Here is a 55,724-nt window from a genome sequence, read left to right on the forward strand (position 1 = left end):
ACGATCTCCGCTTCACGCAGCTTGCCAATGATGTCTTCCGGCTTGTGCTTTCTTGCCATTCCATTCCTCCTTCGTGGCCATTCCTAAAATAGAAATTGGGCCACTCAGAAGGGGGCAGATCAAATGCTTGTTGAGCGAACCTTCGTGTCCTTGTTCGCGCAGCAGGCGCGGAATCCGGATGCTCTTCTTCTTGCGCGGGCCGCGCCGCGGGCGCGCGGCGGCCTGCGGCGCATCGCCTGCCGTGCTCATGATCAGTGCTCCTTGGGAAAGCGGCAGGCCGATCCGAATCGGTCTATCGCGATGTTCTCAATATGTACCGAAACAGCGTTACAATGTCAAGAACAAATAACCAAAATGGTTAAGTGAGCTCGTGCTTGCCGGCTCGGTCCAGCCCCTCTAAACAGCCCGCAACCAAGGGGATCGCTATGCTACGCCGCCTGTACGACTGGACCATGGCCAAGGCCGCCCACCCGCACGCCGAATGGTGGCTGGCGCTGTTTGCCTTTGTCGAGGCGAGCTTCTTCCCGATCCCGCCACACCCCTTGTTGGGGCTGATGTGCCTGGCCGAGCCCAAGAAGGCGATCCGCTTTGCCCTGATCGCCACTTTTGCCTCGGTGGCCGGGGGCCTGCTTGGCTATGCAATCGGCCACTTGCTGTTCGATACGGTTGGCACCCAGTTGCTCGCGCTGCTGGGCCTGTCGGACAGTTTTCCCAAGGCGGCATGCTACCTGCGCGAATACGGCGCGGAGATCATCATGATCAAGGGGGCGACCCCGATCCCGTTCAAGCTGCTGACCCTTACCGCCGGCTTCATTGCCATGCCGCTCGTGCCGTTCATCCTGGCCAGCATCGTCAGCCGGGCGATCAGCTTCATGATTGTTGGCGTGCTGTTCCGCCTGTTTGGCGCTCCGATCAAGGCCTTCATTGACAAGTACCTGGGCCTGGCGACGGCCGGCTTCGTGGCCGTGGTGGTCGGGGGCTTCATCGCGATTGCCTATCTCGGCGGTGGTGGGCAGCAGTCGAGCGCCAAGTGCGCGGCCGTGACTGCGCTGCAGCCATGAGCGAAGCCCGCATACAGCTTTACCACTGTGCCGATGCTCGCTCGTTCCGCGCGCTCTGGGCGCTGGAGGAACTGGGCCTGCCTTATGATCTGACCCTGATGCCGTTTCCGCCGCGTGCAAGGGTAGAAGGCTATCGCGATGTGAACCCGCTTGGCACGGTCCCTGCCTGTCTGATCGATGGCCAGCTGATGACCGAAAGCGCGGCGATCCCGCACGTGCTCGCCACCCGCTTCGGCCCATCCGATCTCGCGCTTTCGCCTGAAGAGCCGGACTATCCCAGCTACATGAACTTCCTGGTGATGGGCGAGGCGACGCTGACTTTCCCGCAGACGATCCACCTGCGCTACACCCGGCTTGAACCGGGCCGCTGCCCGGAAGCGGCGGCGGACTATGCCCAGTGGTTCGGGGCCCGCCTACACAACGCGATCAAGCTGATGGGGCCGGAATTTGCCTGCGCTGGGCGTTTCACCATGGCCGACGTTTCGCTGGGCTATGCGGTGATGCTGGCCTTGTCGACCGGGCTGGAAGCACAGGTGCCCGAAGCGGCCATGGCCTATCTCGACCGGCTGAGCCGCCGCCCCGCCTTTCAGCGCGCCAAGACAGCGCAGGGTAACGAGTCTAGTCTGTGATCGGCACGGTGTAATTGAGCCCGAGCCGGCCACCGTCGGGGTAGATCGTTTGGCCAGTCAGGTAAGAGCTGTCATCGCCTGCAAGGAACAGCGCGACTCCGGCGATTTCATCCGGCGTGCCGCAACGGCCAAGCGGGGTGCGGCTTAGGATCCGTGATCGGGCTGCTTCATCTTCGGCCAGAATTCCGGCGAGCATTTCCGTTTCGATTGAGCCAGGGCCGATCGCGTTGACCCGGATGCCCTTCGCGGCCAGCGCCAGCGCGGTGACATTGGTCAGCTGCTTCATCGCCCCTTTGGAGACGACGTAGGGAATCTGGTTGGGGATCGCGAGCACAGCATTGACCGAGCTCATGTTGATTACTGCCGAACCCGGCCCCATCAGCCGCGCCGCGGCCTGGGTGCCCCACAGTGCCGACTTGAGGTTGGTGGCGAAGACCCGGTCAAAGTCGTCCTCGGTCAGGTCATCAAGGTTCGCCGCATGGGTGATCCCGGCATTGTTGACCAGCACGTCCAGTCCGCCCCACAGCTTGGCTGCCTGGGCAATCAGCGCCTCGACCTCGGCCTTTTTAGACACATCAGCGGCAAAGGCCTGCTGGCTCAGCTCTGCCGCCAGTGCTGCCACCCGCGGACCGTCGATATCGGCCAGCAGCAGGCTCGCACCCTCGGCGGCGAAGCGCTGGGCAATGGCCTTGCCGATCCCCTGCGCCGCGCCGGTGATGACGCAGCGTTTGCCGGCCAGGCGCATCAGATGATCCCCACGGCCTTTCCGGCGCGCTCGAACATGCCGATGATGGTCTGAACCTGCTCCGCCGTGTGTTCGGCGCAAAGCGAGCAACGCAGCAGGGTCATGTTGGCGGGGGTGGCGGGCGGGCGGGCCAGGTTCACGTAGAGCCCTTCCTTCAGCAGCGCCTCCCACATCGCCGCACCCTTCTCAAGGTCGGGCATGACCACGGCGATGATCGCCGATTGCGGCTCGGTCGTGCCCAGCTGGAAGCCGGCCTCGGTGAGCCCCTTGTGCAGGACCTTGGAATTCTCCCACAGGTGCGCCCGCTTGTTGCCGGCGTGCATCAGCTTGCGGATCGAAGTACAGGCGGTTGCGACCACGCTTGGCGGGAGCGAGGCGGTGAAGACATAGGGCCGGCAGACCAGCCGCAGGATTTCGAACTTCGGGTGGTTGGACACGCAGAAGCCGCCCACCGTGCCGACCGACTTGGAAAAAGTGCCGATCACGAAATCAACATCGTCGAGTACGCCCTGGTCCTCGGCCACGCCGCGTCCGTTGGGGCCGATGAAGCCCATCGAGTGCGCCTCGTCGACCAGCACCATTGCGCCGTGCTTCTTGGCGACGGCGATCATTTCCTTGAGCGGGGCAATATCGCCCAGCATCGAATAGACGCCTTCCAGCACGACCAGCTTGCCCGCACCTTCGGGAATGCGGCCCAGCCGCTTGTCCAGCGCCTCGATGTCATTGTGCTTGAACGGCACCACTTCGGCATCGCCCATCTTGCAGCCATCCCAGATCGAGGCATGGCTATCGATGTCGAGCACGATGTAATCGCCCTTGCCGGCCACGGTGGAGATGATCCCGAGGTTGGCCTGGTACCCGGTCGAGAAGACCATGGCATGGTCCATCCCGTAAAATTCCTTGAGCGCCTCTTCCACGGCCTTGTGCCCGGCATAGGTCCCATTGAGCACGCGGCTGCCGGTGGTGCCGGCTCCGAATTCGTCGAGCGCTTGCTTCCCCGCCGCGATCACGTCGGGGTCAAAGGTCATGCCCATGTAGTTGTAGGTGCCCAGCAGGATCGTCTGGCGCCCGTTGCAAATCGCCTCGGTCGGCGAGACGACGCGCTCCATCACCAGGTTGAACGGGTCTTCCTGGCCCTGCGACAGCAGGTTGGTGCGCAGCTCGATCAGCGGGTCGAACTTGGAGAACAGGTCAGTCATTCTTTTTTCATCCCCAATTCCCGCTCAGCCTGAGCCTGTCGAAGGCCCGACGGTGTGGCACTGTGCTTCGACAAGCTCAGCACGAGCGGGCGCAGTCCTTATCCTTGCAGTTTAACCACGGCATCGATCAGCTGGCCGTAATTCTCGATCTCGGCCTGCTGGTTCATGCTGATGATGATGTCGAATTCGTCCTCAATCGCAGCCACGAAATCCATCACGGTAAGGCTGTCGAATTCCAGGTCACCGGCAAAGGTGCTGGCTTCGGTGATCTCAACGCCCTTCTTGTTGAAGGGTTCGATGATCGCGGCGATCTTTGCGGCGGTTGCGGCGCGGTCCATGTTCTTATGCTCCGATAGGATTTGCGGCGCTCTGGCCGATGAATGGGGCGGAAAAGCGGCGTAAGCGCTGAAAAGTCAAGCTGGGGCCTTTTCGACCAACCCTTTGACCGCCGCCATGAACGGCCCGATCGAGACGGGCTTGGCCAAATAGCCTTCGGCCCCGGCATCGCGAATGCGTTCTTCATCGCCCTTGCCGGCATAAGCGGTGACGGCCAGTACCGGGATTGCGCGCAGCACGGCGTCGGCCTTGGCGGATTCGATCAGATCCAGCCCCGAAACATTGGGCAGCTGGATGTCCATAATGATGAGGTTGGGAACAAAGCTGCGCGCCTTGTCGAGTGCCTCGAGCCCGTCGGCGCAGGGTTCCACGGCATAGCCCTGGCTTTTCAGCACGTCGCAGAACAGCTTGCGGTTGAGGTCGTTGTCCTCGACAACCAGGATGCGCTTTGCCATGCGCAAAGCCCTACACTGTTACGCCAGAGGCCTGCAATTCTTCGCGACACCAAATCCCCGGACGACCCGCACGCCCTGGCGCTTGCTGCGCTCGGTTGGGTGTTGTCTGATGGTCCGCGCGCCGAACGGCTGCTGGCCTTGACCGGCATGACCGTCGATACGCTGCGGACCGGGCTGGGCGATCCGGCGGTCCTGGCGGCCGTGCTCGATTTCCTGAGCGCCCACGAACCTGACCTTTGTGCTGCCGCCGATCATTTGGGGGTTGCGCCGCTGGCCCTGATCGCGGCACGGGATGCACTGACATGACGAAACCGCTGATCATTTCCGACTGCGACGAAGTGCTGCTGCACATGGTCGTTCCCTTTGCCGAGTGGCTCAACGAGACGCAGGGCGTTACCTTTTCGATGGTCGGCAACGATTTTGCGAAAGCGGTGCGCTGGAAAGACAGCGGCGAGCTGGTGGAAGGCCCAAAAATCTGGGAATTCCTGCAGGGCTTCTTCGATAACGAGATGCACCGCCAGACCCCGATTGCCGGGGCGGTGCAGGCGATGAACACCCTGGCCGAGCATGCCGACGTGGTGATCCTGACCAATCTGACCGACAACCACAATGCGGCCCGCGCCCAGCAGTTGGCCAATCACGGCATTCATGCCCGCGTCTTCACCAACCAGGGTCCCAAGGGCCCCGCCTTGCAAGCCATCCTTGATGAATACCAGCCGAGCCATGCGGTCTTCATCGATGACCTGCCGCAGCATCACGGCTCGGTAAAGGAAATCGCCCCCCATATCGACCGGCTGCACCTTTGCGGCGAGCCAACCCTGGCCCCGCATATTGCCTGTGCTTTCGAGGCTGGCCACGCCCATGCCCGGATCGATACCTGGGATCATGCCCTGCCGTGGCTGCTGACACGAATTGGAGTGAACGCATGACAGACGCTGAAGTTGACGCAAAGCTGGCCGAACTGGGTCTGACCCTGCCGCAAGCCGCCGCCCCGGTGGCAGCCTATGTGCCAGTGGTTGTCTCGGGCGGGCACGCGTTTGTTTCTGGCCAGGTCTCGTTTGTCGATGGCGCGCTGGTGAAGGGCCGGCTGGGCGATGACCTTTCGGTCGAAGACGGGGTTCGCGCCGCCCAGGGCTGCGGATTGATGATCCTGGCCCAGCTCAAGGCCGCGCTTGGTTCGTTCGACCGCGTCGAACGGATCGTCAAGCTGGGTGGCTTCGTCAATTGCACCGGCGATTTCACCGACCAGCCAAAGGTGGTGAACGGCGCTTCGGAACTGATGGTCGCCGTCTTTGGTGAAGCTGGCAAGCACGCCCGCGCCGCTGTGGGTGTGCCGGCGCTGCCGCTGGGCTGCGCGGTTGAAGTGGATGCTATCGTTGCCCTTCGCGGCAATTGATAACTGGCTCAGCCCGCCGCCGAACCCGGCCAAGGTCGGCTGGCTGGGGCAGTGTGGTTATGCCCATCGCGGCCTGCATGGGGCAGGATTGCCTGAGAACTCCCCTGCTGCATTTGCGGCCGCGATTGCCCGCGGGATGGGGATCGAATGCGATATCCAGCTATCAAGCGATGGCCTGGCGATGGTCTTCCACGATGCCACGCTTGATCGCCTAACCGCCGAACAAGGCCGACTGGCTGACCGCAGCGCGGCAGAGCTCGGCCGGATAAAGCTGACCGCTGGCGACGATACGATCCCGACCTTGCGGCAATTGCTCGATCAGGTGGCCGGCAAGGTGCCGCTGCTGATCGAAATCAAGTCGCCCAAGGGCAAGCCCGAACGGATTCCTGCGTTGTGCATGTCAGTCCGCAGGGTCCTTGAAGGTTACCAGGATCCGCATGCGATCATGAGCTTTGATCCCCGGATTGTCCGGTGGTTTGCAGCGCACTCGCCGCTTACCGTGCGCGGGTTGGTCGTGACCGAAGAGAATGACAAGGCGCTGCCCGGGATGGTCCGGCGCTACCTGTCACTGTGGCATGCGCGCCCGGATTTCCTGGCTTATGATGTGCGTGACTTGCCAAGCCGTTTCGCTGCCGCTCAGCGCAGGCGTGGACTTCCGGTCACCACCTGGACGGTTCGTAGTCCCGAATGCCGCGAAAGGGCAGCTGCCCATGCCGACGCCCCGATCGCGGAGGGCGCGGGCGTCGCGTGAGCGTTGCATTTGAAGCCCGGATCGCGCGCGGCGTTGGCGAATTGCCGGCGGACGAATGGGATGCACTTATTGCGGGAAACCCCTTCCTCTCCCATGCTTTCCTGACCGCGCTTGAGGATTCCGGATCGGTCGGCCCCGGCACCGGCTGGGATGCCGTGCCGATTACGATTGCCGGTGCCGATGGCAGGATCGCGGCGGCGCTGCCGGCCTATCTCAAGGCGCACAGCCAGGGCGAGTATGTCTTCGATCACGCTTGGGCAGATGCCTGGCATCAGGCTGGCGGCAGCTATTACCCCAAACTTCAGATCGCTGTGCCCTTCACCCCGGCGACGGGACCACGCCTGTTGCTCGCCGATTCGGCACTGGCCGCGCCTTTGCTCCGCGCGGCCGAGCAGGTCTGCGAGGACAACGGCCTGTCCTCAGCCCACGCCACCTTCATCGCGCCCGAGCAGGTTTCGCTGTTCGCGGCGGCCGGCTGGCTGCTGCGCAGCGATATCCAGTTCCACTGGGAAAACCGCGGCTATGCGAGCTTTGACGATTTCCTGGCTGCACTATCCAGCCGCAAGCGCAAGGATATCCGCAAGGAACGCGCTGCGGCGCAGGAAGGGGTGGAGATCCGCCATCTGACCGGTGCGGCAATTCTGCCAGAACACTGGGATGCCTTCTGGACATTTTACCAGGATACGGGGTCGCGCAAGTGGGGCCGCCCTTACCTGACCCGAGAGGCCTTTACCCTTCTGGGCGAGCGGATGGCGGACAAGATCCTGCTGGTCATGGCCTTCATTGAAGATCGACCGGTGGCCGGGGCACTCAATTTCATCGGCGCCGATGCACTTTATGGGCGTTATTGGGGGGCTGTGCTCGACAAACCCTTCCTGCATTTCGAGCTGTGTTATTATCAGGCCATCGATGTGGCGATTGCCCTTGGCCTCATGCGCGTGGAAGCTGGCGCGCAGGGAGGGCACAAATTGGCGCGCGGCTATGAACCAGTCGAAACCTGGTCAGCTCATTATATCGTCCATCCCGGCTTCCGCACGGCTGTGGCCGATTTCCTTGACCGCGAGCGGCAAGGGGTGGCGCAGGACCGGCTCTACCTGGCCGAGCGTGCGCCGTTTCGGAAAGAATAGATCTTAAGCGGCCTTGCGGGCGGTCGCGGATAGCCACTGGCGTGCCCGGCGCTGGGCTTCGGCGATCTCGCGTGCGGTCATTTCATCGGAAATGTCGGTGCGGCACATGGCGGCTTCGGCATGGCCCGAAGCAGCGGCCAGATTGAACCACTTGTGGGCTTCGATCAGGTCGCAATCGACGCCGTGACTGCCGGTCGAATAGGCAACCCCCAGATCATAATAGGCGCTGACATCGCCTTGGGCTGCCGCGGCGAGACAGGTTGCAACCAGCAAATCTTCACTCGTGGTTTCGACAGCTTCGCTCGTCCCGAACGCGGCGGCGTGGATCCAGTTGGTGCTCATCTCTTTGACCCCTGTGTTTACGCCAAACAGCGCGTTCGGCGGACCTCGCAACTCTTGCGGATCGTGCTCAACAAAAGGTTAACGTGCGCAAAAGTCTTTTTGCAGACAGTGACCTGGGCGGTGAACGGGCTCGCCAAACCGGCCCCGCGGTGCGACCAGACACGACCATTGTCGCTTGTGCGGCGGCATGGCCGCCACTATAGGCCCGGCAAACGCCGGCGTCGGTGGCCTACGGGAAAACCCGGGGCGGCGGGGACCTCGCGGGTTCGGCTGGTGTCAGGTGGAGAGTTTATGGCGACGATTCTCGGCGATGAAATTGACGTTCTTGCCAAGGCAAAGCGGGCGATCGCGGGTGATTATGTGCCCAGCGAAGCCGAAGAATACATGTGCGAAGCGCAGCTCGATTATTACCGACGCCTGCTGCTTGAATGGAAAAAGCTGATCCTTTCTGCAGCACAAGATACGTTGCAGCAGCTTCAAGAAGGCCCAATCCGCGAACCTGACCTTAATGACCGTGCCTCAAGCGAAACCGACTGGGGCATCGAATTGCGGACCCGGGATCGCCAGCGCAAGCTGATTGCCAAGATCGATTCGGCGCTGCGCCGGATCGAGGAAGGCGAATATGGCTATTGCGAGGTGACGGGTGAGCCAATTGGACTTGGCCGCCTTTCTGCCCGGCCGATCGCCACCATGACGGTTGAAGCCCAGGAAGCCCACGAGCGGCGGGAAAAGGTCTCCCGCGACGATTGATCCGGACAAATCGTCGTGCCGCGTTAACCGCTTGTTTGCCGTTGTCCTTTAGCCTTCCACCATTCCGCTCCAGCTATTCGGGGCGGACGGGTCGCTCCGGTTAGGCTTCGAGTGGGACTATGGTTACGGCTATGGGCGGAAACGAGCATCGACAGATTGTGCGCGACAGCCTCTTTCTATTGGCTGATTTGCGTATCGATGGTGTCAGCGGTGATCACAAGATTCGTGTCCGGAATGTCTCCGCCGGCGGCCTGATGGCCGATGGCGGCCCGGCAGTTCAGCGCGGAGCGGTCGTGTGGGTCCAGCTGCGCAATATCGGCTGGGTTGAAGGCACGGTTGCCTGGGTTCAGGATAACCGTTGCGGCATCGCGTTCCGGGACGAGATCGACCCCAAGCTCGCCCGTGCGCCGGTGGGCCAGGGAGAGAGCACTCCGCGCTACGTGCGCCCACCATTGGCGACCATCGAGCCAAGCCAGCTGCGCAAGATTTGACCGATCGTAATCAGCGGCGCGATTAGGCGCTGTTGGTTGTGACCGTAATCGGTTAGGTGCCGGGAACGATGACTCCGCGCCTGTTGTCCAGTCTGTTCGGACCTGTTCTGGCCCTTCTCGTGGCCGGTTGTGATACTGCGTCCGATCGCCCTGTCGAAGTGGCCGTGATCGGGGATCCGGGTTCGCCGTTCGTCGGCGGTGCACGTTTGCCGCTGGCGGCGCAGCTTGTTCGCTCGGCCACAGCCGAGGGACTGGTTGGTTTTGATGAGCAGGGCCGTGTCATCCCCGCTCTAGCCGACCGCTGGATCGTCACGGACGATGGCCTGAGCTACATTTTCCGTCTGCGAGACGGAACCTGGCCAGACAAGACCCCGCTGACCGGCGATTCGGCGCGGGCGGCATTGCAGCAGGCGATCGGCTCGGTCCGGGGCACGCCGCTTGGCGCAGACCTCGCAGGAATTGACGAAGTAAGGGCCATGGCCGGGCGAGTGGTAGAGATCCGTCTGCGTCAACCTCAACCCGATTTCCTGCAATTGCTCGCTCAACCGGAGTTGGGCCTGATGCGCAAAGGGCGCGGCGCCGGACCGATGCGCCAGACCCGCGAAAAGCGGGCGCTATTGCTGAAACCGATCCCACCCGAAGACCGCGGATTGCCGCAAACCGAGGACTGGGCCGAACGAAGCCGGAAACTTCGCCTTGTTGCAATGACCGCACCGCGGGCGGTTGAGCGGTTTAATGCGGGCGAGGCAGATCTTGTCCTGGGCGGCCGGCTGGCAGATTTTCCGCGGTTGGACGCCAGCGGAATTGCGCGCGGGGCGATCCGGCTTGATCCAGTGGCCGGACTGTTCGGGCTGGCGGTGGTCAACCCGCAGGGTTTTCTGTCCGCACCAGAACGGCGCGAAGCCCTGGCGATGGCGATCGATCGGGATGCTCTTGGCGCTACGCTTAACATTGGCGGGTGGATTGCGACGACCCGGATCGTCAATCCCGGCACCGGCGATGACAATGGTACCGTTGGCGAACGTTGGCCTGGCCAGTCGCTGGCCGAACGCCGCACCACTGCGTCCGCGCGTGTTACGCGCTGGGTCAAGAACGGAAAAACACCGCGATTGCGTATTGCCTTGCCGTCCGGGCCTGGCAGCGACCAACTGTTTGCGCGGTTGGCAGAGGACTTCAAGGCAATCGGGTTAGACGCGGTGCAAGTGCGCGATAGTGCCCCGGCCGACCTCCGGCTAGTTGACACGGTCGCGCGCTATCCTCGGGCCAGCTGGTTCCTTAACCAGCTGAGCTGCGCCAATATGCGGGTGCTGTGCAGCGCCAGTGCGGATCGATTGACTGGCCTGGCATTGGTTGAATCGGATCCGGCGAAGCGGGCCGATCTGCTTGCTCAGGCTGAAGCCCAATTGACCATCGCCAATAGCTACATACCACTGGGCGTGCCGATCCGCTGGTCGCTGGTCAGCGGTAAGGCAACCGGTTTCATGCCCAATCCTTGGAACATCCATCCCTTGATGCCGTTGGCGATGCTTCCCAAGTAGGCAAGGCGGGCGCTGTGACCTGCGGTAAAACGGGAATGCCAAACGATGGACACGCTCAAGCCTCCATCCCAGCCTGGCCGGCCCGAGCGGCTGATCGCTGACCTGCCCCTTGGCACAGATCCGCTTTCAGTGCGGCGAAGGGTGGAAGCGCTGGAGCGCATGCTTGAAGGGGCGGTCGCAATTCCGCTCTTGCGGCGCAAGGTCGGACTGGATGCCATCGTGGGTTTGATTCCCGTGGCAGGCGACCTTGTGACCGCGGCGATGGGCCTCTACCTTGTCTGGGAAGCCCGCAACCTTGGTCTGTCGCGCTGGCGTCTGTGGCGAATGTTGGCCAATCTCGGTTTCGATGCGGCACTTGGCGCAGTGCCTCTGGCAGGCGATCTTTTTGACCTGTTCTATCGCTCCAACACCCGAAATCTACGGATTATCCGTAGGCATTTGGACGAATATCACCCTGCGTCAAAACTGATCGAAGGCTAGTCCACTACTACGCAAATCGCCTGATTCCGGCCATTTACAGCAAATTAACCTTTCCTCTTCATTGGTCATATGGTTAATGACAGGTACTGACCCTGCTGAAGGGGTCATTGCTGACCACGGGGCAAAGGGGAACCACCCATGCGCGTACTGCTGATCGAGGACGAGCCGACAACGGCCCGGGCTATCGAATTGATGCTGACCACCGAAGGCTTCAATGTCTATTCGACCGACTTGGGCGAAGAGGGCTTGGATCTCGGCAAGCTATACGATTACGATATTATCCTCCTCGACCTGAACCTGCCCGACATGCACGGATATGACGTGCTGAAGAAGCTGCGCGTTGCCAAGGTCCAAACTCCAGTGCTGATCCTGTCGGGCATTTCGGAAATGGATTCGAAGGTTCGCTCCTTCGGATTCGGCGCCGATGACTATGTCACCAAGCCGTTCCACCGCGAGGAACTCGTTGCCCGCATCCACGCTGTGGTGCGCCGTTCAAAGGGCCATTCGCAGTCGATCATCCGCACCGGCAAGTTGGCCGTGAACCTGGATGCCAAGACCGTCGAGGTCGATGGCGCCCGTGTCCACCTGACTGGCAAGGAGTATGCGATGCTGGAACTGCTCTCGCTGCGCAAGGGCACCACGCTGACCAAGGAAATGTTCCTCAACCACCTGTACGGCGGGATGGACGAACCCGAACTCAAGATCATCGACGTTTTCATCTGCAAGCTGCGCAAGAAGCTGGCCCATGCCTGCGGCGGTGAAAACTACATCGAGACTGTCTGGGGCCGCGGCTATGTGCTGCGCGATCCGGGCGAAGAGGCCGTCGCGGCCTGATTGCTTCAATCGTGATGGCTAATCCGGCCCGTCTCCGCGTGAGGCGGGCCGTTTTCGTTGCGGCGTTCCGGGACAGCCGCTAAGCGCGCGCTCCATGACCGCGCACAAACTTGGCGATCCAACCACGATCAACCGCCTTTACGGCCGTTCGAAGGGCAAGCCCCTGCGGGCCGGCCAGCAAGAGCTGGTCGATCAACTGCTGCCGCAGATCGCTGTTCCGGCCGAGGGTGCGGTTACGGCCGAACGCCTGTTCGGGCAGGACTGCCCGCTCCATTTCGAAATCGGGTTTGGCGGTGGCGAGCACATGGCAGCGCGGGCCGATATGTTGCCCGATCACGGTTTCATCGGCGCCGAGCCCTTCATCAACGGCGTCGCCCAGGCGCTGGTCCACGTTTCGGGGGACCATGGTGCGCACCCGCCGCTCGGCAATGTCCGGATTCACCATGGTGATGCGCTGGAAGTCCTGCGCCGCATTCCCGACGGGTCGCTCTCGTTCCTTTACCTGCTCCATCCCGATCCCTGGCCCAAGGCGCGCCATGCCAAGCGGCGGATGATGAACGATGGACCGGTGGACCTGTTCGCGGCCAAGCTGAAGCCGGGCGGCGAATTCCGCTTCGGGACCGACCATCCGATCTACGTCCGCCACGCCTTGATGGTGATGCGGCGCCACGCTGATCAGTTCGAATGGCTGATCGACCAGCCGCAGGATTTCCAGAGGCGGCCGGGCGGCTGGCCCGAAACCCGCTATGAACACAAGGCACGCACCGTTTATGGCCACGAAGTCTGGTACTTCCGCTATCGTCGGCGCCCACTGACTGACGGCTGATCAACCAGCCACCGCAGGATAATTTCGCTTCGGCGCTGGCGTGAAAAACTTTCTGGCGCCTCCACTTGGCTAACTCTAGTTTTTTGATCGACAAATCCACTGCGGAGTCGGTCAATGGACCTTGGCGCAATCGATCTTGCCTATTTGTTGCCGTTCATCGGGGTGGGTTTCGCTGCTCAGCTGGTCGATGGCGCGCTGGGGATGGCCTTTGGGGTGATTTCGAACACCCTGCTCGTCGGCGTCCTGGGCGTGCCGCCGGCGCAGGCATCGCAGCGGGTTCATCTGGTTGAATGCTTCACGACCGCTACGTCCGGCATCAGCCATCTGCTCCACGGCAATATCGATAAACGCCTGTTCTTCGGCCTGCTTGTTCCCGGAGTGCTGGGCGGTATCGGCGGGGCCTATGTGCTGACCTCGCTTAACGCCGAAGTGGTTAAGCCCTTTGTGCTGGCCTACCTCGCCGGGGTCGGGCTCTATCTGCTGTGGCGCGGGCTGTTCTATCCGCCCAAGCTGCGCGAGGCCGGGTTGGTGGCGCCGCTGGGGCTGGTCGGCGGATTTCTGGATGCAGCCGGCGGCGGCGGCTGGGGTCCGGTCGTCACATCAAACCTGCTGATCCAGGGCGCCGATCCCCGCAAGGTCGTGGGCACGGTCAATTCCGTGGAGTTCTTCCTGACGCTGACGATCAGTGGTGCATTCATCTGGCACTTGGGCTTTGCCGATGTCGCCGGGGCCACATTGGGTCTGCTGATCGGCGGCGTTGCCGCAGCCCCGCTGGGTGCCTGGGCTGCCAAGCATTTCCCTCCCAAGACAATGCTGATCTTGGTCGGAATCGTGCTGACGCTGACCAGCAGTTACGGCGTCTACCGCGCCTGGGGTTGAGTGGACCAAACCCCGGCGCGGCAGATGCCGGTATCAGCCTGCCACGCCTGAAGCTGCCAGTACTGCCAGCGTCAGAATATCGGGTGCGATCGCGGTCATCGGGATAACCTGAACCGGCTTTTCCATCCCGATCAGCATCGGGCCAATCGTCGCATTGCCCGCCAGTTCGCGCAGCAGCTTGGCCGAGATGTTGGCCGATTGCAGCCCCGGCATGACCAGCACGTTGGCTGGCGCAGTCAGGCGGCTGAACGGATAGTTCTGCATGACTGTTGGGTTGAGCGCCGCATCGGGGGCCATTTCGCCTTCGTATTCGAAGCCGGGGTTTTCGGCATCGAGGATCGCAACGGCACCGCGGATCGAATCCAGCCAGCGCCCCGGCGGGTTGCCGAAGGTGGCATAGGACAGGAAGGCCACCCGCGGTTCATGGCCCAGACGGCGGGCGACGGCGGCGGTTTCCTTGGCGATGACAGCGAGTTCCTCGGCGCTCGGCCGCTCGTTCACGGTCGTGTCGGACAGGAACACCGTGTAATTCTTGCCGATCATCAGGTGGATGCCAAAGGGCAGGCGCCCTTCCTGCGGCTCCAGCACCTGCCGGACTTCACGCATGGTTTGCGCAAAGGTGCGGGTCTTGCCGGTGACCATGGCATCGCCAACGCCAAGCTTGAGCAGCAGCGAGGCAAAGACGTTGCGGTCCTGGTTGACCATGCGGCGCACGTCGCGTTCCAGGAAGCCGCGGCGCTGCAGCTTGGCATAAAGCGCCTCGACCATGGCAGGTACGTATTCGCTGACCGCCGAATTTTCGATCTGGTAGCTGTCCGGGTTCTCAACCCCCAATTCGACCAGCTTGGCCTTGACCTGTTCGGTCCGCCCCACCAGCACCGGCTCGCCATAGCCGAAATCGCGGTACTGGATCGCCGCGCGCAGGACGACCTCGTCCTCCCCCTCGGCAAAGATCACCCGCTTGGGATTGGCTTTCACCTGCTCGTAAACCTGGGTCAGGACCGAAGTCGTCGGGTTGAGGCGCGCCTTCAGGCTGTGGCGGTAGGCGTCAAAGTCCTCGATCGGCTTTTGCGCAACGCCGGTATCCATTGCCGCCTTGGCCACGGCAGAGGACACCACCTCCATCAGCCGCGGATCAAACGGAGCCGGGATGATGTAGTCGGTCCCGAACTGGTGCTTCTTGCCATAGGCTGCGGCTACTTCTTCCGGCACCTGTTCGCGCGCCAGCTCGGCAATGGCTTTCGCGGCGGCAATCTTCATCTCTTCGTTGATCGCGGTCGCCCGCACATCAAGCGCGCCGCGGAAGATGAAGGGGAAGCCCAGCACGTTGTTGACCTGGTTCGGATAGTCCGAACGGCCCGTGGCGATGATCGCATCGGGGCGCACCGCCTTGGCATCTTCCGGCCGGATTTCCGGATCGGGGTTGGCCATGGCGAAGATGATCGGCTGTTCGGCCATCTTGGCGACATATTCGGGCTTGAGCGCGCCAGCGGCAGACAGGCCAAGGAAGATATCGGCGCCGACCAGTGCTTCTTCCAGGCTGCGGGCCGTCGTGTCGATCGCATGGGCGCTCTTCCACTGGTCCATGCCGGACTCGCGTCCGCGATAGATCACGCCCGACCGGTCGCAGACGGTCACGTTCTCATGCCGCACGCCCATCGATTTGATCAGGGCGGTGCAGGCCAGCGCCGATGCGCCGGCGCCGTTGACTACCACCTTCACGTCCTTGAACTCGCGGCCGGTCAGATAACAGGCGTTGACCAGGCCGGCGGCGGCGATGATTGCCGTGCCGTGCTGGTCATCGTGCATGACCGGAATCTTCATCCGTTCGCGCAGGGCCTGCTCGATCACGAAGCATTCGGGCGCCTTGATGTCCTCCAGATTGATGCCGCCGAAGCTGGGCTCCATCATGGCTACGGCTTCAATGATCGCATCGGGATCTTCGCTGGCCAGTTCGATGTCGATCGAATCGACATCGGCGAACCGCTTGAACAGCACGGCCTTGCCTTCCATCACCGGCTTGGCAGCCAGCGCGCCAAGATTCCCCATGCCCAGGATCGCGGTGCCATTCGAAATCACGGCAACCAGGTTGCCGCGTGCTGTATATTCATAGGCATCGGCCGGATTGTCGGCGATCGCCTGGACTGGCACGGCCACGCCCGGCGAATAGGCCAGGCTCAGGTCGCGCTGGGTGGCCATCGGCTTCGATGCGATGATCTCGATTTTACCCGGGCGGATTGTCTTGTGATAGAACAAGGCTTCACGCTCGGTGAAGCTCACCTTGTTGTTCTCATCCCGCGGGTTCGTTTCGTCGGACACCGGTACCTCCATAGTCGAGGCCGCCCTAACGGAACTCGGCGTGACGGGATAGGGGAAAGCTGCCTTTGCCCGCTTGGGCGAATCGTCCGCAAGCGGCTAACCGTTTGGGATGAGTGGAGCAGCAACCCCCATGATGGCGCAGTACCTGGCGCTGAAGGCAGAGGCCGGGGATTGCCTGTTGTTCTATCGCATGGGTGATTTCTTCGAACTGTTCTTCGATGATGCCAAGCGGGCGGCCCAGATCCTCGACATCGCGCTGACCAGTCGCGGCGAACACATGGGAGTGCCGATCCCGATGTGCGGTGTGCCAGTCCATTCGGCCGAGGGTTACCTTGCCCGGCTGATCAAGGGCGGCTGCCGGGTGGCAATCGCTGAACAGACCGAGACCCCCGAAGAGGCGAAGAAGCGCGGTGGGTCCAAGGCGCTGGTCGCGCGCGACATCGTTCGTTTCGTCACCGCCGGAACCTTGACCGAAGAAGCCTTGCTCGAACCGCGGCGGGCCAATGTGCTGGCCGCGATCTGCGAGGTGCGCGGCACCTGTGGCATCGCTGCCTGCGACATCTCGACTGGCCGGATGGAGCTGGAAGAATGCCCGCCCGAGCGGCTTGGCGCGGCGTTGGCCCGGCTGGGGGCCAGCGAAGTGGTTGCCCCCGATGGCTGGGAGGCTTTCCCGCCCGATGGTATTGCGCGGCCGGTCGGCACCTTTTCCAGCGACGGCGGTGAGGCCCGGCTCAAGGCGGTCCACGGCGTTGCCACGCTCGATGGATTCGGGCAGTTTTCGCGCGCGATGCTGGCCGCGGCTGGCGGCCTGATTGCCTATCTCGAGCACGTTGGCCGGGGGCGTTTGCCTCTGCTGCTCCCCCCGGTTGTTCTGGGGCATTCAGCCCATCTCGCAATGGACGAGGCGACCCGCGCCAGCCTTGAAATCCTTGTCTCCAGTCAGGGTAGCCGCAAGGGTAGCCTGGTAGAGGCGCTCGACCGCTGTGTCACCGGGGCTGGCGCCCGGCAGCTAGCTGAAGACCTGGCCGCACCGCTGACCGATGCGGGCATGATCGCGGCGCGCCTTAACCTGGTACAATGGCTGCACGACGATGCCCTGCTGCGCGGGGATCTGCGCGCAGTCCTGCGCGCTGCACCGGATGTTGGCCGCGCGCTGGGCAGGATCGTGGCTGGCCGCGGCAGTCCGCGTGATCTTGGACAGTTACGCGATGGATTGGCGGAAGCGCGGCGCATTCACGACCATTTGCAGCACCGGCAGGACCGTCCCGAACTGCTTGATAGACTGCTGCCCGCGCTTGCCGGGCATGGTGCCTTGGTTGACCTGTTCAGCCGCGCACTGGTTGCCAGTCCGCCGACCGAACGCGGGCAGGGTGGTTATATCGCCGAAGGCTATGACCATGCACTCGACGAGTTGCGTCGCATCTCTGGTGATGCCCGCCGCGCGATTGCCCTGCTTGAAGCGAAGTACCGCGACCAGACCGGGATCGCTGCGCTCAAGGTGCGCCACAACGGGGTGCTTGGCTATTTCATCGAAGTGCCAGCGGGTCGGGCTGATCCCCTGATGGCGCCGGACAGTGGTTTCACACACCGCCAGACCATGGCTGGCGCAGTCCGCTTCAATGCCGTTGCCCTGCACGAAGAAGCATCGCGCATCGCCGAAGCCGGCGGCCGCGCCCTTGCGGCTGAGGAAGCCCATTTTGAAGACCTGGTCGCTATGGCAGTGGGCAGTTGTCAGGCCATTGCCGTCACCGCCGCGGCGCTGGCGCGGATCGACGTTGCCGCAGCCCTGGCCGAGCGGGCGGCGGAAGGCGGCTGGACCCGGCCCGAAGTGGTGGACGATGCCTGTCTCGAAATTTCTGGCGGACGGCATCCGGTGGTTGAAACCGCGCTAGCGGCCAAGGGTGAGCGGTTTGTTGCTAACGATTGCCACCTGTTGCCGCAGGATCGGCTCTGGCTGGTGGGCGGACCGAACATGGGCGGTAAGTCCACCTTCCTCCGCCAGAATGCCCTGATCGTGCTGCTCGCTCAGGCCGGCTGCTTTGTCCCGGCCCAACAGGCGCGGATTGGATTGGTCGATCGCCTGTTCAGTCGGGTCGGCGCCTCAGACAGTCTCGCACGCGGGCGTTCAACCTTTATGGTCGAAATGGTCGAGACTGCGGCGATCCTTGCGCAGGCGACTGAACGCAGTTTCGTCATCCTCGATGAAGTGGGCCGCGGCACCTCCACTTACGATGGCCTGGCTCTTGCCTGGGCGGTGGTCGAGGCCGTGCATGGGACCAATAAATGCCGCTGCCTGTTCGCGACCCATTACCACGAACTCGCGCGGCTGGCTGAAAGCTGCGAGGCACTTTCGCTCCACCATGTCCGGGCCCGGGAATGGAAGGGTGATCTCGTGCTTTTGCACGAGGTGACCGAAGGGCCTGCGGACCGTTCCTATGGCCTTGCGGTTGCCAAACTGGCCGGTGTGCCGGCTCCGGTGGTGTCGCGTGCTAAGGCCGTGCTGGAACGGCTCGAGAAGGGCCGGGCTCAGACCGGCGGCCTGGCCGCCGGGCTGGGTGATCTGCCGCTGTTTGCTGTCGCCGCCGAAGCCCGGGCTGATCTGGTTGATACCCTGCGCGAGCGACTTAAGGGTCTTGATGTCGATGCTCTCAGCCCCCGCGATGCGCTCGATTTGCTCTATGAGCTTAAGCTCCAGGCAGGCGCAGAGGACTAACGGAAGCCTTTGTTAACGGCCGTGGAGTAGTCTGGGCTTCATGTTCGGGCCCCGCATTACAACTGTCTTCCAAAGTCGCTGGAAAGCGGTGACATGGTCGCTGGGCATTCTGGCAACGGCCTATTGTTCGGTTCCCGCGCCCAACGACCCGGAACAGCAACCAGCCACGACGGCGCCCGCCCACCATTCGCCTTGGGCAAAGGACAACTGAGATGGGACGCCTGTTTCGGGACTGGCGCTTCGCACTGTTCTGGGTAGTCGGCATCAGTTTCATGGCCAGCGCTTTCGTCTCTGATAACGATGGCTATGAACAGTCGCTCGCTCGGCTGCGTGCGCAAGCGCCGATGCCAGCTAATGCCGCGGTGGCAAGAGCTACGCCGCAACCCCAACCTGCCCCTGCTGAGAGCGAGCCAGCCGAGGAGTTGGCCAAGTTCGGAGAGCCGCTGATGGATACGGCACCCTTTGATCCGAACCCGGTTGAACCCGCCCCGGCCGCTTCTGCCGTCCCGGCCGGACAGCCTAGCTTACCAGCACCTCTAGCTCCTTAGCGGTCCTGGCCAGGATCGCATCCTGCTGCCAACGTTCAGCAGCACGGCAGCTGGCAGCTTGCCCCAGAGCAGTGCGGCGCTGTCCATCGTCAGCGAGCGCGATTATGGCTTCGGCAAGCGCCGTCGCGTTGCCCGGGGGGACCGAAATGCCGCATCCCATTATTTCGCCATGAAGGCCGGTACCCGGGTCAGTGGTGGCGATCACGGGTTTGCCCGAGGCGAGCATGTTGGTCAGCTTCGATGGCAGGACTAGGTCAGCCGCACCCGCGATCTGCGGCAAGAGATGCAGGTCCGCCATAGTCAGCATGGCCCCCATTCGCCCTACTGGCTGCAGGTTGTGTAGCTGAATATTGCCAAGGCTGCGGGCCCGTTCAGCCAGTGCGGCTCGGTTCGGCCCCTCGCCACAAATTACGATGGCGATATCCTGGCGGTGCTGTAGCAGACATGCCGCATCGATCAGGATTTCGATCCCTTGCTTGCGGGCGATGTTGCCCGAATAGAGCGCAACTGTCTTGCCAGTCAGGCCCCATTCGCAGCGCAATTCATCGGCGCCGGCGGGGTCGCTGGCAAAACGGGCATCCGCCCAGTTGCGCAGTTCGAACTGCCGCTCTTGGGGGATGCCCTTTTCGCCCAGCTTGGCTAGCATTTGCGGACTGATCGTTGAAACCCGATCGCCCTGGCGCAGCAGCCACGCCTCAAGCCACAGTGCGATGCGCCCGTGCAGGCTATTCTTACGCATCAATCCAGTGGCGAAGGCGGCTTCAACCTCGAAGTCCTGGATGTGGATCCACAATCGTGCACCGCACAGCCACGCTGCCAAGATTGCCGTGATGACGCTGACCAATGCCGGGGCCACGCAGAACACCACCTGCGGACGATCGCGCAATGCAATCCGCACGGCGGGGACCATCGCCGAAATCGCAAAGCTGATCAGGTGGGCAAAGCGCCTGATGCCGGTTGGATTCCGCGGTACATAGTGTGGGCAGCGAACCAGCCGCACGCCATTTTGCTCGGCCTCAAGCCAGCCACCCGCATAGGCCGGGTCGGCGAGCCACTGGGGATAATAGGGCTTGCCGACGATCGCCGTGATGCGATGTCCTGACCGGACAAGCGTTTCACACAAGCCAGCCGTATAGGGCCCGATGCCGACTGGCTCCGGGGTGTAGTTGAGCCCGATGATGAGCAGGGAAGGCGGACCCATCGCCGTTCCTGATGGCCGGGGCTAGTTGCGTTTGGGCACGGCGAAGGTTCCGCTTACCCGTCCGCCCGTCTGAGCAGAACCGCGGCCATCGACACTGGAAATTCCGCTGTTGAGATCAATCACCAGCCGCCCCCCGTTCAGCGTGTCACTGCCCCGTCGCAGCGCCACATTGCCCGCCAGGGTGATGACCCGGCGGTTGAAATCATAAATCGCCGCGTCGCCGCGCGCGCTTTCATTGCCGCGATCGACCGAGACTCCGCCGGTCGCGTCGATCCGCTGAATCTGCAGACTGCCCTGGTCGGTAAAGGCCACGGTTGTGCGATCGGCAGACAGTTGCAGGTCACCTTGGCTGATCTTGACATTGCCGGCCAGAACGACGCGGTTCTGGCGGTCCTGCAGCTCGATCCGGTCGGCGGCATAGCTGACCGGGGCGTTGCTATTGTGCCCGCCCAGCGTCTGGGCATCGGACTGGCCAATCGCCAGCAGGCCGATCGCGCCAATCGCAAAGCCACCCAGCAGTGAGCGCAGGGCAAGGCGAGTCAGCGAAGCATCGGCCATCATGGCATCCTCAGTTCGCCCGGGGTCATAACCAGCCGGGCATTGCCTTCGAGCGCAATCGTGCGCGCATTGAGATCGGCTACTAACCGTTGTGCCGCAAAAGTGCCAGCCGGTATGGCGCCGCTGACCCCACCATCCCCAAGAACCCGCTGGCCTTTCAAATCGATAGCAACATGACCAGTGGTCATGCGATAGCCATCAGCAGCGGTGAAAGTGACGGGCCCCGCGACATCGACTGCTTCCCGGTCATAATCGTAATTGCCGCCCTGGGCAGACAGTTCGGCCGGGCCATCGTTCATCAGGATCCGCGCAACCATCCCCTTCATCCGCACGATGGGATCGGCGGCGGAAACCTGTACGGCGCTGGCCGCAGTCACGGTGAAGGGACGGCCTTCGTTGTCTTCGCCGCGGTACATCGCGTTGGCAACAACCAGCCGGTCATCCGTGGTCGCCACCTTGTTGCGATCCAGCAGGAAGCTTATTTCGCCGCGCGGAAACAGTGGGCCTAGGACCATGGCTGCTGCGACCACGCCCACGGCACCCGGCAGCCAGCGCGCCAGGATACGGATAAGCCGGTCATGCGAACCGCCCGGCGCGGCCCATTGGCGGCGCTGGTCGCGGATCCGGTCGGCTGCCTCGGTCATGCTGCGGTTCCTGTCACTCGGCTTACGCTTCGTGGCTGAAGATGTCCTTGTCGGGCCAGCCGGCGAGATCCAGCCGGGCGCGATGCGGCAGGAAGTCGAAGCAGGCCTGGGCCAGGGCCGTGCGCCCTTCGCGGTCCAGCCGTTGAACCAGGATTGCGTGCATGGCGTGCAAATAGCGCACGTCCGATGCGGCATATTCCAGCTGCGCCTCGCTTAGCACCGGGCCACCCCAGTCGCTCGATTGCTGCTGCTTCGACAGTTCCTTGCCCAGCAGTTCGCGGACCAGGTCCTTCAGCCCGTGGCGGTCGGTATAGGTGCGGACCAGCTTGCTGGCGATCTTGGTGCAGAACACCGGAGTGGCGGTAACGCCCAGGTAATGTTCGATCGCTGCCAGATCGAACCGAGCGAAGTGGAACAGCTTCACCCGCGAAGGATCGGCCAGCACCGCCTTGAGGTTGGGCGCGGCATAGTCCGAACCCGGGTTGAACCGCACCAGGTGCTCATCGCCCTGTCCGTCGGACAGCTGGACGACGCAGAGCCGGTCACGCGGGGTAATGAGGCCCATGGTCTCGGTATCAACCGCGATCGGGCCGGGGGCGAGGACGCCGGCGGGAAGATCTTCTTCGTGGAGATGGACAGCCATAAGGCTTGGTGCTTAGGCCGATTGGCGCGGCGATGAAAGCCCTGCTGTGGGAGCAAGATGGCGATGGCTATTGGCGATGCAGTTCCTGGATCATGGCGCGCAGTGCTTGGCCCGGTGCTGGCCAACCCCAAATCGCGACAGCTGGACAATTTCCTTGCGGCCGAGGAAGCGGCTGGAAAAGCAGTCTATCCTCCGCGCGGCACTTGGCTGGCCGCGCTCGATCTGACCCCGCTTGAAGCGGTCAAGGTCGTGATCTTGGGGCAGGATCCCTACCACGGCCCCGGGCAGGCCCATGGCCTAGCGTTCTCGGTGCAGGACGGGGTGAAGGTGCCGCCCAGCCTGGTCAATATTTACAAGGAGCTGGCCAGCGACCTTGGCCTGCCGGTCCCGCGCCATGGCAACCTGATCAAGTGGGCGCGGCAGGGCGTGCTGCTGCTTAACGCCGCGCTGACGGTGGAGGATGGCCAACCCGCCTCGCACCAGGGGCGCGGCTGGGAAGAGATCACCGATGCCGTGGTCGCCGCCGTTGCTGCCAAGGCAGAGCCTTGCGTGTTCCTGCTCTGGGGCAGTCATGCTCAGAAGAAGGCGCAGTCCGTGCCAGGGCTGATGAACAGTCACCACCTGGTCCTCACCGCACCGCATCCCAGCCCGCTCTCCGCGCACCGCGGTTTCCTTGGCTGCCGCCATTTCAGCCAGGCCAACGCCTTTCTTGAGGCGGAGGGGCGCGGGGGAGTGGACTGGGGGCTTTAACCCAGTCGCCGCAGGATCCCGTCCGCCAGCAGCGGACCCAGGTTGGGGCCTTGCTCGGGATAGAGGTAGGGTTCGATCAGCTCAGCCTCGATCACCGCAAGCCGCCCGTCCTCCAGCCGGACCATGTCGATCCGGGCATAGAGCGGGGGCTGGTCGAAGGGTAGCAGCGCCAGCACGGCTTCGGCGGCGGCGCGATCGGTCGGAGCCGGATCCAGCGGCAGCTCCACCCCGCCGTACAGCGTCTGGATCCTGTAATCGCCACCCGCCGCCCGTTTGAGCAGGGCGTGGCTCAAGATGCCATCGATAAAGATGAAGCTTTGCTCCCCTTCGGACTGGATCGCCGGCAGGAAGGGCTGGACCATTGCCGCCTGTTCGATTGACCAGTTGGCCGGCGGGGGATTGTCGCGGCTGAAGCTGTCCTGCCCGATCGCGCCTGCGCCGACCCGGCGCTTTACCACCACCCGGTCCGTGTTGAAGTGATCGAAGGCGGCCAGCACATCCGCAGGTCCGGCGCGTTCGGGCCACAATGTCGGGATGGTTACCGCCCCCCGCTCGCCCAGTTCCTTGAGGTAGAGCTTGTCCGAATTCCAGCGCACCACCGCCAGCGGATTGCAGACCGTGACACCAGCCTGCTCCAGTTCGCCCAGCCGGACGAGGAACTCGTCCTTGGCCTCGGTATAGTCCCACGGGGTGCCAAGGATCGCCGCGTCGAACTGCGCCAGCGTTTCAAGCGGTGCGCGCCAGTCGATGTCGGTCACTGTCCCGCGCGCACCCAGCCCGGCACGGACAGCCTCCAGATAGAGGTCGTGTTCAAAGGCATCGGGCCGCCGGGTGGGCGAACCCGGCAGCGTGGCCGGACAGGCAAGGAATGCGATCTTCATCACCGCCGGTTAGGCGGCGCAGGCTGGCTTGGGAAGAGGCTGCCGGCTTAGCGCGGCAGCTCGCTTGCCCCCATCAGCGCCTCGTCAACCGCGCGGGCGGCCTGGCGGCCTTCGCGAATCGCCCAGACGACCAGGCTCTGGCCCCGGCGCATGTCGCCGCAGGCAAAGATCTGCGGATCGCTGGTGCGATAATCGATCACGTTGGCTGCCACGTTGCCGCGCCCGTCGAGTTCGACTCCGGCCTGGTCGAGCAGGCCCTGCTTGCGTGGGCCGACAAAGCCCATGGCCAGCAGGATCAGGTCGGCCTTCAGCACGAATTCGCTGCCGGCGACTTCCTGCATGCGGCCATCGACCCATTCGACCCGGACGCATTCGAGGCCGGTCACATCATTTTCGCCGATCACGCGCTTGGTCAGGACCGACCAGTCACGCTCGACGCCCTCTTCATGGCTGCTGGAAGTGCGCAGCTTGAGCGGCCAGTCCGGCCAGGTCAGCTGCTTGTTTTCCTTCTCCGGCGGCTTGGGCATGATTTCAAGCTGGGTGACAGATGCGGCACCTTGGCGGTTCGAGGTGCCCACGCAGTCAGAACCGGTATCGCCGCCGCCGATCACGATCACGTGCTTGCCGGTGGCGGTCAGGGTGCCGCGCGGCGCGGCGCGCAGTTCATCATCTCCCGCCACGCGCTTGTTCTGCTGGGTCAGGAATTCCATCGCCAGCCGCACGCCCGGCAGCTCGGCGCCAGGGATTTCCAGACGGCGCGGATCTTCTGCGCCGCCCGAGAGGACGATCGCGTCGAAGTTTTCCTTCAGGCTCTCGATCGAAACATGGACGCCCACTTCGGTCGAGGTGCGGAAGCTGACGCCTTCGGCTTCCATCTGGACCAAGCGCCGGTTGATCAGGTGCTTTTCCATCTTGAAGTCGGGGATGCCATAGCGGAGCAGGCCGCCGGCGCGGTCGTTCTTTTCAAACACCGTAACCGAATGGCCCGCGCGGGCGAGCTGTTGTGCGGCGGCCATGCCGGCCGGGCCGGAGCCAACGACAGCCACGGACTTGCCGGTGCGTTTGGCGGGCACCTGCGGGTGGATCCAGCCGTTTTCCCAGCCCTTGTCGACGATCGCGCATTCGATGCTCTTGATCGTCACCGGCTGGTCGACGATGTTCAGCGTGCAGCTTGCCTCGCACGGGGCGGGGCAGATGCGGCCGGTAAATTCCGGGAAGTTGTTGGTCGAATGCAGCACTTCCAGCGCATTCTGCCAGTCACCCTCATAAACCAGATGGTTCCAGTCCGGGATGATGTTGTTCACCGGGCAACCGTTATGACAATACGGAATCCCGCAATTCATGCACCGCGAAGCCTGCGCCTTGAGCGCCGGTTCCGCGTGCGGGATCACGAATTCCTTATAGTGCGTCAGCCGCTCCTTGGGATCGGCATAGGTGCGATCCTGGCGGTCCAGCTCGAGAAAGCCTGTTTCCTTGCCCATCGTCCCCGTCCTTATTCCGCGGCCACCGACGCGGCTGCCAGCCGCTCGGCCTCGAGTTGCTTGAGTGCCCGTGCGTAATCCTTGGGCATGACCTTGATGAACTTGCCCAGCGCATTGCCCCAGTCATCCAGCAGGGCGCGGGCGCGCTGGCTGCCAGTGTGGAGGTGGTGGCGCTCCAGCAGGATCCGCAGGCGTTCAGCATCGTGGCGCAGCATGTCACCCATGCCGAAGTCCTCGACCGAGCGCGCGCGCTGCTGCGGGCGGCCGGCGCCGTCCTCCTCGTCGCGTTCTGGCGAAATCGGCAGCAGGTCAACTTGCGCAGGGTTGCACAGCTTCGCAAACTCGCCGCGCTCATCATAGACATAGGCGATCCCGCCCGACATCCCCGCCGCAAAGTTGCGGCCGGTGCGGCCCAGCACGACGACCACGCCGCCGGTCATGTATTCGCAGCCGTGATCGCCGGTCCCTTCGACCACCGCGATCGCGCCCGAATTGCGGACGGCAAAGCGTTCGCCGGCGACACCGTTGAAATAGGCTTCGCCCGCGATTGCACCATAAAGCACGGTGTTGCCGACGATGATGTTCTGGCTCGCCTCGCGTTCGACGTGGGCCGGTTGGCGCACGATCACGCGACCGCCCGACAGGCCCTTGCCGACATAGTCGTTGGCATCGCCAGTCAGATCGAGGGTGATGCCGTGGGCCAGGAAGGCACCAAAGCTCTGCCCCGCCACGCCATTGAGGCGGATGGCGATGGTGTTGTCGGGCAGGCCGGCATGGCCATGGCGCTTGGCCACTTCGCCCGAGAGCATCGCGCCAACCGTGCGGTTGACGTTGATCACCTTGCGCTCGATCACCACCGGCTGCTGCTTGTCCAGCGCATCGGCGGCGGCGGCGATCAGGTCGTTGTCGAGCGCCTTTTCGAGGCCGTGATCCTGCGTGCCCGACCAGCCGAGCGAGGGGCTGTCACCCAGCGGAACCTGGTGCAGGATCCGGCTGAGGTCAACGCCCTTGGCCTTCCAGTGATCGATGGCCTGCTTCATGTCGAGCCGGTCAACCCGGCCAACCATTTCAGCAATGGTGCGGAAGCCCATTTCGGCCATGATCGCGCGCAGTTCTTCGGCAACGAAGAAGAAGTAGTTGATCACGTGCTCGGGCTGGCCGGTGAAGCGCGCGCGCAGCACCGGATCCTGGGTGGCCACGCCCACCGGGCAGGTGTTGAGGTGGCACTTGCGCATCATGATGCAGCCGGCCGCGATCAGCGGGGCGGTGGCAAAGCCGAACTCGTCCGCACCCAGCAACGCGGCCACGGCCACGTCGCGCCCGGTGCGCAGGCCGCCATCGGCCTGGACCGCGATGCGGCTGCGCAGATTGTTGAGGATCAGCGTCTGCTGGGTTTCTGCCAGGCCGATTTCCCAAGGGCTGCCGGCATGGGTCAGCGAGGTCAGCGGCGACGCGCCGGTTCCGCCCTCATAGCCAGAGATCGTTACATGATCGGCGCGGGCCTTGGAAACGCCAGCGGCAACCGTGCCGACACCGACTTCGGAGACCAGCTTGACCGAGATGCGCGCGCCGCCGTTGACGTTCTTCAAGTCGTGGATCAGTTGGGCCAGATCCTCGATCGAGTAGATGTCATGGTGCGGCGGGGGCGAGATCAGGCCGACGCCCGGGGTTGAGTGACGGGTCTTGCCAATCACCTTGTCAACCTTGTGGCCCGGCAGCTGGCCGCCTTCGCCGGGCTTGGCACCCTGGGCCATCTTGATCTGGATGTCGTCGGCATTAACCAGGTATTCGGTGGTCACGCCAAAGCGGCCCGAAGCGACCTGCTTGATCGCTGAGCGCATCGAGTCCCCGTTTGCCAACGGCTTGAACCGGTCCGGCTCCTCACCGCCTTCGCCGGTGTTCGACTTGCCACCGATCCGGTTCATGGCAATGGCCAGCGTGGTGTGCGCCTCGCGGCTGATCGAGCCGAAGCTCATCGCGCCGGTGGCGAAGCGCTTGACGATCTCGCTGGCCGGTTCGACCTCGCTGATGTCGATCGGCTTATCGGCCTTCTTGAACTCCATCAGCCCGCGGATGGTCAGCATCCGGGTCGACTGGTCGTTGATGGTCTGGGCGAACTCGCGATACTTTTCCGAAACATTGCCGCGTACCGCGTGCTGCAGGGCGGCGATGTTCTGCGCGGTCCAGGCGTGTTCCTCGCCGCGCAGGCGCAGGCCGTACATTCCGCCCACGTCGAGCATGTTCTTGTAGATCGGGTTGTCGCCATAAGCCGTGGCGTGGCGGCGCACGGTTTCCTCGGCCACTTCGGCCAGGCCAATACCCTCGATCGTGGTCGCGGTGCCGGTGAAGTACTGGTTGATGAATGCGCTCGACAGGCCGACCGCGTCAAAGATCTGCGCGCCGCAATAGGACTGATAGGTGCTGATGCCCATCTTGGACATGACCTTCAGGATGCCCTTGCCGACCGCCTTGATATAGTTCTTCTGCACCGTCTTGGCATCGAGCGGCATGTCCTTGCGGATCCGCAGCTCTTCCAGCGTTTCGAAGGCTACATAGGGGTTGATCGCCTCGGCGCCGAAGCCCGCCAGCACACAGAAGTGGTGTACTTCGCGCGCCTCGCCGGTTTCGACCACCAGGCCAGTCTGCATGCGCAGGCCCTGACGAACCAGGTGGTGATGGACCGCGGCCGTCGCCAGCAGGGCCGGCATCGGGATGCGGTCGGGCCCCTGTGCGCGGTCGGACAGGATCAGGATGTTCTTGTCCTGCAGCACGGCCTCGGTGGCCGTCCAGCACATTTCCTTGATCGCCATTTCAAGGCCGGCGGCCCCGGTGCTGGCATCCCAGGTGATGTCGATCGTCTCGGTCCGGAAGGCACCGTCCAGCGCAGCTTCGACCGAGCGGATCTTGGAAACTTCCTCGTTAGTCAGGATCGGCTGGTCGACTTCCAGGCGCTTGTGCGTCCCGGCTTCCATGCCCAGCAGGTTGGGGCGCGGGCCGATCATGGAAACAAGGCTCATCACCAGCTCCTCGCGGATCGGGTCGATCGGCGGGTTGGTGACCTGGGCGAAGTTCTGCTTGAAGTAATCGTAGAGCAGGCGCGAGCGGTTGGAGAGCACCGCGATCGGCGTGTCCGTTCCCATCGAACCCAGCGGATCGTCGGCATTCTGGGCCATCGGCTCAAGGAAGCGCGAAAGGTCTTCCTGCGTATAGCCAAAGGCCTGCTGGCGATCGAGCAGAGTGGTGGTTTCCTGCGGCAAGGCGGCCAGTTCCGGCTCGACCACTTCCAGGTCCTTGAGCTTATACTGCGCCGCCTCCAGCCAGTCTTCGTAAGGCTCAGCCGCGGCGAGCGAGGCCTTGAGCTCCTCATCCTCGATGATCCGGCCCTGGTCGAAATCGATCAGCAGCATGCGGCCGGGCTGGAGCCGCCACTTGCGGACGATATTGTCTTCCTTGATCGGCAGCACGCCGCTTTCCGAGGCCATGACAACAATATCGTCATCGGTGACGAGGAAGCGGGCCGGACGCAGGCCGTTGCGGTCCAGCGTCGCGCCGATCTGGCGGCCATCGGTAAAGGCCACGGCAGCCGGGCCGTCCCACGGCTCCATCAGCGCAGCGTGGTATTCGTAGAAGGCGCGGCGCTTGGCATCCATCAGCGGATTGCCGGCCCAGGCTTCCGGGATCAGCATCATCACCGCATGGGCCAGGCTGTAGCCACCAGCCAACAGTAGCTCGAGCGCGTTGTCGAGGCAGGCGGTGTCCGACTGGCCGTGCGGGATCAGCGGCCACATCTTGTCGAGATCGGCGCCCAGCAGTTCGCTTTCCATGGTGCGGCGGCGGGCGTTCATCCAGTTGACGTTGCCGCGCACGGTGTTGATTTCGCCATTGTGGGCGATGAAGCGGTAGGGGTGCGCCAGCTTCCAGCTTGGGAAGGTATTGGTGCTGAATCGCTGGTGGACCAGACCGAGCGCCGAAACGCAGTCCGGATCGCGCAGGTCATCGTAGAAGCTGCCAACCTGTGTTGCCAGCAGCAAGCCTTTGTAGACCACGGTGCGGCTGGAGAAGCTGGGCATGTAAAGATCGGCGATGCCTGGCATCCCGTGCTTTTCGGCCAGGGCGGCCAGCGGGTTCTGGGTCTGCTTGCGGATTGCCAGGATCTTGCGCTCGAAAGCGTCCTGATCGGCGCAGTTGTCGCCGCGGGCGACGAAGCACTGGCGGATCACTGGCATCTGCTCGCGCACGGTCTTGCCCAGGCCTTCGGTCGTCACCGGCACGTCGCGCCAGCCGATCAGGCGCTGACCTTCCTTGGCGATGAACTTTTCAAAGGTGCCGACGATGAAATCGCGGCTGGCCTGGTCCTGCGGCAGGAAGCACATGGCCACGGCATAGTCGCCGGCGGCGGGCAGCTTCAGCCCTTCCTTATCGGCCCACTTGCGGAACAGCTGGTCCGGGGTCTGGATCAGGATCCCGGCGCCATCACCCAGCAGCGGATCGGCGCCCACGGCACCGCGATGGTCGATGTTTTTCAGAATTTCGAGCGCCTGGGTGACGATCGCATGGCTTTTGGCGCCCTTGATGTGGGCAACAAAGCCCACGCCACAGGCGTCATGTTCATTGCGCGGATCGTAGAGGCCCTGCGGCGCCGGATAACCCATCGAAAACCCATCCTGTCGTCACCCGAACCCCGCGATTCGCGCGCTTCTGCGCGCAAACGGCGGAAATCCGGCAATTAAGCGCAAGCTTCCCCACCGCCAAAAGCAGTGAAAATTGCGCAAGGCTTTCCCATGACGACAGGAAGGTGTTTTTGCAACTGCGAAGAGGCCAAGATTCGCTTGGGCTGGCCCAAGCCTGGCTGTGAATAGGATTGCGGGGTTGTCTGGAGGGCCGCCTGGTTAGGCCGCACCGCTGATCCGTTGCAGATTGGCGAGCGCCGAACGCAGAGCGAGCTCGGTCTCTGCCGGATCGATAGCTGCGGCGGCAGGGGGTGGAGCAATGCTTCCCGCGACCACCGTTATGGCGGCGGCATCGAACGGGCGCGCCGCTGGTTGCACAGCTGCCATTTGACCGGGAAAGATTACCACCGGTTCAACCGCTGAAGGCAGCTCATCAGGTTCTTCGATCCGCACAAATTCCTGCCGCGGCGTTTCGAGCGACAGCAGTGATGCAAAGGCAGCTTCGGCTGGCATTGCCTCCTCCGCAGCTTCCTCATCGGCTGATCCGGCAATACCTTCGGGCTGCCGCGGTGTGACGGTCGCGTCAACAGGTGCAAAGGGGGCAGTCTGCGGCAGGGCCAGATGGCGTGGCATCAGCGGCACGAGATCAGCGCTATCTTCGTCCCCTTCAGTGGGGTCGAGCGGGATCGGACGCAGAGCAGACGGCATCGCGATAGGCGCCTGGGTCAGGCCGAACGGCTCGACCGGGTGTTCGCTGGCAGCGGCGGCGAAGATGTCGATCCGCGGTGGTGGCACAAATGCAGGCTCATCCCCGGCTGACAGGACCGGCTCATTTGGTGCCAGCTGCGTTGCCGGCAATTCTGCGGCCGACACTTCAACTGCAGCAGCTTTAACCTTCGCTGCGCGGCGGCGAGCCATCGATTCCTGTAAACGCTGGGCAAGGTCGGTCATGCCCAGCCCGGCCGGCGAAGGCTGCGGAGGAACGCTTTCAGCTGCGAGCGGTTGGGCCATGGTGGCCTGTTCTGGGGATACGTTGGTTTCTGACATGCTCATAGCGGGACCAACCGTTTGCCCGGTCGGTTGTGCCGGGCTTGCTTCGAAAACCGCAGTTCCAAAGCTGGCAGCCGGGGCAAATTCATCAAATGCCTGAATATTCTGCGCCATCATTCCGAATACCTGCGGCGTTTCGTTTTCTGCCGGCATGGGGAATTGGCGGTTTGGTGCAGTGAAGTGCTGCGCGGCGGCCACTGGCGGGACTGACCAATCCAGCGCCTGCTGCGGCTGATTGGTTGCCACTGGCGCCAGTGCTGCGGCCGAAGCAGGTTCTGGGGCAACGAATGCGCCCAGATCAAGCGGGGCATGATCATCGCCCTGTCCGGCTTCAACCTCGGTCACGGCAAGGTGAGTTGCAGCAATATTGAAGATTTGGGGCTCACCGCCTGGCAACGGGGCGATTTCGGCCGGCTCGAATGGCTTGTCCTCATGTTCGACTGCAAGCGTTCTGCGGCGACTGGCGAGCGGACCGGTGCTATCCAGCGCATCGCCCAATTCTTCGTGCGCCGAGATCGGGCGCCGCGCCGGACCATTGGTGACGACATCGCGCTTGTTCCAAGACCCGAACTCGCCCACGGCTGCGGCGCCGGGGTTCGCAGCATTGCGCTTGCGGGCACGGACCACAATCTTGGGCCGGCTGATGCGGACCGCCAGCGTCGCGCCAAGCGCAGCCCCCAACGAAGCCATAACCAAGGCGATAAGGATCCGGGCGGTTATTCCAAGCGGCGGCGCTGCGGCGGGGACGATCAAGTCGATCCCGGTCTGCAACACCAGACTTTCGATCAGGGTCGGCCGAATTGCCAAGCTGCCAAGGCCGAACAGGGCACCAAACCATAGGGCGACGACCGCCGGAAACAGCGGATGGCTGGAGATCGGCTTGCGATTGCCTGGCTTGGGTTTCGAATTGGCCACGCCGCGTTATCCCGTGCTGTTGCTTTCCAAACCTTAACCGATCGCCTCAGGTGGCTTCCGGATTCCGGTGGCATCCAGAACGCGTTAGCGCTGCTTGGTAAACATCTTGATAACGAACAATATTCACGGCCCAGTCATGCTGGGATCTGATGTGATCTTGAGCGGCCGCGCGGCGATTTTTCCAGTTTCCGCGATCCGCTAACAGCTCCGCCAGTGCGGCGGCGCAGGCCGCGGGGTCATCGGCCGGAAAAAGCGCGCCGGTCTGGCCGTCAAGGATCAGTTCGCGGTGCCCGCCGACGTCTGACGCGACAACCAGCCGCCCCTGGGCCATCGCTTCCAGTGGTTTCAGCGGCGTGACCAGCTCGGTCAGTCGGCTCCGCTTCCGCGGGAAGGCCAGCACATCGATCAGAGCGTAATAACGATCGACTTCACGGTGTGCGACGCGCCCAGCAAAGTGGATCGCGCTATGGGCCTGAGAAGCAGCCGCCTGGCGCCTGAGTGCGCTTTCCATCGGGCCGCTGCCGACCAGCAACAATTGCGCCCCGGGTTCGCGGGCCTGGACTATCGGCATCGCGGCGATCAGATCATCCAGCCCTTCGTAATCGTAGAAGCTGCCAATGAACCCGATCACCGGCGCGGGGCCGAGGCCAAGCTGGCGCGCCAGTTCCGGCTCCGGCCGCGCGGCCGTGCCAAACAGGTCCAGGTCAACGCCGTTCGGACTGATGGCAATCTTGCTTGCGGGGACCCCGCGCCTGACCAGATCGTCTTTCAACCCCCGGCAGATCGTGATCACCTGGTCCGCGCCCCGCACCACGTGGTTTTCCAGCGCGCGGGTCAGTCGGTACTTGAGATTGCCTTCGCGGCCGGTCCCATTGGCGACTGCCGCGTCCTCCCAGAAGGCCCGGATTTCGTAGACGACCGGCAGGCCCAGCCTGCGCCCGGCGATCAGCGCTGCCTTGCCGCAAAGCGCCGGGCTGTGCGCGTGGAGCAGATCGGGGCGCCAGTCGGCGGCAAGGTCGACGATGGCATCGGCCAGCCGATTGACCTCAAGCCACTCGCGTAACCCGGGCGGACCGCCGCCACCGCCGCCGCCGCGGGTGCGGTGAAAGGTCAGGCCATCGGCTTGCTCGCAGTCCGGGCCTGGCGCGCTGTGGCGCAGGCCGGTGATGCCGCGCACGTCCAGACCCATCGCCGCCTGGGCCGAAAGGATCGCCCGCGTGCGAAAGGTGTAGCCACTGTGCATAGGCAGCGAGTGGTCAAGGATGTGGAGCACGCGGGTCATCGGTGCGGTGCCTAGCCGGGGAAGGCTTAACGTGGCGTCAACTCGCGCCCGCTAAGTGGCTGCGACGATGATTGATTTCTTTGCCCTGGCCCTGTCTCATGCGCTGCTGTTCATCGCTGCCTGGCAGATGATGGGCCGCGCCGATCTCGATCAGGATCCTAAGGCACCGGAGCCGGCCGAACCCGAGCCGCCCAAGCCAGCCAAACCGGGTCTGCGCCTGCGTGCTTGATCTTGGCATCACCGCTTTCACGCTGGGCTTCCTGGCGCTCGGCCTGCGCCGGCCGTTCCTGTGGGTGCTGGGCTATCTCTATATCGATATCCTGACACCCCAGAAGATCAGCTGGTTCCTGCTGGCCTCGCTGCCGATTTCGCTGATTGCCTTCATCCTCGCCTTTGGGGGTTGGCTGGTGCTGGATAACAAACAGGACATGCGCTTTACCCTGCGTCAGTTCCTGATTGTGCTGCTGCTGGGCTATTGCGCGGTCACGACCACGATTGCCGATTTTCCGGTTGAAGCGGCCCTGAAGTGGGACTGGGTCTGGAAAGCGCTGCTGTTCGCAATCTTCCTGCCGCTGACCCTGCGCACCCGCCTGCGGTTCGAAGCCGTGGTTACGGTGATCGTCCTGACCGTGGGCGCAATCGTGATCAGCGGCGGGATCAAGACCGCGGTTGGCGGTGGCGGCTATGGCGAGCTGCAGACCTTCGTATCCAACAACACCGGCATCTATGAAGGTTCGATCCTGTCGACGGTCGCCATCGCCATTATTCCGCTGATCTGGTGGACGGCGCGGTTCACCACGCTGTTTCCGCGCGGACCGCTGGTGACGCTGTTCTCGGTCGCCCTGACCTTTGCCGCGCTGCTGATCCCGGTCGGGACCCAGGCGCGGACCGGCCTGCTCTGCATCGGCCTGCTTGCCGTCCTGTCGCTGCGATCGGTCAAGCGGCGCTTCCTCTATCTCGGCATGGCCGGCCTGATTGCTGTTGCTGCCGTCCCGTTCCTGCCGAAGAGCTTTACCGAGCGGATGAGCACGATCGAGAACCACAAGTCCGATCAGTCGGCCTCAACCCGCGTGGCGGTGTGGATGTGGACGCTCGACTATGTGAAGGACCATCCGTTCGGCGGCGGGTTCGACGCCTATCGCAGCAACAAGCTGCTCATCCCCACGGTGGTTGCGGAAGGATCCGGCAACAACGTGACGCTGAAGACCACCCTCCACGTCGACCAGAGCCGGGCCTATCATTCGGCCTATTTCGAAATGCTGGGCGAACAGGGCTATGCCGGTCTGCTGCTGTGGGCGTGGATTCAGCTGCTGGGCACTTGGCAGATGGAACGCCTGAGCCGACGCTGGAAAGGCCGGACCGGCCCGCACGAGGCCTGGGTCGCGCCCCTGGCCACGGCGCTCCAGCTGTCGCAGCTGGTCTATTTCCTGGGGGCGGTATTCGTTGGCATTGCGTACCAGCCGGTGATGTTCATGATCATCGGCCTGCAATGCGGGCTGTGGTCCTATTGCCGGCGGATCGATGCGCCGGCGCCGCAGCCGATCCGGCTGGGCGCAAGCCAGTTGCGGATCGGTCCAGCCTGAAATCGGTGCCAACCAGGTGATTCGCAAGGCAGAGCTGCACTCGTGCCCTGCCTTGCCGTAGCGGCAGGCGCTGGTGCGTTGCACAAGGGCTGCGCTTGGGCCATGAACAGGCCTTTCCAGACAGAGGAGAGGCGCAATGACCCCGCAGGAACTCGCAGCCAAGACTGGCGAAGTGATCGGCGTTTCGGACTGGTTCGCAGTGACCCAGGAACGCATCAACATGTTTGCCGATGCCACTGGAGACCACCAGTTCATCCATATCGATGAGGAAAAGGCCAAGCACACCCCGTTCGGCGGGACGATCGCGCACGGCTTCCTGACCCTGTCGCTGCTGCCGGTGCTGGGCGCGATGACCGAAGGCGCCCGCGTCGACGGAATCAAGATGGGCGTGAACTACGGCGGCAACAAGACGCGCTTCATTTCGCCAGTCCGCGCCGGCAAGCGCGTGCGCGCCCACACCAAGCTGCTCGAGCTGGTTGAAAAGCGCCCTGGCCAGTGGCAGCAGACCAACGAAATCACCATCGAGATCGAAGGCGAGGACAAGCCCGCTCTGATCTGCGAATGGATCACGCTGTTCTTTGTGTGATTTGATCCCTTCCCGGGCCCACACCTTCTAAACCAAACAAGGAATTCTTCATGTCACGTGACGCAGTCATCGTTTCCACCGCCCGCACCCCGCTGACCAAGGCAGCCCGCGGCGCATTCAACAACACCACGGGTGCCACGCTTGGTGCCTTCTCGATCCGCGCGGCGGTTGAGCGCGCTGGCCTTTCTGGCGCCGAAATCGATGACGTGATCATGGGCACCGCCGTCCAGCAGGGTTCGACCGGAGGCAACGTCGCCCGCCTGGCCGCGCTGCGCGCCGGCCTGCCGGTTTCGGTTCCGGCCATGACGATTGACCGTCAGTGCTCCTCAGGCCTGATGACCATCGCGACGGCGGCCAAGCAGATCCTGGTCGACAATATGGACATCTGCGTTGCCGGCGGCGTCGAAAGCATCTCCAAGGTGGTCGGCAGCGGCAAGATGTTCGTCGAGCCGGATCGCGAACTGCTGGAAATGCACCCGCACATCTACATGCCAATGATCGGCACGGCTGAAGTGGTGGCCAAGCGCTATAACATCAGCCGCGAAGTGCAGGACGAATACTCGCTCCAGTCGCAGCAGCGCACCGCTGCCGCCCAGGCTGCCGGCAAGTTCGATGATGAAATCGTCGCCTGCAAGGCGACCATGGCGATCGTCGACAAGGAAACCAAGGAAGTCTCCTACAAGGACGTCACCGCTGACCGGGATGACTGCAACCGCCCCGAAACCACGCTGGAAGGGCTAGCCAGCCTGAAGCCGGTAATGGGTGAAGGCCACACCATCACTGCCGGCAATGCCAGCCAGCTGTCGGATGGTTCCTCGGCCTGCGTCGTGATGGAAGCCAAGGTTGCCGAAAAGCGCGGCCTGACCCCGCTGGGCCGCTATGTCGGCATGGCCGTGGCCGGTACCGAGCCGGATGAAATGGGCATCGGCCCGGTCTTTGCGATCCCCAAGCTGCTTGAACGCTTCAATCTGAAGATGGACGATATCGGCCTGTGGGAATTGAACGAAGCCTTCGCGGTCCAGGTGCTCTACTGCCGCGACAAGCTGGGCATTCCTGACGAGCTGCTCAACGTCAACGGCGGCTCGATCTCGATCGGTCACCCCTTTGGCATGACCGGCGCGCGCTGCACCGGCCACGCTCTGATTGAAGGCAAGCGCCGCGGTGCGAAGTACGCCGTGGTGACCATGTGCATCGGTGGCGGCCAGGGCGCTGCGGGCCTGTTCGAGGTCTTCTAACCCACTTTTTGTGACCGATTGTGCCGACCGCCCCTGCCCGGGGCGGCGGTCAGCAGACGGGCGGTGACGGCAGGGCTGTCACCGCCCGTCCTGTTTTGGGGTTTAGGCCACGACCTTCAGCTTGGCCTTGTCGTGGCGCTTGATCCAGTCTTCCAGTACCGGCGCGATGAATTCGCGCCACTTGCTGCCGTTGAAGATGCCGTAATGGCCCACTTCGGGTGCAAGCAGGTATTTTTTGCGGCTTTCGGCCAGGCCCGTCGCCAGCTTGAGCGCGGCCTTGGTCTGGCCAATCCCAGAAATATCGTCACGCTCCCCTTCGACCGCCAGTAGCGCCGTATCGCGGATCGCACCCAGGTCCACCCGGGTGCCGCGATGCATGAATTCGCCCTTGGCCAGGGACTGGCGCTGGAACACCTCTTCGACCGTCTGGAGGTAGTAATCGGCATCCATGTCGCAGACCGAACGGTATTCGTCATAGAACGCCTTGGTCGCCTCTGCGCTGTCGCCATCGCCCGCCACCAGGTGCTTGAACATGTGGTAGTGGCTCAGCATGTGGTTGCCCAGGTTCATGCTCATGAACCCGGCCAGTTGCAGGAAGCCCGGGTAAACCCGGCGGCCGGCACCCGGATACTGCAAGGGCACGGTCGCGATCACGGTGTTGCGGAACCATTCGATCGGGCGCTGCATCGCCAGGTCGTTGACCGAGGTTGGCGCCTCGCGCGTGTCGACCGGGCCGCCCATCATCGTCAGGCTGAGCGGGCGGGCGGGGTGCTTCTGCGCGTTCATCAGCGCGGTGGCAGCCAGCGCCGGGACCGAAGGCTGGCACACTGCCAGCATATGCGCCCGTGATCCGCCATTGGTCTGACTGATATGCTCCAGATAGCCGATCACATGGTCGATATAGTCATCCAGGTCGAAGCGTCCGGCTTCAAGCGGGACCATCTTCGCATCGGCCCAATCGGTAATGTAAACCTCGCACCGCTCGATCATCCGGGCGACCGTACCGCGCAGCAGCGTGGCGAAATGGCCGCTCATCGGCGCAACGATCAGCAGGCGCGGGGCATCCTTGGGCAGGCCGGGATGGGTGAAGCGCAGCAGGTTGCCAAACGGGCGATGCATGACGATCGCCTCGGTCACCGGATGGGTTGCGCCGTCCACCGCCACTGTCTGGATATCGAACGCTGGCTTGCCATAAGGTGCGGCGGCATGGGCGAAGACTTTCAGCGCCGAGGCCATGACCGGGCCCAGGCCGGTATAGCCAAACGGCAGCGCCGGATTGGATAGCAGTTCCGCCCCGACCGAGGCCATGGTGCTGGCGGCATTGAGCCACGAACGCTGCATTTCATAAGCGGTGTAAAGCAAACCGATTCCCCTTTCGGCCCGGTATCCCGCGCCAATCAGGCCGCATCGTGCCGTCATTCGGTTTATTGTGCAATGCAATAAAAAGTCACCCTCTCTTCGCGTCCGCACAACTACCGAGCCAATCAGTGCGCATTTGCCACTTACTTGCCATCCGCCCTGTGCTAGGGCGCGCAGGCAATGGCTTCAGAACCCGATCTCGCCGCCACCCCCGCCGAACCCAAACCCGCCCGCTCGCTCGGCCCGCTGCGGATGATCTGGCGCGCCGCGCTGGCCTATCCCAGCAAGCTGGCCATGGCAGGTCTCGCGCTGATGATCACCGCCGGGGCGACTCTGGCGATTCCGTCTGGTTTCAAGCTGATCATCGACAAGGGCTTTTCAGCCGGTGGCAACCCGGATGATATTGGGCGGTGGTTCGAATACCTGCTGATGATCGTGGTGGTGCTGGCGATCGGCACCGCATTGCGGTTCTATTTCGTCTCCTGGCTGGGTGAGCGCGTTGTCGCCGACATCCGGCTTAAGGTTCAGGCCAACCTTCTGCGGATGTCGCCCGGCTTTTTTGAAGAGAACAGCCCCAACGAAATCTCCAGCCGGATGACCTCAGACACGGCGCTGATCGAACAGGTTGTCGGGACAACCGTTTCCGTTGCCTTGCGTAACCTGATCATGGGCGTGGGCGGGGTGGCCTATCTGTTTACGCTGGCCCCCAAGTTGACCCTGGCATTGGTGCTGGCGATCCCGCTGATCGTGCTGCCGATCGTCTGGTTCGGGCGGCGGCTGCGCAATGTTTCGCGCACCAGCCAGGACCGCGTGGCCGATGTCGGCGCGATGGTTGCGGAAGTGTTGGCGGCGATGAAGATCGTCCAGGCGTTCAACCAGGAGAGCCGCGAAGAGACGCGTTTTGCCGCCGCGGTAGAATCGACCTTCAGCACGGCCAAGCGCCGTATCCTGCTGCGCGCTGCGATGACTGCGATCATCATCATGCTGGTCTTCGGCGCGATCACGATGCTGATGTGGCAGGGCGCCATCGGCGTTGCCGAAGGGACGATCAGCGGTGGCACCATTGCTGCCTTCGTGCTGACCGGCGGTCTGGTCGCGGGGGCCTTTGGTGCGCTCACCGAAGTCTATGGTGACCTGCTGCGCGGCGCCGGTGCGGCCAGCCGCCTTAACGAACTGCTCAACGAAAAGCCGACCATCGCCATGCCGGCCCGCCCGCTTGAGCTGCCTTCCCCGGTACGCGGCAAGCTGGCCTTCGAAGGCGTGACCTTCCGCTATCCGACCCGGCCCGAAGTCTCGGCCCTGGCCGATTTCTCGCTGACGGTCGAACCGGGCGAAACCGTTGCCATCGTGGGTCCCTCAGGCGCGGGCAAGTCCACCCTGTTCCAGCTGGCCGAGCGTTTCTACGACCCGCAGGTCGGGGCGGTGAAGCTTGATGGCGTGCCGCTGACCGCGGTCGATCCCGCCGCAGTGCGTCGCAACATGGCGCTGGTCCCTCAGGAGGGCATCCTTTTCGCTGCATCCGCGCGCGACAACCTGCGCTATGGCAACTGGGATGCCAGCGATGCGGCGATCTGGCAGGCGGCCGAAGCCGCCAATGCCGCCGATTTTCTGCGCGAACTGCCCGATGGGCTGGATACACAACTGGGTGAGCGCGGTGCGCGCCTGTCCGGTGGGCAGCGCCAGCGCATGGCCATTGCCCGCGCCCTGCTGCGCGATGCGCCGATCCTTCTGCTCGATGAAGCCACCTCTGCGCTGGACGCCGAAAGCGAGCGACTGGTGCAGCAGGCGCTGGACCGGCTGATGGCCAGCCGGACCACGCTGGTCATCGCCCACCGTCTGGCGACTGTGCGCGGGGCCGACCGGATCGTGGTGATGGACGGCGGCCGGATCGTCGAACAGGGCAAACACGATGCGCTCAGCCGGGCCGGCGGGCTCTATGCACGCTTGGCTGCGCTGCAATTCGACGAAGTGCCGAGCGAAGCCGTCAAATAGCATTTGTCCCGCATTTCGCCGCGTGCGGTGCGGGCGTAACAGGCCCTCAAGGTTTTTTGGATTTTGGGGACCTGATATGAAACTCCGCGTTACTGTTCTGTTTGCCGCCAGTTCGCTGGCGATCGGTCTGGCCGCACCTGCCCTGGCGCAAGAAGCCAAGCCGGCTGCTCCCGCCGCCCAGCCGGCTTCGGTTGAGCACAGCGATTCAATGAAGGACTGGGGTTTCGGCGTTCAGACCCGCTACATCGACAAGTCGACCAAGCCGGGCGACGATTTCAACCAGCACGTGAACGGGCTCTGGCTCAACCAGGCCGAGATCCCGGCTGACCGCTCTTCGACTGGCGGTTTTGTCCAGCTGCGCGACCTTTCCGAAGAGCGGATGAAGGCGATCCTTGAGGAAGCCGCAGCCAGCCAGAACCCTGAAGGCAGTGCGCGCGCTCGCGTCGCTGCGGTGTGGAAGGCTTTCATGGATACCGACGCGATCGAACGCGCCGGCTTGACCCCGCTCTACCCGACGCTTGAAAAAATCTATGCGGCCCGCACGCTGGAAGACCTGGTTGGGCTGTTCGTCTCGCCCGGCCTTGCATCGCCGATCGGCATGGGCGTCCGCCCCGATGCCAAGAACAGCTCGGTCAATGCGCTCTATGCCGGTCAGGCCCAGCTTGGCCTGCCGGACCGCGACTATTACCTGGTCGACAGCCCGAAGAACCGCGAGATCGTGGCCAAGTACAAGGCCTACCTGACCTTCATCCTGGGTGAAGTAGGCTATCCGAATGCCGCGCAGGCAGCGGAATCCGTGTTCCAGCTTGAAACCAAGATGGCCCGGGCCAACTGGGACCGTGCGCTGGGCCGCAACCGCGACCTGACCTATAACAAGATGACGATCTCGGAATTCCTGGCCTTTGCGCCGGAAGTGCCGCTGCGTGCGGCGTTGGACAAGCAGGGACTGGGCAATGTGACCGAGATCATCGTCGCCCAGGTCCCGCCGACCAAGGAAGAGATTGCCGCTGCCAAGCTGACGCCGGATCAGGTTGCCAAGCTTTCAGGCGGGGTCCCGGCGCTGGCCAAGCTGATTGCCAGCGAGCCGATCGCCACCTGGCAGGCCTGGCTGGTCACCCGCTATGTCAGTGGCAAGGCCTCGGTCCTGCCCAAGCGGATCGACGATGCCTCCTTCGCCTTCTACGGCACGACCCTCTCGGGCCAGCCGCAGCAGCGCGCGCGCTGGAAGCGGGCGATCTCGGCCGTTGAAGGCTCGGTCGGCGAACTGGCCGGGCAGGTCTATGCCGAACGCTATTTCCCGGCTGCCAACAAGGCCGCGATGGAAAAGCTGGTCAGCAACCTGCGGGTGGCCATGGCCGCCAACCTCAAGGAGCTGAAGTGGATGGGGCTGGCCACCCGGACCCAGGCCCAGGCCAAGCTCGATGCCTTCCGTCCGAAGATCGGCTACCCGGGCAAGTACAAGACCTATGACGGGCTGGTGCTGCGCGCGGACAGCGCCTTTGCGAATGCCCAGGCGGTCGATGCCTGGGAAGAAGCGGATAACCTCTCGCGCCTTGGCAAGCCGGTCGACAAGGACGAGTGGTTCATGTTCCCGCAGACGGTGAACGCCTATTACAACCCCTCGGGCAACGAGATCGTCTTCCCGGCCGCGATCCTCCAGCCGCCGTTCTTTGCCCTGACCAACGACGATGCCGTCAACTATGGTGCGATCGGCGGGGTGATCGGCCATGAAATGGGCCACGGCTTCGATGATCAGGGGTCCAAGTCGGACGGTGATGGCAACCTGCGGGACTGGTGGACGCCGGAAGATAAGGCCAATTTTGAAAAGCTGACCGGCGCGCTGGTTGACCAGTACAACGCGCTCTGCCCGCTGGACGATGGCAAGACCTGCATCAACGGCCGCCTGACCCTGGGCGAAAATATCGGTGATCTTGGCGGCCTGAGCCTGGCTTACCGCGCCTACAAGCTGGCATTGGGCGGCAAGGAAGCGCCGGTGATCGACGGTTACACCGGTGATCAGCGGTTCTTCATGGCCTGGGCGCAGGCCTTCCGCGTCAAGATGCGCGAAGCCGCACTGCGTCAGCAGCTCCAGACCGATCCGCACTCGCCAGGCCGCTACCGGGTCAACGGCATCGTCCGCAACTTTGATGAATGGTACAAGGCGTTTGATGTCCAGCCGGACAACAAGCTGTACCTGCCGCCGGAAAAGCGCCTGCGGATCTGGTAACTTGCCAACAAATGGCGGGCGTGGCTTGACTTGGCCGCGCCCGCCGCGTTGATCGCAATCCCATGGACACGATCATCACCGCCATCCTGCTCGGCATTGTCGAAGGCCTGACCGAATTCATCCCGGTCTCCTCAACCGGCCACCTGATCCTCGCTTCCGAAATCTTCGGCTACGATGCCGAGGTTTGGAAGGTGTTCAACGTCGTGATCCAGCTTGGTGCGATTCTGGCCGTGGTCGTACTCTACTGGCGGACCTTTTGGGCGGTTGGCCTGGGGCTGCTGAAATGGCGGCCCGAAAGCGTTACTTTCCTGCGCAATGTGCTGCTTGGCTTCCTGCCCTCGGCGGTGCTCGGCTTTGCGCTCAAGGACTATATCGACGTGCTGCTCGGCAGCCCGATGGTGGTGGCCTGGGCGCTAGTGCTGGGCGGGATTGCGATCCTGGGGATTGAGAAGGTCGCCAAACCCGGCCCGGCCAGCGGCGTTGCACAGCTTCCCGCCAGGCAGGCTCTGGGTGTGGGCTTCATCCAGTGCCTTTCCATGATCCCGGGCGTCAGCCGATCGGGTGCGACGATCATGGGCGCGCTGGCGATGGGGATCGAACGCCGCACGGCTGCGGAGTTCAGCTTTTTCCTCGCGATCCCGACGATGATGGGTGCAACTACGCTGGAGCTGTGGGATGCCCGCGCCAGCCTGGCGGGCGGCATGGGCCCGGTTGGCTGGACTGAAATCGCGATCGGCTTCGGGGTCTCGTTCGTGGTCGCGCTGGCGGTGATCAAGGCTTTCGTTGCCTTTGTCAGCCGCTCGGGCTTCGCACCCTTCGCATGGTACCGGATCGCAGCCGGGATCCTGGCGATCTGGCTGCTGTCGCGTTGATGCCGTTTCAGCGCGGCTGAAACGGGCCGGTGATGGCCCTGCCGTCAGGCAGACAAGACTAATGCGCGGCGCCCCAGCTGGGGCCGGTGCCAATTTCGACCCCCAGCGGTACCGATAGCGGCACCGCCGGTTCGGCCGCGCCGGCCATCACCGCTTCGATCACCTTGCTTGCCGCGGGCACGTCAGCTTCGGGCAGTTCGAACACCAGTTCGTCGTGGACCTGCAGCAACATCCGTACCCCCCCATCTTTTCGACTTGGGCCGAGGCCGGCGGCTTCCAGTGCAGGCATCATCCGCACCATCGCGCGCTTGATGATATCGGCGCTGGTCCCCTGGATCGGGGCGTTGATCGCCGCACGTTCGGAACCGGCGCGTTCGTTCGGATTGTTGGAGCTGATCCGCGGGAACCAGCACTTGCGGCCGAACAGTGTCTCCGAATAGCCATTGCTGCGCACGCTTTCGAGCGTCGAGTGGATATAGTGGCGAATGCCGGGGAAGCGTTCGAAGTACCGGTCGATCATCGCCTGGGCCTCGTCCGCCGGAACGCCCAGCCGTCCGGCCAGGCCCCAGCGCGATATCCCATAGAGGATCGCGAAGTTGATCGTCTTGGCCCGGCCGCGGGTATCGCGGTTGACCTCGCCAAACATTTCCATCGCCGTGCGGGCGTGAATGTCCTCGCCGTTGGCGAAGGCTTCTTTCAAAGCCGGAACATCGGCCATGTGCGCAGCCAGCCGCAGCTCGATCTGGCTATAGTCCGCCGCAAGCAGGACGTTACCCGGCTCGGCGACGAACGCGTCGCGGATCTGGCGGCCCAGTTCGGTGCGGATCGGGATGTTCTGAAGGTTCGGCTCGGTCGAGGACAAGCGTCCGGTCTGCGCACCGACCAGGCTATAGCTGGTGTGGACGCGGCCGGTTTGCGGATTGATCGCCGCCTGCAAGGCTTCGGTATAGGTGGAGCGCAGCTTGGATAGCTGGCGCCATTCCAGCACCTTGTCGGCAATGGTTGCGCCTTCGCCGGACAGACGTTCAAGAATGCCCTGATCGGTCGAGTATTGCCCGGTCTTACCCTTTTTCCCGCCCTTGAAACCCAGCTTGTCAAACAGGATCTCACCCAGCTGCTTGGGGCTGCCGATGGTGAAGGGCTGGCCGGCCAATTCGTGAATCTCGCCTTCCAGCTTGGCGATCTCCTCGGCAAAAGTTGCGGAGAGGCCAGCCAGCTTCTCCCGGTCGACGCGGATGCCGTGGCGTTCCATCTGTGCCACCACCGGCACCAGCGGGCGGTCAACGCGCTCGTAAACGCGGGTCGCGCCTTCCTCGCTGAGCCGCGGCTTCAGCAGGCGGTGGAGCCGCCAGGTAACCTCGGCATCCTCGGCGGCATATTCGGTTGCGCGGTCCAGCGGCACTTCGCCGAACGGGATCGCTTTCTTGCCGCTGCCGCAGATGTCCTTGAAGGCCAGGGTCGTGTGGCCAAGATGGCGGGTGGAAAGCTCGTCCATCCCGTGGCCGCCACCGATCCCGTCGATCGACCGTCCGGCGTCGAGGTCAAAGCTCATCACCATTGTATCGTCGACCGGACCGACATTGATGCCGTGCCTGGCCAGGACATTGATATCGTACTTGGCGTTCTGTCCGATCTTCAGCACCGCTTCGCTTTCCAGCAGCGGCTTGAGCAGGGCGAGCGCGCGGGCTTTGCCCACCTGCGCCGGGCGCTCAGCGAACATATCGGTCCCGCCATGGCCCAGCGGGATGTAGCAGGCATCGCCCGGACCCAGCGCCAGGCTAATCCCGGTAAGGTCAGCCTGCATCGCGTCAAGCGCACTGGTTTCGGTATCGAAGGCTACGACGCGCGCGGCCATGGCGCGTTCGATCCAGACGACCAGAGCAGCCTCGTCCTGCACGCAGGCATATTTGCTGCGATCAATTGGCGGCAGTTCCGGCAGCGGCTGGCGGTTGCTGCCAGCTACTGTTGCTGCGGCGGCGGTAACCGGCTTGGCCGGGTTCAGGTCAACCCGCCGCTCGGGGCTGCCTCGCCCATCGCCCAGGCGCTTGAGCAGCGAATGGAAGCCATGCTCTTCAAGGAAGGCGGCAAGCGGATCGGGCGGAATCGTATCCAGCTTGAAATCATCCAGCGCCACCGGCAGCGCGCAGTCTTCCTTCAGCTGCACCAGCACGCGGCTGAGCCGGGCCATGTCGGCGTGCTCGATCAGGTTTTCGCGCAGCTTGGACGGCTTCATGGCTTCGGCAGCCGCCAATGCGGCCTCAAGCCCGCCGTGTTCCTGAATCAGCTTGGTCGCAGTCTTGGGGCCGATGCCGCGGATGCCAGGGACATTGTCGACCGCATCGCCCATCAGTGCCAGGACATCGCCGACTAGCTCTGGCGGCACGCCGAACTTCTCGATCACCTCGGGCACGTCGATCCGCTGGTTCTTCATCGTATCGAGCATGTCGATGCGGGCTTCACCGCCATCAGCATGTTGGCACTTGCCGACCAGCTGCATCAGGTCCTTGTCGGAAGAGACGATGGTCACGTCCCAGCCCCGCTCGGTTGCGGCGCGGGCATAGGAGGCGATCAGGTCATCGGCTTCCAGCCCCTGTTCCTCGATGCAGGGCAGGCTGAAGGCGCGGGTGGCATCGCGGATCAGCGGGAATTGTGGCCGCAGGTCCTCGGGCGGGGGCGGCCGGTTGGCCTTGTACTGATCATAGATGTCATTGCGAAAGCTCTTGCCGCTGGCATCAAGGATCACGGCCAGGTGCGTGGGTCCATCGGCCTTGTGCAGGTCATCGGCCAGCTTCCACAGCATGGTGGTATAGCCATAGACCGCCCCGACCGGCACACCCTGCGGGTTCGTCAGCGGCGGCAGGCGGTGATAGGCGCGGAAGATATAGGCCGAACCATCGACCAGGTAGAGATGTTGTTTCGGCTCCATAGCGGCACCCTAGCAGTGCGCAGGGCGGGGTGTAAGCGCCCGAATCATGCCATCCCCGACGGGTGATTCGGCTCGGTTTGGCGGCCTCATCCTGCTGGTTCGGAACGAAAAAAACCAAAAAATGCACGGGCTTCAAGGACCGGATGCGACATTCTCTTGCATCGCTTCGCGAACAGCACTAATTGTCACGCCGAAGTCTACCGATAAGGTTGGCTTTCCGTTCGGCTGCCCGGAGCAAATCCGGCGACCGCGCGTGGTCCACTCGCTGTTCAAGGAATACTTTCATGCGCAAGATCATTCTCGCCGCTGGCGCCGCTCTCGCTCTCGCCGCTTGCTCGCAGGAAAAGGCTGACGACGCCGCTGCTGCTGCTTCGGACGCTGCCACCGAAGTTGCTTCGGACGCTGCTGTCGCCACCGACGCTGCTTCGGCTGCTGCCACCGACGCCGCTGCCACCGCTTCGGACGCTGCTGCTGCTGCCACCGACGCTGCTGCTGCTGCTTCGGACGCTGCCAAGAAGATGTAATCTTCGCCGCACGGCAAAAGATTGGGGCGCGGAGGGTAACCTTCGCGCCCTTTTCTTTTGCTCGCCGTTTAAGCGATCGATTAAATTGCCCTTGCAATGCCACCGCGCGCTCGGCACCTTGCGGGCATGACGGGGCTGGATGAACTGACCATGGGCCTTGCCCGCGCATTGGCGCGGATTGGCTTGCCCGTGCCGGAAGGCCTTGAGCGGCTATCCGGCGGGGCCAATATGGAAAGTTGGCGCTTCCGCGCGGGTGATGCAATTTGCGTCCTGCGCCGCGCCCCTTCGCTGGAAATGATGGCCGGACGGCCGATGGATCATGCCGGTGAAGTCCAGGTGGTCCGCGCTGCCGGTGCCGCCGGGGTGTTGGCCCCAGAAGTCCTGATCGAGCTGGAGCCGGCGGATGGGATCGGCTCGGGCTATGTCATGCGGGCCATATCTGGATCGCCCGATCCCAATGCATTCTTGGCCAAGGCCGATCCGGCGATCGCGATCCGCGACATCGCGCGCGAACTGGTTGCGGTGCATCGGACCGATTGCACCGGCATTCCCGTTCCGATGATGGACACTGCCGCAGCGCTGGGCGAACTGCGCGGTCGCTTCCTGGCCTATGGCGGAGACCGGCCAATCCTCGCCCTTGCGCTTAAGTGGCTGGAGGCCAATCTGCCACCACCCATCACGCCACGGCTGGTCCACGGTGACTTCCGCCTTGGCAACCTGATGTTCGAGCAAGGCCGACTCACTGGCGTACTGGACTGGGAACTGGCGCACCTCGGCGACTGGCACGAGGATCTGGCCTTTGGTTGCATGACCGTCTGGCGCTTTTCGCGGCCCGACCGGCCCGGCTATGGCCTGACCTCGATCGCTGAACTTGCCCGTGCTTATGAAGAAGCTGGCGGGGAGCGCTTCGATCCGGCCCGCTTCCGCTTCTGGACCATTTACCGCACGTTCTGGTGGGCGCTCGGCTGCTTGCAGATGGGCGGATTCTGGCGCGCGGGGCATGACCGCGCGGTCGAGCGCGTGGTGGTCGCCCGCCGTACTGCCGAGCAGGAGCTTGACCTGCTGCTGCTGCTTGAAGAACTGGCCCCCGAAGCGGAGCGGGCCCGCCCGCTGCCCCTGGCTGCCGACCCGCTGCTGCCCGGAACCGGCGAGCCGAGCGGGGCAGAGATCCTGACGGCCATTTCCGAATGGCTGGCCAGCGATATCAAGCCGCTCGTTTCCGGCCGGGGCAAGTTTGACCTGGCCGTGGCGCGCAATGCGCTGGGCATCGTCGCGCGCGAGATCGAGCAGCGTCCGGTTGCGACCGACGCCGCGCTCACGGCTGAGATCCTGGCCGGCCAGGCCAGCCTCGCCACGCCGGGCCTGCTGGCCCGGCTGCGCCGCATGGCACTCAGCAAGCTATCCGCCGACATGCCGAAATATCCCGCCCTGGCGATGGCCCGGGCACAATGGGAAGGACCCTGATATGGACTTTGCGCTCCCCGCCGACCTGCTCGCCTACCTCGACGAGCTGGACGCCTTCATCGCGGCCGAGATCAAGCCGCTCGAAGAGCAGGATGACAATATCCGCTTCTTCGACCATCGCCGCGAATGGGCGCGCACCGATTTCGAGAACCAGGGCCTGCCGCGGCACGCGTGGGAAAAGCTGCTGGTCGAAGCCAGCCGCCGTGCCGATGCCGCCGGCCACTGGCGCTTTTCCGCGCCCAAAAAGTACGGCGGCAAGGATGGCTCCAACCTGTGGATGGCCGTGATCCGCGATCGCTTTGCAGCCAAGGGGTTGGGGCTGCATAACGACTTGCAGAACGAGCATTCGATTGTCGGCAATTTCCCGTTCGTAGCCATGTTCGAGCATTTCGGCACGCCCGAACAGCAAGAGGAATTCATCCTTGGCGGCTTCGCCCGCGATCGCCGCGTGGCTTTTGGTCTGACCGAACCTGATCATGGTTCGGACGCGACGCATATGGAAACGGTGGCGGTTCGCGAAACGCGCGATGGCGTTCCTGGCTGGCGGATCGACGGGCGCAAGATGTGGATCACCGGCATGCACGTCGCAACCCATTGCGCGGCCTTTTGCCGCACCTCGGGCAAGGCCGGCGATGCCAAGGGCATTACCTGCCTGCTGGTCCCGGCGGGCACGCCGGGCATGGTGGTCGATGAGTACATGTGGACCTTCAACATGCCGACCGACCACCCACGGATGCATTTTGAAAATTGCTGGGTGCCCGAAAGCGCGGTGCTGGGTCCGGTCGATGGCGGGCTGTCGATCGCGCAGTCATTTGTGCACCAGAACCGCATCCGCCAGGCCGCCAGCTCGCTTGGCGCGGCAACATATTGCCTGGAAGAATCGGTGAAATATGCCCGCGAGCGAAAACCGTTCGGTCAGGAACTGGCGCGTAACCAGGGTATCCAGTTCCCGCTGGTCGAGCTGGCCACCCAATGCGAGATGCTGCGCACGCTGATCTACAAGACCGCGTGGGAGATGGACCAGATGGAGCACAAGGAGATCGAGCACAAACTCTCGGACAAGATCTCGATGTGCAATTACTACGCCAACCGGTTGGTCTGCGAAGCGGCTGACCGGGCTATGCAGGTCCATGGCGGAATTGGCTATTCGCGCCACAAGCCGTTTGAGCACATCTTCCGTCACCACCGCCGCTACCGGATCACCGAAGGGGCAGAGGAAATCCAGATGCGCAAGGTTGCGGCTTACCTTTTCGGGTACCTCGGCCCGCGCCGGGCGCTCTACGCCCAGTAGTTCGGTGATACCCGGTTGCTGCGGGCGCCCGGGGGTAACCCCAGCGCCCTTTCCCTTCGGAGTTGGGGCGTGCGATTGCCAGCGGCAGCGCGCGGCTTAGCGCGAGGCGGTTCGGCGCAGGCTCGAGCTTTCGGTCAGGTAGCCATCATAAACGGCCCGGCTGATCATGGCGATGCGGCTATCGCGGTTCGGCTTGCCGCCCTGGCCCGTAACATAGACCGCAATCGCGATCGCGCGACCGTCGGGCGTATGGATGATGCCTACATCGCTCGATGTGTTGTTGAGCGTGCCCGTCTTGTGCGCGATCCGGGCGTCAGGCGGCAGCATGGCTCGCAGGCGGCGCTTGCCCGTCAGGCAGCGGGCCATTGCCCCCAGCAGCACGCCACGGCTCGACGCGCTTAGCCAGCGCCCTTCATGGAGGCCGGCGAGCAGCTGGACCATGGCCAACGGCGTAGCGCTATCGCGCGGATCGACCGTGGTGGCCGGATTGAATTCGCCATCGTCGCGCACCAGCGTGGCGATATCGCGATCAAGCCGCATTCCCGAAAGCCCGGCCTTGCGGATCCAGCGATTCACTGCGGCGGGTCCACCGACAGCGGCGAGCAGCGCATCAGTCGCAGGGTTGTCGCTGCGGGTGATCGAGAGTTCGATCAGTCCCTGGGCGGTCAACATGGCACCGGGGCGCACCGGCGCAACCCGGGTTGAGAACCGCGCCGATCGTTGCGGGATCATCAACGGGAACTTATCACTGAGCTTCAGCTTGCCCTGGTCAACCAGGTCCAGATACGTCGCGGCGATCGCGATTTTGCTGGTGCTGGCCATCGGGAAGGGTTGGTCACCCAGAACAGTAATCGTTCGCCCGGTGCCAAGGTCCATAGCCGCCACCCCGATCCGGCCTTGCGCTGCATTCGCCAGGCTGGCCACGGCTGAGTCAAGGCCGCCATCATAAGCCGCGACGGGTCGCGTCTGCGCAATGAACGGCTGGATGGCAGGCTTTACCTCGCGCGGAGCGCGCGGTTCTTTGCCAAACACCTTGTCGAATTCGGTCCGGAAATCTTCCGCGCGTGCAGCACCGGTTGGCAGCGCTATCGCGCTGACCAAGGCCAGGCCGGCCAAAAGGCGGGGGAAGCGGCTGATATTCACCGGCGATGCGATAACCCAAACATGCTTTCAGATTGTCTAACGCGATTCGCCCGTCCACCCGCCGCGCGATGAGTTGAAGGGCTGTTGCGAGGAAATGCAGGGGTTACACGTAGTTTTGCGTGCAAAAACGCCGGAGCCAAAAGGCCCCGGCGCTTGCTCAGTTTGGTTTGGCGGTCTTGATCGGGCCGCCGGTTGGGCGGTTGATCAGCCTAGTGCGCCAAGCAGCATCCGCACCTGGGCCTCGGTCGCCTCTGGCGGGACTGACAGCCGGGTCCCGCCCTTAAGCGCAACATCGATGCAGCCCTTGCAGGTGCTGCCGTGGTGACCAGTGGCGGCCGCAGGGTGGATCGCGTGGCCCACATCGGAAGTGTTCGAAGGGGCGCTGCCGGCAATCGCTGCGGGCTTGGGATAGACCTTGGCCATGAACTCGTAATCGAACAGATCGATATCGAGCCCACCGGGAATTGCGACACCGTTTTTGGTGATCGAAGCCGGAATTTGATAGCACATGATCGATTGCCGGTCCGGGCTGGTGGTGGCCCAGATTGAACTGGAGGGCAGCGGGGTGAGAACCTGGGCCCGGACTTGTGCTTCGTTCCAGCCCTGGGTTGCGCCATAAAACTGGATCGCCTTTTGCTCGTCGATCAATGCTATGATCTCGGCACGCATATGCTCATGCGGACAGCCCAGCGTATGGCCGGTTTCATGGCGCACCACCCGATAGAACTCGCTGTCCGGGGTGCTCATGGTGAAGCCCTGCAGGTTCATGGTTGGCTGGTGTTTGTCGATCAGCAGGATGTCGGTGCCGATGTATGACCAATGCCCTGGCCGATCGCGCGAGATCCGCACCGCCGGATCGCTCGTGCTCTCGCTGAAGAGGACATTGGCCGTCTGGCCCCAGGCGTTCATGTGCTGAAGAATGCGGGTCCGCAGTTCGTTGGGTGGATTGTCGAGGAACCCCACCCCAAGGTGAACGCCATTGGTGCGCCAGTATTTGGTGGTCATCACCGCGATGAACTCTGCCATTGGCGCTCCGGCCGGCAGGATTTGGGCAAGCCGTTCGTGGTTTGGGCGGTTGGCCGGGTTTTCCTCATGCGCAATCGCGGTGGCATCGGCCTGCTGATCGTCAGCCAGGTGCATGGGGGTGCAGGCGATGGGTTCTTCTTCGTGCTTGGTCTTGGCCATTACAGGTCTCCTTGATCTGGCGGCGCGGGGGTGGATTGGGGTTCGAGCTCGGCGAAAACGGTGCCACCTTCCCAGACCAGCCGGACCTGCGGCCAGTCGGGTCGGGGAATCAGGCCTGCCTGCCGGGCCAAGGCAGTGAACCACCGCTCCCACCAATGCTTCGGAGGCTGGACGACCGCGATCCGCCAGAGGCGTTCGGGATCGAGCGCGGGTGGTTCTGCGACCGGTACTGTCAGGGTGAGCGAGCGCAGCTCCGCGCCATCGCGCAGCGCCCGCCGGCCGGTCAATTCAAGCACGCGCGCCAACGTTCCCAGACGGATTGGCGCGGCGGCCATGGCTTAATCCTCAAGCCAGGCCGGGCGGCGCGCGAAACCGACGTGATAGGTCACCATTTCGAGCACCCTCTGGTGCCCGCTCGTGTCTGTCAGCACGTCATAGGACATTTCGCGGCCGATGATCCGGCCCTTGGGATAGTCTTCGAGGCAGCGGTTGAGCAGGTCCATCGCCTTCTCATTGCCCGGTTCGGCGGCTGTTGCATGGACATTGAGATTGCCCAGGCTGATCCGCTTGATGAACCCGACCCCGGTCAGGTCGAACCCCTCACCGCTGCCCCGCATGGCTTAGGCCGAAGCCCGAACCGTGTAATTGCCCGGGGTCAGCACCCGGCCATCTTCATGGTCGAGCACCATGTCGCTGGCGGCGCGGCCGGCCACGGCATCATGGCTGGGCTGGTTACCGCCCGTTCCGGGGTTATTATTATTGGCCGCCGGGGGGGAGATCGTTTTCGGCGCGATGGCCTGGTTCATCATGTCCAGCACGCGGGCCAGGCCTTCGGGCATGCCGCGATCGGCAGCGTGTACCTCGACATGGTACTTGGCGGACTGATCGGTCGATCGGGTGTTTTCCTTGTGGGTGGCGACCGATCCTTCCACGTGGACGCTCAGGCTGAACGGCCCCCAGCCAACCGAGGCATCGGCCGAGAATTTGCCGGACTTATCCTCGCTTTCCTTAGAGGATTCCGAATTCTTCACTTCCATGTCGAAACTGATGTCGACCGTTTCGATGCCCAGCGCCGGGACCTTGACGATCGCGAGCATCGGCACCTCGAGGGAGACGGTTTCTGTCTGGAAGACGCCGTTCTCGTCGGCCTGCCCGGTTGGGCGGTCAAATTTGAAATCAACGGTCCGGACATCGAACTTGGCTGGATCGTAGATCGGGTTGCCGTTGTCGTCCTTGTCCGCATTGGCGGTCGGTTTGAAGCCGATCTGCTGGATGAACTGTGCGGTGGAATTGGCCAGTCGTACCTGCGCGTCGGCGGCGGCCATCAGCGGACCCCCGATCAGGTCGCCCATCGGCAGGCCCTTGAATTGGTCCCCCATTGCAAATGCCATTATCGTATCCTTTCCTCAAACAAGCTTGTTGAGCTGGGTCATCAAGCGCTGCATCGCCTCGGAAGGAGGCTTGGCCGCGACATTGATCGAGAGCCTGGCCTTCGGGCCAGTGGAAGAGGTCGTGCCAACCGAAAGAGTCAGTTGCTTTTCGGGCTGATGCGGGGCCGTGGCGGCTGGCAGCGCGGGCTCAATGGTCACATCCGCTGCCGACACCGGATCGGCGCGCCGCGCGGGGATATCGATCGGCGCACCATTGCTGCGAAAGCTATGGCTTGCGACCGGTGCGGCTGGCAGGGTCTCCAGGTCGGCCGCGGCGTCCGGTGGCGGGGCAGTGCCAGGGCCATCGACGATACTGCCCAGTTCTACGTCAAGGTCGATGCGCAGGTCCTTGATGGCCAGCATTGAACTTTCAGCCAGTGACAATAGTGGCAGGCCGATCTGCATCTCGTCCGTGCTGGCGCTGCCGGGGCGGGGCATCTTGATGGCCAGGCACAAGGGCTTGCCCTCGCTGTCGAAGTAACCGCTGACCTGCTGGATGAAGCGTTGCTCGACCAGGGCCTGCGCATCGACGATCGCGCCGGCTACTGCGCCAACCAGCTGATGCAATGCTACCGCATCGGGCATTGTCTTCTCCTGCCAGGTGATCGCGGCGAATCCGGATCAGCGCTTGCGAAGTGACTGCTGCCAGTTGCGGCCCGGTGGTGACGAACCGGGTTGCATCCGATTTGGATTTTCTAGCCTTGGTCGGAGGGGTGATTCATCGGTCAATCGCGGCAGCGGATTGTTTCGGTTCGGATGAACCCGCTCTGTCGATCCGGCATGTGATTGAGGTTAAAAGCAAAAGGGCCGGGAGGATTGCTCCTCCCGGCCCCAATGTGCCTTGGCTGGTTGGCCGGACTTAGAAGTCCATGCCGCCCATGCCGCCCATGCCACCACCCATCGGCGGCATGGCGGGCTTGTCTTCCGGCTTCTCGCTGATCGCCGCTTCGGTGGTGATCAGCAGACCCGAGACCGAAGCCGCGTCCTGCAGGGCAGTGCGGACGACCTTGGTCGGGTCGATCACGCCGGCAGCCTTCAGGTTTTCATAGACGTCGGTCGAGGCGTTGAAGCCCATGTTCTCGTCGTTCTCGCGCAGCAGGTTGCCGGCAACCACGGCGCCATCGTGACCAGCGTTGGTCGCGATCTGACGCAGCGGGGCCTGGATCGCGCGGCGCACGATGTCGATGCCCTTGGTCTGGTCATCGTTGCCGCCCTTCAGGCCGTCGAGGGCCTTGGTGGCATAGAGCAGCGCCGTACCACCGCCAGGAACGATGCCTTCTTCCACCGCAGCGCGGGTGGCGTGCAGGGCGTCGTCAACGCGGTCCTTGCGCTCCTTCACTTCAACTTCGGTCGCCCCGCCAACCTTGATCACGGCCACACCGCCGGCCAGCTTGGCCAGACGCTCTTGCAGCTTTTCGCGGTCATAGTCGCTGGTGGTGACTTCGATCTGGGCACGGATCTGTTCGACGCGGGCCTTGATTTCTTCAGCCGAGCCGGCGCCGTCGACGATGGTGGTGTTGTCCTTGTCGATGGTGACCTTCTTGGCCTGGCCGAGCATGCCCAGCGTGACGGACTCGAGCTTGATGCCCAGGTCTTCGCTGATCATTTCACCCTTGGTCAGGATCGCGATGTCCTGCAGCATGGCCTTGCGGCGATCGCCGAAGCCCGGCGCCTTGACGGCGGCGATCTTCAGGCCGCCACGCAGCTTGTTGACCACCAGGGTGGCCAGCGCTTCGCCCTCGATGTCTTCGGCGATGATCAGCAGCGGACGGCCCGACTGCACCACGGCTTCGAGGATCGGCAGCATCGCCTGGAGCGACGACAGCTTCTTCTCGTGGATCAGGATGTACGGGTTTTCGAGTTCAACCGTCATCTTTTCCGGGTTGGTGATGAAGTAGGGCGAGAGGTAGCCGCGGTCGAACTGCATGCCTTCAACGACATCGAGTTCGAATTCGAGGCCCTTGGCCTCTTCCACGGTGATCACGCCTTCCTTGCCGACCTTTTCCATCGCTTCGGCGATCTTCTGGCCGACTTCGGTGTCGCCATTGGCCGAGATGATGCCGACCTGGGCGATTTCAGCCGAACCGGCGACCGGGGTCGAACGGGCCTTGAGGTTTTCAACGACCTTGCCGACGGCGATGTCGATGCCGCGCTTCAGGTCCATCGGGTTCATGCCCGCGGCAACCGCGGTCATGCCTTCGCGCACGATCGCCTGGGCCAGCACGGTGGCGGTGGTGGTGCCGTCACCGGCCGCGTCATTGGCCTTGCTGGCGACTTCGCGCAGCATCTGGGCGCCCATGTTCTCGAACTTGTCCTTCAGTTCGATTTCCTTGGCGACCGAAACACCGTCCTTGGTGATGCGCGGTGCGCCGAAGCTCTTGTCGATCACAACATTGCGGCCCTTGGGGCCCAG

General features: G+C 63.5%; 52 protein-coding genes (1 of these 52 running past the window's edge). 27 read left to right on the top strand and 25 right to left on the bottom strand.

The features are described from left to right. Window positions 1-12 precede the first annotated feature (12 nt). Window positions 13-249, bottom strand: a complete 237-nt coding sequence (locus tag RQP55_RS09670; RefSeq protein WP_315609986.1) for a hypothetical protein — start codon at window positions 247-249, stop codon at window positions 13-15. Window positions 250-425: 176 nt separating this feature from the next. Here RQP55_RS09670 and RQP55_RS09675 point away from each other — a divergent pair, with 176 nt between their 5' ends. Further along, window positions 426-1,061, top strand: coding sequence for a YqaA family protein (locus RQP55_RS09675; protein WP_315609987.1), 636 nt, complete (start codon window positions 426-428; stop codon window positions 1,059-1,061). Next, window positions 1,058-1,690 (top strand): glutathione S-transferase, encoded by a 633-nt coding sequence (locus RQP55_RS09680; RefSeq protein ID WP_315609988.1) that lies wholly within the window; start codon window positions 1,058-1,060, stop codon window positions 1,688-1,690. The genes RQP55_RS09675 and RQP55_RS09680 overlap by 4 nt, the downstream gene beginning before the upstream one ends. Here the strand turns inward: RQP55_RS09680 and RQP55_RS09685 are convergent. From RQP55_RS09685 to RQP55_RS09700, 4 genes are all read right to left on the bottom strand, one after another. Further along, window positions 1,680-2,435, bottom strand: coding sequence for an SDR family oxidoreductase (locus RQP55_RS09685; protein WP_315609989.1), 756 nt, complete (start codon window positions 2,433-2,435; stop codon window positions 1,680-1,682). The two genes, RQP55_RS09680 and RQP55_RS09685, sit on opposite strands and share 11 nt — an antisense overlap. Then, complete coding sequence (spt, locus tag RQP55_RS09690; protein WP_315609990.1) at window positions 2,435-3,634, bottom strand: serine palmitoyltransferase; 1,200 nt, start codon at window positions 3,632-3,634, stop codon at window positions 2,435-2,437. Before spt ends, RQP55_RS09685 begins: the two co-directional genes overlap by 1 nt. Before the next feature lie 98 nt (window positions 3,635-3,732). Beyond that, the gene (locus RQP55_RS09695; RefSeq protein WP_315609991.1) at window positions 3,733-3,972 is read right to left on the bottom strand and encodes an acyl carrier protein; all 240 of its coding nucleotides are present in this window, start codon (window positions 3,970-3,972) and stop codon (window positions 3,733-3,735) included. A gap of 75 nt (window positions 3,973-4,047) precedes the next feature. Beyond that, the gene (locus tag RQP55_RS09700; RefSeq protein WP_315609992.1) at window positions 4,048-4,425 is read right to left on the bottom strand and encodes a response regulator; all 378 of its coding nucleotides are present in this window, start codon (window positions 4,423-4,425) and stop codon (window positions 4,048-4,050) included. A 36-nt stretch (window positions 4,426-4,461) separates the two neighbouring features. Here RQP55_RS09700 and RQP55_RS09705 point away from each other — a divergent pair, with 36 nt between their 5' ends. Genes RQP55_RS09705 through RQP55_RS09725 form a run of 5 tightly spaced genes read left to right on the top strand, consistent with a single transcriptional unit; the run spans window position 4,462 to window position 7,699 of the window. Further along, the gene (locus RQP55_RS09705) at window positions 4,462-4,731 is read left to right on the top strand and encodes a DUF3572 domain-containing protein (RefSeq protein ID WP_315610147.1); all 270 of its coding nucleotides are present in this window, start codon (window positions 4,462-4,464) and stop codon (window positions 4,729-4,731) included. Continuing rightward, window positions 4,728-5,354, top strand: coding sequence for an HAD family hydrolase (locus tag RQP55_RS09710; protein WP_315609993.1), 627 nt, complete (start codon window positions 4,728-4,730; stop codon window positions 5,352-5,354). Before RQP55_RS09705 ends, RQP55_RS09710 begins: the two co-directional genes overlap by 4 nt. Beyond that, a complete protein-coding gene (locus RQP55_RS09715) occupies window positions 5,351-5,821 on the top strand; it encodes a RidA family protein (RefSeq protein ID WP_315609994.1) in 471 nt (156 codons plus the stop codon). Before RQP55_RS09710 ends, RQP55_RS09715 begins: the two co-directional genes overlap by 4 nt. Further along, window positions 5,793-6,572: a glycerophosphodiester phosphodiesterase family protein gene (locus RQP55_RS09720; protein WP_315609995.1), complete on the top strand. Its 780-nt coding sequence runs from the start codon at window positions 5,793-5,795 to the stop codon at window positions 6,570-6,572. Before RQP55_RS09715 ends, RQP55_RS09720 begins: the two co-directional genes overlap by 29 nt. Continuing rightward, complete coding sequence (locus tag RQP55_RS09725; RefSeq protein WP_315609996.1) at window positions 6,569-7,699, top strand: GNAT family N-acetyltransferase; 1,131 nt, start codon at window positions 6,569-6,571, stop codon at window positions 7,697-7,699. The genes RQP55_RS09720 and RQP55_RS09725 overlap by 4 nt, the downstream gene beginning before the upstream one ends. Before the next feature lie 3 nt (window positions 7,700-7,702). Here the strand turns inward: RQP55_RS09725 and RQP55_RS09730 are convergent, their stop codons facing one another. Further along, the gene (locus tag RQP55_RS09730; RefSeq protein ID WP_315609997.1) at window positions 7,703-8,041 is read right to left on the bottom strand and encodes a hypothetical protein; all 339 of its coding nucleotides are present in this window, start codon (window positions 8,039-8,041) and stop codon (window positions 7,703-7,705) included. A 291-nt stretch (window positions 8,042-8,332) separates the two neighbouring features. On the opposite strand from RQP55_RS09730, the gene dksA reads away from it, so the two are divergent. From dksA to RQP55_RS09765, 7 genes are all read left to right on the top strand, one after another. Further along, window positions 8,333-8,791, top strand: coding sequence for an RNA polymerase-binding protein DksA (gene dksA, locus RQP55_RS09735; RefSeq protein ID WP_315609998.1), 459 nt, complete (start codon window positions 8,333-8,335; stop codon window positions 8,789-8,791). Window positions 8,792-8,922: 131 nt separating this feature from the next. After that, window positions 8,923-9,282, top strand: coding sequence for a PilZ domain-containing protein (locus RQP55_RS09740; RefSeq protein WP_410000283.1), 360 nt, complete (start codon window positions 8,923-8,925; stop codon window positions 9,280-9,282). 68 nt (window positions 9,283-9,350) lie between these two features. Beyond that, a complete protein-coding gene (locus RQP55_RS09745) occupies window positions 9,351-10,820 on the top strand; it encodes an ABC transporter substrate-binding protein (protein ID WP_315610000.1) in 1,470 nt (489 codons plus the stop codon). A 45-nt stretch (window positions 10,821-10,865) separates the two neighbouring features. Then, window positions 10,866-11,300 carry a DUF4112 domain-containing protein gene (locus RQP55_RS09750; protein WP_315610001.1) on the top strand — a complete coding sequence of 145 codons (435 nt, stop codon included), beginning with the start codon at window positions 10,866-10,868 and terminating at the stop codon, window positions 11,298-11,300. Between the two features lie 138 nt (window positions 11,301-11,438). After that, complete coding sequence (ctrA, locus tag RQP55_RS09755) at window positions 11,439-12,134, top strand: response regulator transcription factor CtrA (protein WP_147089957.1); 696 nt, start codon at window positions 11,439-11,441, stop codon at window positions 12,132-12,134. A 94-nt stretch (window positions 12,135-12,228) separates the two neighbouring features. Continuing rightward, window positions 12,229-12,960 carry a tRNA (guanine(46)-N(7))-methyltransferase TrmB gene (locus RQP55_RS09760; RefSeq protein WP_315610002.1) on the top strand — a complete coding sequence of 244 codons (732 nt, stop codon included), beginning with the start codon at window positions 12,229-12,231 and terminating at the stop codon, window positions 12,958-12,960. 114 nt (window positions 12,961-13,074) lie between these two features. After that, window positions 13,075-13,839 carry a sulfite exporter TauE/SafE family protein gene (locus RQP55_RS09765; protein WP_315610003.1) on the top strand — a complete coding sequence of 255 codons (765 nt, stop codon included), beginning with the start codon at window positions 13,075-13,077 and terminating at the stop codon, window positions 13,837-13,839. Between the two features lie 33 nt (window positions 13,840-13,872). On the opposite strand, the gene RQP55_RS09770 is transcribed toward RQP55_RS09765, so the two are convergent. Beyond that, complete coding sequence (locus RQP55_RS09770) at window positions 13,873-16,158, bottom strand: NADP-dependent malic enzyme (protein ID WP_315610004.1); 2,286 nt, start codon at window positions 16,156-16,158, stop codon at window positions 13,873-13,875. 109 nt (window positions 16,159-16,267) lie between these two features. Between RQP55_RS09770 and mutS the strand changes: the two genes are divergently transcribed. Both mutS and RQP55_RS09780 read left to right on the top strand, forming a co-directional pair. Next, window positions 16,268-18,871: a DNA mismatch repair protein MutS gene (gene mutS, locus RQP55_RS09775; RefSeq protein WP_315610005.1), complete on the top strand. Its 2,604-nt coding sequence runs from the start codon at window positions 16,268-16,270 to the stop codon at window positions 18,869-18,871. Window positions 18,872-19,083: 212 nt separating this feature from the next. Further along, entirely contained in the window at window positions 19,084-19,419 is a 336-nt protein-coding gene (locus RQP55_RS09780) for a hypothetical protein (RefSeq protein WP_315610006.1), read from the top strand. Here RQP55_RS09780 and RQP55_RS09785 read toward each other — a convergent pair. From RQP55_RS09785 to RQP55_RS09800, 4 genes are read right to left on the bottom strand one after another with little or no spacing between them, the layout of a single operon-like run. Beyond that, a complete protein-coding gene (locus RQP55_RS09785; RefSeq protein ID WP_315610007.1) occupies window positions 19,391-20,620 on the bottom strand; it encodes a WcaI family glycosyltransferase in 1,230 nt (409 codons plus the stop codon). The genes RQP55_RS09780 and RQP55_RS09785 overlap by 29 nt on opposite strands. Window positions 20,621-20,641: 21 nt before the next feature. Next, window positions 20,642-21,178, bottom strand: a complete 537-nt coding sequence (locus RQP55_RS09790) for an LptA/OstA family protein (RefSeq protein WP_315610008.1) — start codon at window positions 21,176-21,178, stop codon at window positions 20,642-20,644. Further along, the gene (gene lptC, locus RQP55_RS09795; RefSeq protein ID WP_315610009.1) at window positions 21,178-21,822 is read right to left on the bottom strand and encodes an LPS export ABC transporter periplasmic protein LptC; all 645 of its coding nucleotides are present in this window, start codon (window positions 21,820-21,822) and stop codon (window positions 21,178-21,180) included. Before lptC ends, RQP55_RS09790 begins: the two co-directional genes overlap by 1 nt. A gap of 22 nt (window positions 21,823-21,844) precedes the next feature. Next, a complete protein-coding gene (locus RQP55_RS09800; protein ID WP_315610010.1) occupies window positions 21,845-22,465 on the bottom strand; it encodes a ribonuclease D in 621 nt (206 codons plus the stop codon). Window positions 22,466-22,522: 57 nt separating this feature from the next. Between RQP55_RS09800 and RQP55_RS09805 the strand changes: the two genes are divergently transcribed. Then, a complete protein-coding gene (locus RQP55_RS09805; protein WP_315610011.1) occupies window positions 22,523-23,215 on the top strand; it encodes a uracil-DNA glycosylase in 693 nt (230 codons plus the stop codon). Here RQP55_RS09805 and RQP55_RS09810 read toward each other — a convergent pair. From RQP55_RS09810 to RQP55_RS09830, 5 genes are all read right to left on the bottom strand, one after another. Continuing rightward, on the bottom strand, window positions 23,212-24,096 hold the full coding sequence (locus RQP55_RS09810) for a hypothetical protein (protein ID WP_315610012.1): 885 nt from the start codon (window positions 24,094-24,096) through the stop codon (window positions 23,212-23,214). The two genes, RQP55_RS09805 and RQP55_RS09810, sit on opposite strands and share 4 nt — an antisense overlap. Before the next feature lie 47 nt (window positions 24,097-24,143). Then, window positions 24,144-25,577: a glutamate synthase subunit beta gene (locus tag RQP55_RS09815; RefSeq protein WP_315610013.1), complete on the bottom strand. Its 1,434-nt coding sequence runs from the start codon at window positions 25,575-25,577 to the stop codon at window positions 24,144-24,146. An 11-nt stretch (window positions 25,578-25,588) separates the two neighbouring features. Continuing rightward, the gene (gene gltB, locus RQP55_RS09820) at window positions 25,589-30,229 is read right to left on the bottom strand and encodes a glutamate synthase large subunit (RefSeq protein ID WP_315610014.1); all 4,641 of its coding nucleotides are present in this window, start codon (window positions 30,227-30,229) and stop codon (window positions 25,589-25,591) included. A 237-nt stretch (window positions 30,230-30,466) separates the two neighbouring features. Continuing rightward, on the bottom strand, window positions 30,467-32,212 hold the full coding sequence (locus RQP55_RS09825; protein ID WP_315610015.1) for a hypothetical protein: 1,746 nt from the start codon (window positions 32,210-32,212) through the stop codon (window positions 30,467-30,469). Between the two features lie 46 nt (window positions 32,213-32,258). Beyond that, the gene (locus tag RQP55_RS09830; RefSeq protein ID WP_315610016.1) at window positions 32,259-33,494 is read right to left on the bottom strand and encodes a TIGR04063 family PEP-CTERM/XrtA system glycosyltransferase; all 1,236 of its coding nucleotides are present in this window, start codon (window positions 33,492-33,494) and stop codon (window positions 32,259-32,261) included. A gap of 55 nt (window positions 33,495-33,549) precedes the next feature. Here RQP55_RS09830 and RQP55_RS09835 point away from each other — a divergent pair, with 55 nt between their 5' ends. From RQP55_RS09835 to RQP55_RS09850, 4 genes are all read left to right on the top strand, one after another. Next, the gene (locus RQP55_RS09835; protein WP_315610017.1) at window positions 33,550-33,723 is read left to right on the top strand and encodes a hypothetical protein; all 174 of its coding nucleotides are present in this window, start codon (window positions 33,550-33,552) and stop codon (window positions 33,721-33,723) included. Beyond that, window positions 33,716-35,077: a DUF5935 domain-containing protein gene (locus RQP55_RS09840; RefSeq protein ID WP_315610018.1), complete on the top strand. Its 1,362-nt coding sequence runs from the start codon at window positions 33,716-33,718 to the stop codon at window positions 35,075-35,077. Before RQP55_RS09835 ends, RQP55_RS09840 begins: the two co-directional genes overlap by 8 nt. 136 nt (window positions 35,078-35,213) lie before the next feature. Beyond that, complete coding sequence (locus RQP55_RS09845; protein ID WP_315610019.1) at window positions 35,214-35,663, top strand: MaoC family dehydratase; 450 nt, start codon at window positions 35,214-35,216, stop codon at window positions 35,661-35,663. Between the two features lie 50 nt (window positions 35,664-35,713). After that, a complete protein-coding gene (locus RQP55_RS09850; protein ID WP_315610020.1) occupies window positions 35,714-36,898 on the top strand; it encodes an acetyl-CoA C-acyltransferase in 1,185 nt (394 codons plus the stop codon). A gap of 102 nt (window positions 36,899-37,000) precedes the next feature. On the opposite strand, the gene RQP55_RS09855 is transcribed toward RQP55_RS09850, so the two are convergent. Further along, entirely contained in the window at window positions 37,001-38,260 is a 1,260-nt protein-coding gene (locus RQP55_RS09855; RefSeq protein ID WP_315610148.1) for a polyhydroxyalkanoate depolymerase, read from the bottom strand. 177 nt (window positions 38,261-38,437) lie between these two features. Here RQP55_RS09855 and RQP55_RS09860 point away from each other — a divergent pair, with 177 nt between their 5' ends. The 3 genes from RQP55_RS09860 to RQP55_RS09870 all read left to right on the top strand — a co-directional run bounded on the left by RQP55_RS09860 (window position 38,438) and on the right by RQP55_RS09870 (window position 43,348). Then, window positions 38,438-40,249: an ABC transporter transmembrane domain-containing protein gene (locus RQP55_RS09860; RefSeq protein ID WP_315610021.1), complete on the top strand. Its 1,812-nt coding sequence runs from the start codon at window positions 38,438-38,440 to the stop codon at window positions 40,247-40,249. Window positions 40,250-40,325: 76 nt separating this feature from the next. Then, window positions 40,326-42,476: a M13 family metallopeptidase gene (locus tag RQP55_RS09865; RefSeq protein WP_315610022.1), complete on the top strand. Its 2,151-nt coding sequence runs from the start codon at window positions 40,326-40,328 to the stop codon at window positions 42,474-42,476. 62 nt (window positions 42,477-42,538) lie between these two features. Next, window positions 42,539-43,348: an undecaprenyl-diphosphate phosphatase gene (locus tag RQP55_RS09870; protein ID WP_315610023.1), complete on the top strand. Its 810-nt coding sequence runs from the start codon at window positions 42,539-42,541 to the stop codon at window positions 43,346-43,348. 58 nt (window positions 43,349-43,406) lie between these two features. Here RQP55_RS09870 and polA read toward each other — a convergent pair whose 3' ends face one another. After that, on the bottom strand, window positions 43,407-46,274 hold the full coding sequence (polA, locus tag RQP55_RS09875) for a DNA polymerase I (RefSeq protein WP_315610024.1): 2,868 nt from the start codon (window positions 46,272-46,274) through the stop codon (window positions 43,407-43,409). Between the two features lie 284 nt (window positions 46,275-46,558). Between polA and RQP55_RS09880 the strand changes: the two genes are divergently transcribed. The 3 genes from RQP55_RS09880 (at window position 46,559) to RQP55_RS09890 (ending at window position 49,553) form a co-directional block, all read left to right on the top strand. After that, window positions 46,559-46,798, top strand: a complete 240-nt coding sequence (locus RQP55_RS09880) for a lipoprotein (protein ID WP_315610025.1) — start codon at window positions 46,559-46,561, stop codon at window positions 46,796-46,798. Between the two features lie 126 nt (window positions 46,799-46,924). Next, window positions 46,925-48,262 carry a phosphotransferase family protein gene (locus RQP55_RS09885; protein WP_315610026.1) on the top strand — a complete coding sequence of 446 codons (1,338 nt, stop codon included), beginning with the start codon at window positions 46,925-46,927 and terminating at the stop codon, window positions 48,260-48,262. A gap of 1 nt (window position 48,263) precedes the next feature. Continuing rightward, window positions 48,264-49,553, top strand: a complete 1,290-nt coding sequence (locus RQP55_RS09890) for an acyl-CoA dehydrogenase family protein (RefSeq protein ID WP_315610027.1) — start codon at window positions 48,264-48,266, stop codon at window positions 49,551-49,553. Between the two features lie 96 nt (window positions 49,554-49,649). Here RQP55_RS09890 and bla read toward each other — a convergent pair whose 3' ends face one another. The 7 genes from bla to groL form a co-directional block, all read right to left on the bottom strand. Beyond that, window positions 49,650-50,696: a class A beta-lactamase gene (bla, locus tag RQP55_RS09895; protein WP_315610028.1), complete on the bottom strand. Its 1,047-nt coding sequence runs from the start codon at window positions 50,694-50,696 to the stop codon at window positions 49,650-49,652. Window positions 50,697-50,900: 204 nt separating this feature from the next. Continuing rightward, entirely contained in the window at window positions 50,901-51,881 is a 981-nt protein-coding gene (locus RQP55_RS09900) for a hypothetical protein (RefSeq protein ID WP_315610029.1), read from the bottom strand. Continuing rightward, window positions 51,881-52,216: a hypothetical protein gene (locus tag RQP55_RS09905; protein ID WP_315610030.1), complete on the bottom strand. Its 336-nt coding sequence runs from the start codon at window positions 52,214-52,216 to the stop codon at window positions 51,881-51,883. Before RQP55_RS09905 ends, RQP55_RS09900 begins: the two co-directional genes overlap by 1 nt. A 3-nt stretch (window positions 52,217-52,219) precedes the next feature. Further along, the gene (locus RQP55_RS09910; protein WP_315610031.1) at window positions 52,220-52,498 is read right to left on the bottom strand and encodes a hypothetical protein; all 279 of its coding nucleotides are present in this window, start codon (window positions 52,496-52,498) and stop codon (window positions 52,220-52,222) included. Between the two features lie 3 nt (window positions 52,499-52,501). Beyond that, entirely contained in the window at window positions 52,502-53,272 is a 771-nt protein-coding gene (locus tag RQP55_RS09915) for a DUF2589 domain-containing protein (RefSeq protein ID WP_315610032.1), read from the bottom strand. A 15-nt stretch (window positions 53,273-53,287) separates the two neighbouring features. Next, window positions 53,288-53,896 carry a DUF2589 domain-containing protein gene (locus RQP55_RS09920; protein WP_315610033.1) on the bottom strand — a complete coding sequence of 203 codons (609 nt, stop codon included), beginning with the start codon at window positions 53,894-53,896 and terminating at the stop codon, window positions 53,288-53,290. Window positions 53,897-54,170: 274 nt separating this feature from the next. After that, window positions 54,171-55,724, bottom strand: partial view of a chaperonin GroEL gene (gene groL / locus RQP55_RS09925; RefSeq protein ID WP_315610034.1) — the 3' portion only. 90 nt of this gene lie beyond the right edge of the window; 1,554 of the gene's 1,644 nt are visible here — the last part of the coding sequence; the start codon falls outside the window, past its right edge; the stop codon is at window positions 54,171-54,173.

The organism is Novosphingobium sp. APW14 (genome assembly GCF_032337075.1).
Lineage (GTDB): Bacteria > Pseudomonadota > Alphaproteobacteria > Sphingomonadales > Sphingomonadaceae > Novosphingobium.

Excerpts from the sequence above, each read along its gene's own strand:
- RQP55_RS09670 (WP_315609986.1), bottom strand. The coding sequence starts at position 249 with ATGAGCACGGCAGGCGATGCGCCGCAGGCCGCCGCGCGCCCGCGGCGC.
- RQP55_RS09675 (WP_315609987.1), top strand. The coding sequence starts at position 426 with ATGCTACGCCGCCTGTACGACTGGACCATGGCCAAGGCCGCCCACCCG.
- RQP55_RS09680 (WP_315609988.1), top strand. The coding sequence starts at position 1,058 with ATGAGCGAAGCCCGCATACAGCTTTACCACTGTGCCGATGCTCGCTCG.
- RQP55_RS09685 (WP_315609989.1), bottom strand. The coding sequence starts at position 2,435 with ATGCGCCTGGCCGGCAAACGCTGCGTCATCACCGGCGCGGCGCAGGGG.
- spt (WP_315609990.1), bottom strand. The coding sequence starts at position 3,634 with ATGACTGACCTGTTCTCCAAGTTCGACCCGCTGATCGAGCTGCGCACC.
- RQP55_RS09695 (WP_315609991.1), bottom strand. The coding sequence starts at position 3,972 with ATGGACCGCGCCGCAACCGCCGCAAAGATCGCCGCGATCATCGAACCC.
- RQP55_RS09700 (WP_315609992.1), bottom strand. The coding sequence starts at position 4,425 with ATGGCAAAGCGCATCCTGGTTGTCGAGGACAACGACCTCAACCGCAAG.
- RQP55_RS09710 (WP_315609993.1), top strand. The coding sequence starts at position 4,728 with ATGACGAAACCGCTGATCATTTCCGACTGCGACGAAGTGCTGCTGCAC.
- RQP55_RS09715 (WP_315609994.1), top strand. The coding sequence starts at position 5,351 with ATGACAGACGCTGAAGTTGACGCAAAGCTGGCCGAACTGGGTCTGACC.
- RQP55_RS09720 (WP_315609995.1), top strand. The coding sequence starts at position 5,793 with ATGCTATCGTTGCCCTTCGCGGCAATTGATAACTGGCTCAGCCCGCCG.
- RQP55_RS09730 (WP_315609997.1), bottom strand. The coding sequence starts at position 8,041 with ATGAGCACCAACTGGATCCACGCCGCCGCGTTCGGGACGAGCGAAGCT.
- dksA (WP_315609998.1), top strand. The coding sequence starts at position 8,333 with ATGGCGACGATTCTCGGCGATGAAATTGACGTTCTTGCCAAGGCAAAG.
- RQP55_RS09740 (WP_410000283.1), top strand. The coding sequence starts at position 8,923 with ATGGGCGGAAACGAGCATCGACAGATTGTGCGCGACAGCCTCTTTCTA.
- RQP55_RS09745 (WP_315610000.1), top strand. The coding sequence starts at position 9,351 with ATGACTCCGCGCCTGTTGTCCAGTCTGTTCGGACCTGTTCTGGCCCTT.
- RQP55_RS09750 (WP_315610001.1), top strand. The coding sequence starts at position 10,866 with ATGGACACGCTCAAGCCTCCATCCCAGCCTGGCCGGCCCGAGCGGCTG.
- ctrA (WP_147089957.1), top strand. The coding sequence starts at position 11,439 with ATGCGCGTACTGCTGATCGAGGACGAGCCGACAACGGCCCGGGCTATC.
- RQP55_RS09760 (WP_315610002.1), top strand. The coding sequence starts at position 12,229 with ATGACCGCGCACAAACTTGGCGATCCAACCACGATCAACCGCCTTTAC.
- RQP55_RS09765 (WP_315610003.1), top strand. The coding sequence starts at position 13,075 with ATGGACCTTGGCGCAATCGATCTTGCCTATTTGTTGCCGTTCATCGGG.
- mutS (WP_315610005.1), top strand. The coding sequence starts at position 16,268 with ATGAGTGGAGCAGCAACCCCCATGATGGCGCAGTACCTGGCGCTGAAG.
- RQP55_RS09780 (WP_315610006.1), top strand. The coding sequence starts at position 19,084 with ATGGGACGCCTGTTTCGGGACTGGCGCTTCGCACTGTTCTGGGTAGTC.
- RQP55_RS09785 (WP_315610007.1), bottom strand. The coding sequence starts at position 20,620 with ATGGGTCCGCCTTCCCTGCTCATCATCGGGCTCAACTACACCCCGGAG.
- RQP55_RS09790 (WP_315610008.1), bottom strand. The coding sequence starts at position 21,178 with ATGGCCGATGCTTCGCTGACTCGCCTTGCCCTGCGCTCACTGCTGGGT.
- lptC (WP_315610009.1), bottom strand. The coding sequence starts at position 21,822 with ATGACCGAGGCAGCCGACCGGATCCGCGACCAGCGCCGCCAATGGGCC.
- RQP55_RS09800 (WP_315610010.1), bottom strand. The coding sequence starts at position 22,465 with ATGGCTGTCCATCTCCACGAAGAAGATCTTCCCGCCGGCGTCCTCGCC.
- RQP55_RS09805 (WP_315610011.1), top strand. The coding sequence starts at position 22,523 with ATGGCGATGGCTATTGGCGATGCAGTTCCTGGATCATGGCGCGCAGTG.
- RQP55_RS09810 (WP_315610012.1), bottom strand. The coding sequence starts at position 24,096 with ATGAAGATCGCATTCCTTGCCTGTCCGGCCACGCTGCCGGGTTCGCCC.
- RQP55_RS09815 (WP_315610013.1), bottom strand. The coding sequence starts at position 25,577 with ATGGGCAAGGAAACAGGCTTTCTCGAGCTGGACCGCCAGGATCGCACC.
- gltB (WP_315610014.1), bottom strand. The coding sequence starts at position 30,229 with ATGGGTTATCCGGCGCCGCAGGGCCTCTACGATCCGCGCAATGAACAT.
- RQP55_RS09830 (WP_315610016.1), bottom strand. The coding sequence starts at position 33,494 with ATGACCCGCGTGCTCCACATCCTTGACCACTCGCTGCCTATGCACAGT.
- RQP55_RS09845 (WP_315610019.1), top strand. The coding sequence starts at position 35,214 with ATGACCCCGCAGGAACTCGCAGCCAAGACTGGCGAAGTGATCGGCGTT.
- RQP55_RS09850 (WP_315610020.1), top strand. The coding sequence starts at position 35,714 with ATGTCACGTGACGCAGTCATCGTTTCCACCGCCCGCACCCCGCTGACC.
- RQP55_RS09860 (WP_315610021.1), top strand. The coding sequence starts at position 38,438 with ATGGCTTCAGAACCCGATCTCGCCGCCACCCCCGCCGAACCCAAACCC.
- RQP55_RS09865 (WP_315610022.1), top strand. The coding sequence starts at position 40,326 with ATGAAACTCCGCGTTACTGTTCTGTTTGCCGCCAGTTCGCTGGCGATC.
- RQP55_RS09870 (WP_315610023.1), top strand. The coding sequence starts at position 42,539 with ATGGACACGATCATCACCGCCATCCTGCTCGGCATTGTCGAAGGCCTG.
- polA (WP_315610024.1), bottom strand. The coding sequence starts at position 46,274 with ATGGAGCCGAAACAACATCTCTACCTGGTCGATGGTTCGGCCTATATC.
- RQP55_RS09880 (WP_315610025.1), top strand. The coding sequence starts at position 46,559 with ATGCGCAAGATCATTCTCGCCGCTGGCGCCGCTCTCGCTCTCGCCGCT.
- RQP55_RS09885 (WP_315610026.1), top strand. The coding sequence starts at position 46,925 with ATGACGGGGCTGGATGAACTGACCATGGGCCTTGCCCGCGCATTGGCG.
- RQP55_RS09890 (WP_315610027.1), top strand. The coding sequence starts at position 48,264 with ATGGACTTTGCGCTCCCCGCCGACCTGCTCGCCTACCTCGACGAGCTG.
- RQP55_RS09900 (WP_315610029.1), bottom strand. The coding sequence starts at position 51,881 with ATGGCCAAGACCAAGCACGAAGAAGAACCCATCGCCTGCACCCCCATG.
- RQP55_RS09905 (WP_315610030.1), bottom strand. The coding sequence starts at position 52,216 with ATGGCCGCCGCGCCAATCCGTCTGGGAACGTTGGCGCGCGTGCTTGAA.
- RQP55_RS09910 (WP_315610031.1), bottom strand. The coding sequence starts at position 52,498 with ATGCGGGGCAGCGGTGAGGGGTTCGACCTGACCGGGGTCGGGTTCATC.
- RQP55_RS09915 (WP_315610032.1), bottom strand. The coding sequence starts at position 53,272 with ATGGCATTTGCAATGGGGGACCAATTCAAGGGCCTGCCGATGGGCGAC.
- RQP55_RS09920 (WP_315610033.1), bottom strand. The coding sequence starts at position 53,896 with ATGCCCGATGCGGTAGCATTGCATCAGCTGGTTGGCGCAGTAGCCGGC.